Genomic DNA, 56,719 nt, shown 5'->3' with positions numbered 1-56,719 from the left:
TGGCCAAGATCTGGCAGGACCCGGTCGAGGGCCCCAAGTACATGGACGAGCTGGAGCCCACGTCCTTCGCCGAGGAGTTGACGGCAGGCTTCGACGTCCCTGCCGAGGCGGCGGCCGAGATGGTCAGCCATGTGGACGGACCGATGAAGGACAGCATCCTGAAGCTCTACCGCTCCGCGCTGACGATGGGAGCGGAGTGGGAACCGGCGCTGGCGAACGTATCAGCGCCGGCCCTGGTGTTCTGGGGTGTGCTCGACCCGGCCTGCCAGATCGAGTTCGGCGAGAAGCTCGGCCCCGCCATGCGGGCCTCCCAGGTCCTGAGGCTCGACTGCAACCACTGGCCGCTGTTGCAGAAGCCGGCCGAGGTCGCCACAGCCCTTGAGACGCACTGGAAGCAGCCCCGACTAGCGCGCCGTACGGCGCGCCGTCTTCGATGATGCCCGGCGGCACTGGCAGGGGTTGGTGCCGCCGCGTCGTCGAGAGCACAACTTCGCATGTCAGCAGCGGACTCGACATACGGAAACTGCCCGGTCATGGCTGCTGACCGAGCGACACCTCGCCGGCGTCCACCCGATGCGCCCCAATCCACGGCTGGGGGAGGACCCCCGTGGGCAGCCCGATCCGAACCGCGCAGACGGAGTTCAACCTGACCTACTGCGGCCTGCTCCTTCAGCTGGAGCAGGCGTGCAACGGCACTCCGAAGATGTTCGGCGCCGCGATGGGCAGGATGTACGCGCTGAAGGCACAGGCACAGAGCCTGGTGCAGATGCCCGACGGAGACGGCACCACGGCTCGGACGTGGTGAGACCGACGCGTTCCAGGAGCGCGGTGAGCATCATGGTGTTGCCGTACATACCGATGAGGGGCACTTCGGGGAAGATGTCGGTGCTCAACAGGTGCCGCGTGTCGGGATCCATGTGGGTACCGCCCCAGATGATCGCCTTGACCTTGCCGTTGATCGTCTCCAGGAGGTCGTCCTCCCGTGCGAACCGCTCCAGCATCGGGGTGGTGGCGGCGAGCACGCCGATGTCCTGGCTGAGCAGAATGCGACGGCACTGATCGACGAGATGGTCGGTGTAGGCCTCGACCTCATCCGTTTTCCCGGCGGCGATCAGTTTCTTCACCCACCGGGGATCCATGTCGATGCTCAGGCCCGGGCCGCCGAGAGAGGCCGCCGCCCGTTGCAGCACGTCACCCACGAGATGCGGACCGGTGGGAGCGACGGTCAGCCACTGGGCGCCATTGGGCACTTTGTGGGCCCGCAGACTCTGCTCCACATGTTCGGTGCTGTGCCGCATCCAGTCGTCGAGCTGAACGACACGCTTGGGTGCGCCGGTCGTGCCACCGCAGTCGAAGACGTTCAGCAGCATGGCCTGGGATCCGTAGCCCTGGGAGATGAGATCGGCCACCCGCACCTCCCTCAACTCGTCCGTCATGTCGGGGAAGAGCGCAAGGTCTGCCACCCCCTCGACGTCCTGCCGGGGATCGAAACCGAGCCGCGCGGCCCGGCTGAGCCAGAACCGGGAACCGGTCGCGGGGCGAAGTGCCACTGCATGGCCGCTCTGACGAACTCGTCCGGGTCCACGCCGTTGGACGGGCCGGCATCCAGAACGGTCAAAGACTCGTACGGCAAGGCATGTCCCTTCTCGAAGCTGCGGGGGCGGGCGCCGGTCCGAGAGGCATCGACGGACACGGCGCATCACCTACGACCGGATCAGCACCTGGTCTGTGACAGAGGCGGGCAGGAGCCTTGTCGAAATTCGGTCATCGGTTGAACAGTTCGAAGACGACGGCCGGCTCTCCACCGAACCGCGCGCTGTGCGCCTGGGCGGTGGTGGTCAGGAAACGACGTACGTACGCCTCGGGGTCCTCGTTGGTCAGCGCCTCGATGTAGGCACGATGTGCCAGCAGAGACTGCACCGCCCGTTCGAACCCGTGGTCCGCGCGTACGGCGTGGGTGGGGACCGGTGCGTTGGCGACGGCCACCCATCGGACGCCGTTCCACGGTTGCAGCCCCTGCTCGGCCAGCTCCGGGAAGATCCAGCGGTTGCCGGCGTCCGCCGTGGCATCGAGGACGGCCCGCCCGACGGCCACGTGGTCCGGGGTGTTCTGCGCTCCCGCGCCCCAGGTCGCATGGTGGTTCAGGGTGATCACCAGCTCGGGCCGGTGCCGGCGGATGGCCGCGGCTATGTCACGGCGCAGGGGGACGCCGTACTCGATCACACCGTCCTGGTGGTCGAGGAACTCCACCTCCGAGACGCCCACGGCGGCGGCACTGGCACGCTGTTCTTTCTCGCGCAGCGGCCCGGCCTCCTGCGGCGCCAGCGTATCGATGCCGGCCTCGCCCCGGGTGGCCAGAACGTAGCTGACTTCTCGCCCGTCCTCGACCCAGGACGCGACAGCGGCCGAGCACCCGTACTCGAGATCGTCGGGATGGGCCACCACGGCAAGGGCTCGCTGCCAGTCCTCCGGCATGGGCAGCAGCGGTGGAAGAGACGTACTGGTCATCATGTCTGCTTTCGTTTCGATTCAGTTGCTTGGGTGGTGGTGCGGGAACCGCGGGGCCAGCGGCGGTTCCATCAGCCACCCGTGGGCGTGCCAGTGCACCCGGTGATGGACGGCGGTCGTCTGCCGCAGCGTCGCGAAGGCCAGCAGTGCCCCGCCTGCCAGAAGCGCCGCGCAGAGCGGCATCGCCCGGCTGAACGACGCGTCGAAAGCGGCCCCCGATCGGTACGCGTCCGGGCCCATGCCGATCAGGAGGGGCAGGGCCGCCACGGCGACCAGTCCGGAGGCCCGGGCCGCCGCGTTGTTGATGCCGCTGGCGAGCCCGGCGTTCCCGCCGTCCACCGACGACAGGAGCGTCACGGTCAACGGAGCGACCATCGTGACCATCCCGGCCCCGATGACCAGCAGCGCGGGCACGACATCCAGTAGGTATGAGGCACCGGGACCGACCCGCAGCATCAGCAGCATGCCCGCCGCACACACGAGCGGGCCGACGGTGAGCGGGATGCGCGGGCCGATGCGCCGGACGAGTTCACCTGCGTGGGACGAGAAGAGCAGCATGAGCACGGTGTTCGGCAGCATGGCCGCACCGGCTTCGAGCGCCGAATACCCGACGACTGTCTGCAGTTGGAGAGCGGTCAGGAAGAAGAAGCCGCCCAGACCCCCGTACACGCACAGGGTGATCAGGTTGACCGAGGTGAACTGCCGTGAGGCGAAGAGGGACAGCGGCATCATCGGGTCGGGACTTCGCCGTTCGACGACGATGAAGGCGACGCCCGCCATCAGACCGCCGACCGCTGCGACGGCCACCAGGACGCCACCCTCGCGCGCCTCGGTCAGCGCATACGTCGCCAGAGCCAGCGTGAGAGCTCCGAGGACGGCCCCGGAAACGTCGAAGCCCTGCCGTCGGCGTGCTCCGCCCCCCACCGGCACCGCGCTCTGCGGGGCGGAGCCGACGGACTCCGGGACGTGGCGCAGCGCGACGGGGACGCAGATAAGAGCCAGCGGTACGTTCAGCAGGAAGGTCCAGCGCCAGCCGGGCCCGTCCACCAGCCAGCCTCCCAGAAACGGGCCGAGCGCCGCGCCCACGCCGCCGAAGCCCGACCACAGGCCGACCGCGCGCGGCCGGTCGTCCGGGTGGAACGACGCCTCGATGAGCGCCAGTGAGCCGGGAGTGAGCAGGGCACCGCCGACACCCTGGAGAGCGCGAGCCGCGATCAGCGTGCCGGTGTCGGGGGCCAGACCGCACAGCAGGGACGCTGCCGCGAACCACACCACGCCCACCAGGAAGACCCGGCGCCGGCCGAAGCGGTCGCCCAAGGCGCCTCCGAGCAGGATCAGACCGGCCAGAGTCAGCATGTAGGCGTTCACGGTCCATTGGAGGACGCCCAGGTCGGCGTCGAAGTCCTCACCTATGCGGGGCAGCGCGACGTTGGTGACCGTCGAACCCAGGAGCACCGCGCTGGACCCCAGCACGGTCGTCAGCAGGATCCACTTGCCGCGGGCACTCGCGATCCGCGCGGCGGGCTGTGTCTGTGAAGAAATGTCCATGTCGATTTCCTGCGTCGCCCATCGGATTCGGTCGTGGAAGAGGCGCACTCCTGCTGCGGAAGCCCTGCGAAGTGGACAGAGACGACCGTGCGGAGCTCCATGTGTCGGGTCACTGCCTGAAAAACCAGGTGACAACCGTCGTGTCCACGATGTGCTTGTGGGAGCGCTCGGCCTGCCGACGGTCCTGGCACGTGACAGAAACGTTGTGCGAGGTATGACCGGGCAGGTGCCCATGATGTGACACACACGTTCGTTCTCGTATCCGGGCACGAACTCCGACGTCAGGGCAAACGTTCCGTACCCCCTCGACGCGCTCTTTGCCGATCGGCCCAGGTGCTTTTAGTACTCCAGTTGCAGTTCGCTATCGCCGCTGGTCAGGAGCCTGTTTCCGAGTGTAGCGAGCTGATGGGCCGTCATGTGGCGGGAGTTCGTGACGGGCGTCCTCGATCGCTGTTGTTCTGATCGTGCAAGATGATGTGTGCCCCGATGTGTGGGCGGAAGAGCTGGACGAGGTGCTGTTGCGGGTCGGCCATCGGTTCGGCCGGGCTGATCTTCGGCGGCGGATGCGGGACTACGTGCGGGCACTGCTTGGGCCCGTCGGTCGGAAGAACAGCTGGCAGCTCGCCGAGTACGCAGGTCACGGCGCGCCTCATGGGTTCCAGAACCTTCTCAACCGTGCACGGTGGGACGCGGACGCGGTCCGTGACGACGTGCAGGCGTATGTGGCCGAGCGGCTTGGCGAGCCCGACGGTGTCCTGGTCATCGACGAGACAGGGTTCCTCCTGCGTGACCGGGAGATCGCGAGTGTGGCCCGGTATCAGCGCCTGTTCCGCGAGTTCATCGCGGACTGGATGGGAGATCCGATGGAGGCGGCGTCGCTGAGAGCCGAACTCATGGCGGCGTCCGTCGTCGCGGCCCACAACCACGTGCTGCGGCGGTGGCTGCGAGGGGAGTCCGCCGACCCCGTCACGGAGGTCGACGAGGCGATGCGGGAAGTACCCTCGCTCTTTCCGGCGCCAGGCTCTCCGGTGGGGAGAGGACCGGGGACCACCGTCGTCGCGTTCCGCACGGGACAGGACATCGAAGCACTGCTCCCTGAGCTACGGCGCCTGGTCGAAGGGTGACACTCTGCCTGGGGCTGTCGCTTTGTGCGGTCCAGGCCGCCGACAGGTCGCTTGGACCACCGCGAGTTGAACGCCGGGGTATCGAGTGATGCCGCACGCAATCGACGCGGGGCCGTGCCGCCTGCGTACTGGCTTCCGGCCCTCGGCGAGGGTGTCGGCGTCCACGGTCAGGTGCCGGGCGGGGTACAGCCCGAACGCGGCCCGCCACAACCGGTGCCGCGCCTCATCGTCCGGTGCCTCGGCGAACCAGCGGGCCAGCAGTCGTGGCCAAGAGTGTACGGAGGGCGATGGCGGTGGGTTGTTCGGGAGTCCGAGCCCGGATGTGTCCCTGTCGGTCATAATGCCCGCAGGAGGTGAGCCGCCATGAGCGTCATGAGTGACCTGATCGAGCGGGGCGCTGTCCCCGAGGGGTACAAGATCGAGGTTTTCGACGGAAGAGTGATCATGACGCCGCAGAGTCCGGAGCAGCACTGGACCGTCAGGGACGTCGAGGGCTCGGTCACGGCTGCGGGCATTTCCCGCGAGCGGGTCTTCGGCGACGTACTTATCACCTTCCCCGGAGAGAACGACGCGGCCCCCGACCTCACGGTCATCGGTTTCGACGCTGAACGCCGGAAGAACAGCTACTCCTGCGTCGACGTGCTCGCGGTCGTCGGAGTCCCCTCCGAGCCCGACGACGAGAAGGATTACGTGCGCAACGTCCGCAAGTACGGGCGCTACGGCATCGACGTCTACCTGATCGCCGACCCCTTCAAGAAGGCGGTCACCCTCATGTCCGAGCCGCACGCCTCCGGGTACGGGCGGACCGTGGAGATCCCCTACGGAAGTCCGGTCGCCTTCACTCTGGCCACCGGGGAGCGTGTGACGATCGACACCAGTACGTTTCCCACGCGCGACTCCCACGAGAGCTGACCTGCCCGCCCAGTCGTTGGGCTGTCCCGGTCACGGTGCTTGTGCCGTGGGCGGTTTCAGGTCGGGCGGATGTCTGCGACCGCCCTTGGCGGTTGTCGGTCGGTGGCATCGGGCCCCCTGCGGGGCATGGCGCCTCGCACAAGATCCACCGCAGCCAGTCCGAGCCCTGTTTGGAGATGTGCCCGTACCTGACGGTGAGATCCGAGCCGCGGACTGTGGGCGTCAGCCCGGCCGCGGCGGCGAGCTTGCGCGCGGACGGAAGCGGGTGATGTCGCCGATCTCGGCGACCATGACCAGTGCGGTGAGCGTGCCCACCCCCGGCAGGAGGTCGTCGACCACGCGGCGGGAGGCGTCCGGCAGGTCCAGGCCCTCCAGCCAGGCCCGGCCCCGGGGCGGTGAAGCAGCCACCGGGCCGGTCGCGGCCGTGATTCGCCAGGACGCAGTGGACGCGGTTGCGCCGCCGGGTGCGCAGACGCACCAGCTGGCAGCGGTGCCGCACCAACGCGCGCTGCTGCCGCACGTCCAGCGGTGCGATCCATGCCTCCGGCAGCAGATCGGCCCGCAGCAGCTGGGCCAGGGTGGCCGCGTCCACCCTGTCGTTCTTCAACCGCGCGGAGGCAATCGCCCTGCACCGCAGTGGATGCACCACACATCGATACCGACGTAGACAGACATAGGGTCGGGTCAGAAAGGTGCTCCAGGAATACCTGCAGTCCAGCACGGCGACCGCCGAGGCCGTACTGAAGGCGCTCGGCCGGCGCTGAACCGGGGCCGGTCGCGGGTCCTCAGCCCGCCTCCGCGCGCGCCGACAGCCCGTGGCGCAGGCACTCCGTCAGACCGGCCGCGATGCTCCCGTCGGGGTCCAGGCGGGGGTTGAAGATCGTGACGTCCAGGCCGACGGCTCGTTCGTCGGCCAGGGCCGTGCTCAGTACGTCCTCCAGCTCCAGCCACGTCAGTCCACCGGGCTGGCGGTAGTCGACGGCCGGCATGATCGCGTCGTCCAGGACGTCGACGTCGAGGTGCACCCAGTAGCCGCCGGGTACGCGGGTCAGCCGCTCGACCGCCTGGCGTGCGGCCGTGCCGGCGCCGACGGCACGGACCCCGTCGAGATCCATGGCGTACAGCTCGGGCGGCAGCGGCTGCATACCGAACTGGGCGGACTCCGCGGCGTCGCGGTAGCCCAGTACGGCCACGTCCTCGTCGCGCACCAAGGGGCCGCGGCCCGCGAGGTCGGCGAGCAGCCGGGGGCCGCGGCCGGTGGCCAGGGCGAGTTCCATCGAGGCGGCCTCGCCCACCGGTTCCGCCTCCGGCTGGTAGAAGTCGGTGTGGCCGTCGAGGAACAGCAGGCCGTACCGGCCGCGCCGCTTCAGGGCGAGCAGATTGCCGAGCAGGATGCTGCAGTCGCCGCCGAGCACGACGGGAAAGCGGCCGGAGTCGAGCACCTCGCCGACCGCGTCGGCGAGCCGGACGGAGTATTCCGCGATGCCGGTGCTGTTGAGGACCCCGGTGTCGGGGTCCCGCTTCGGGTCGTAGGCGGGCGGTTCGACCCGGCCGGCCCGTACCGCGCCGGGGATGTCCAGCAGACCGGCGGCGAACAGAGCCGCCGGGAGGTCCTCGACGCCGGACGGCCGCAGCCCCAGGACGGACGGCGCCTCGATGATCGCCAGTTCCCGCACGTCACAGTCCCTTCACCGGTGGGCGCCCACCTGGCCATGGTCGCGCAGAAACGCGGACGCCGCCCGGTCGGCAGGGCCCAGGTCGGTCAGTGGGCCGGGTCCCCGTCACGTCGGCAGTACAGGAACAGATGCGGCTCGGGGATCGCCTCCGGATGTGCGGGAGTGAAGACCGTACGGTCCTGCCCGAGCACCGTGAGTCCCGCCCCGCCCGCCATCGCGGCGAACTCCTCGGCGCCGTAACTCGTCACCCGTACGGGCTGCCCCATGAAGACGGCCTCGACGTCCTGCACGTCCAGCGGCACGGTGGCGAGCACCAGATGGCCGCCGGACCGCACCGCCCGCGCCAGCCGCCGTACGAGCCCGGACTGCTCCTCGCGGGACATCTGGAGCAGGGAGAAGTACACGCAGACCGCGTCGAACGACCCGTCGGCGAGCGGCAGTTCGCGGATGTCGGCGCACTGGAAGGCAGCGTGGGGCACCTGCCGGCTCGCGAGGTCCACCATCACGGGCGAGACATCGACGCCCAGGACGTCATGGCCCGCCTCGGCGAGCGCCTGTGCCGTGGGACGTCCGGTCCCGCTGCCGACGTCCAGCACCCGACTGCCGGGTTCCAGTCGCCCGAGCAACCACTCCAGCGACGCCCGGTGCGCCTCGGACCCCGCGAACGCCTTCTCGTACGCCGCCCCGATCGCGTCGAACGCGGTTGCGGCGGGCGGCCGGTGATCCCCGTCGGTCACGATGCGTCCCTTCGTCATGCGGATGTGCCGGGCATCGTTCCATTCACGGCCCGGGGTCACAACGTGTTACGGCGGGCAGGGTGCGGGTGCCCTTGCGGGCGGGGGTGACGTGCGCGCGGGGCGGTTGCCGTCGGGGGCGGGAGTGGCGTGCGGGCGGTGGTCGCCGTCGGGCGGTTGCGGTCAGCTGGGCCGCCACGGCAGGGTGCGGACGTGACCACCTTGTTGATCGTGCATCACACGCCCTCGCCCAACTGCCAGGCCATGCTGGAAGCGGTGATCTCCGGTGCGACGACGCCGGAGATCGAGAACGTCCGGGTCGAGCGACGGGCGGCGCTGTCCGCCACGGCGTCCGACGTGCTGGCCGCCGACGGCTACCTTCTGGGCACCCCGGCGAACCTCGGCTACATGTCCGGCGCCCTCAAACACTTCTTCGACCAGGTCTACTACCCGTGCCTGGACGAGACGCGCGGCCGGCCCTTCGGCTACTACGTGCACGGCGGCAACGACGTCACCGGCGCGGTGCGCGGCATCGAGTCGATCACGACCGGCCTGGGCTGGCGACGCACGGCCGAGGCGGTCACCGTGACCGGCGAGCCGGACCGGGCCGACATCGAGAGGTGCTGGGAGCTGGGGGCGACGATCGCGGCCGGGCTGATGGAGCCGTAGGGGCTGGTGCAGCGTAGGGGTGATGGAGCCGTAGGGGCTGATGGGGCCGTGGGGCGGAGCCGTCCGCACCGCCCCGGTGGTCGTCCGCCCCACCCCGGCGGTGCCGATCACTCCGCCGCCCGGCTCGCCTCGGCCGTCGGACGCGCTGCCGGATAGCGCTCCGCCACCTGGACCATCAGCAGTAGGAGCAGGGCCGCCAGCGAGGCCAGTGAGGCGGACACCGCCGTGAGGCCGGCGCTCCAGGGTGGGGCCACCGTGAGGTGCATGGCCTGCGAGAGCCCCGCCGAATGGACCCGGCTCTCCAGAAGCCCCGCACCCGCCAGGCCCGCCGGCAGCAGCATGCCCGTCATCAGCGCCGCGACACTGGCCCGCAGCGCCAGCACCACGGCGAGCGTCAGGCACAGCCCGGACATGCCGAGCGTCACCGCGAAGACGCTGAGCGGCGCGCCGTCCCGGCGCAGCGGGAAGTACGCCGCACCGCACACGACGAGCGCCGCGGCAGCGAGCCAACTCGGCCAGAAGACCGGCCTCTTGGGCTGCGCAGGGGGACGCGCACGCCATATACGCAGGTGCCGCCTGGCGCGCGGACGCGCCACATCCGAGTCCGGCGCGGGCTCGCCCTGCGCGAAAGCTGTCTCCGGGGTGGCCCCGGAGGGCGGGCACACGGCCGCCGCCGCTTCCGCCTCGCACTGCCGCTCCTGGGCCAGCCGGCCGATCAGCTCCACGAGTTCTTCTATGGGCCGCCCGGTGGCCGCCGCGCGGACCGCCTCCTGTCCGCAGTGCGGCTGCAGCGAGGCCTGGTGCAGCAGCGCCATCAGCCGGGACACGTCCTCGAGGGACCGTCGCTCGACGGCCACGCGGATCGTTTCGTCCGCGCTGTCCGCCTCGCGCGGCGGCCGGGTCAGCTCGACGACCAGTCGGGCCACGTCCTCGACGGGACGGTCCACCGCGACCGACCGCAGCACGGCGACGACGGTCTGCGCGTACTCGGGCGACTGCTCCATCAGCGTGATCAGCCGGACGATCTCCTCCAGCGGCCGATCGCTGACGGCGGCATGGACGAGGTCACCGACCGGGCCCAGGAACGCCGCATTCGGCACCCTGTCGCCCGCCCCGCGGTCGGGCGCGGCGGGGCGCTGGGGAGCGGGGGCGTCCAGGGGCTCCGCGGGTCCGAGGAGGGCCGACGGGTCGCTGCCGAGCGCTGCGCCCATGGCGAACGCCGTGTCGGCGGCCGGGGTGGTACCGGTCGGAGGTTCGCCGACGAGGGCGGTCGCGCGTGCCGGCTCGCCGACGGGGGCGGTCGCGGGTGGCGGTTCGCCGACGGGGGCGGTCGCGGGTGGCGGTTCGCCGACGGGGGCGGTCGCGGGTGGCGGTTCGCCGACAGGTGCGGCGCCGACGAGGGCCGTACCGGACGGCGGCGGCTCGTCGGCAGGGGCGGTCCCGGGCGCAGGCTCGCCGACGGGGGCAGTAGCGGGCGGGCACTCGCCGACGAGGGTGGTACGGGCCGGTGGCTCGCCGACGAGGGCGGTGCCGGACGGCGGCTCGCCGACGGGGGCGGGCTCGCCGAAGATTATGTCGGACGGGCTCGACTGCTCTGGTGAAGAACGCGTGGTCATCCTGAGCTCCAAGGGAGTCGTGCGGCCGCTCCTGCGCTGCCGAAGCGCGACACGCGAGGTCCCTGACCATTACTAGGGCCCGTCCCGACGCCTCGCCACCCGGGTGCAGCGACCGTGTGACACCCAACGGGGTCCCGGACGTGTGGCCGAAACCACGCCGCTGATGAGCTCCGGGCCATGTCGTCATCCCAGGGTCCCGGGCTACCGTTTTTTGCCAGACCCATCCCCTCGCACACGGCGCGGACCCATCTCCGCGCCCAGGACTCGGACGGCTCGGCAGTGCTCGCAGATCTCTCCCCCCTCATCGCGGCGACCGCCCAGTGGCTCACGCGCGCCTACCCGGCGTCCGGCGGCGCCCTGGCCTCCGCCCTGTGCGAGGTGCAGGCGCGGCAGGCCGTGACCGTCGCGGCCTGGCTGCGGTATCCGACGCAGATGGACGCCGCGCTGGTCGGGATGGCGGGGCCCGGAGGCTCCGACCGGCTCGACTGGATCACCGGCGCGGACGCGGACGCGGGCGGGGAAGAGGACCCGGACGCCTACGCCTGGCGGACCTGGGTGGACGAGGTCGTGGCGAGCTGGGCCGCCTGCCTGCTCACCGACCCCGAGCTGGCCCGCCTGGCAGTGGCCGCGCTGGCCGACGGCGGTCATACGGCCGGGATACCGACGGAGTTCCGCCGGCTGCTCGCGCCCGACGCGAGCGACCGGCGGGCGGCGGCGCTGCTGCGCCACCCCGACCTCCTGGCACCGGTCGCCGAGCTGCACCAGGACGGGCTGCTGGACCGGCTGGGGCCGGGGCAGGCACTGATCGCCTGAGGCCGTGGCCGACGGACGGAGGGTGCCCGGCCGAACCGGACACCCTCGGCGCTTCACTCGGTTCGCGTCGGATCAGGCCTGCTTCCCGCGACCCGTCAGTGCGTCCCGCACCCGGTCCACGAGCCCCGCGCCCGGCGCCAGCAGTTTGTTCAGCGGCGGCTTGTCCGGGGCCGACGGGTGCGGACGGGTCGGTGCCATCATCTTCGCCTGGCGGATCTTGTCGCCCAGCTCGTCCAGCGCCTGCGGCGAACACGCGGCGCGCAGCTTGGGGAAGAGGTTCTCCTCCTCGTCGGCCACGTGTGCGCGGATCTCGCTCATCAGCATGCCGATGAGGCGGTCGAACTCGGGGTCGTCCGCGTCGCAGCTCTCCAGGTCCTTCATGATCTGCTCGGCCTTGGAGTGGTCGTCGATCTCCTTGTCGGCCAGGGCGTCGCCGTTCGGCACGTGCTCACGTACCGCCGGGTAGAGGTAGGCCTCCTCGGCCACCGAGTGCCGGACCAGCTCCATCGTGACTTGGTCGGCGTGGAGCTTGCGGTCCTTCTCACCGGGCGGCAGCGCCTCGATACGACCGAAGAGCTCCTCGACCTCACGGTGATCGGTCACCAGCTCGTCGATGACGTTTCCACCATGTCCCATGATCCTTGCCTCCTGCGTGCGCACGGCGGCTCCGGATGAGACCCGCCTCCGCACGAGTGCCCTGCGCACGGCGGACTAACACGGGCGGGGCGACGCTCACATCCGCCAGCTGTACCGCCGCTCGGGCCGTCCGGCCACGCCGTACCGCAGGGACACGTCGGCGTTGCCGGTGGTGTGGAAGTACTCCAGATAGCGGCGGGCGCTGACGCGGGAGACGCCGGTCAGGGTGGCGCACTCGGTGGCGGAGAGAGTGCCGTCGGCGGTGCGCAGGGCGCGCTCGACCAGTTCGGCGGTCTCCACGCTCATGCCCTTGGGCAGCCCGCCCGCGGCAGGCGCGGGCGCGGCTCCGGCCAGGACCCGGTCCACGTCCGCCTGGCCGCGTACGACGGTGGTCAGCAGACGGCCGCGCTGGGCGGCGTACCGCTCCAGGCGGGTCCGCAGGTCCTCGAACTCGAACGGTTTGAGGAGGTAGTCGACCACGCCGTGGCGTACGGCGCCGCGTACCGTGTCGGCCTCACGGGCGGCGCTGATCACCATGACGTCGCAGTCGTGGCCCGCGGTGCGCAGCCGGGGGATGACGTCCAGGCCGAACATGTCCGGCAGGTACAGGTCGAGCAGGACGAGGTCGGGGCGCAGTTCGTCGACGGCGTCGATGGCCTGCCGGCCGCTGCTGGCGACGCCGACCACGCGGAACGGGCCGACCCGTTCGACGAAGGCGCGGTGCACCCTGGCCACCATGAAGTCGTCGTCGACCACGAGGACGTCGATCGCGTCCGGCGTACCGGGCGTTTCCTCTCTGCCGGTCATCGGCCCGCTCCTTCCGCCACCGCGACGGTGAGGTGGCTGACGGTCATGCGTGCGGTGAACAGGGCGCCGTCGGGTGTGTTGCGCACCGAGATCTCCCCGCCGTGACGTTCGCAGACCAGCCGGGTCAGCGCCAGGCCGATACCGCGCTCGCCGTTCTGGGCGGCCTTGGTGGTGAAGCCGTGCGAGAACACCTCCCGCGCCAGCTCGGGCGCCACACCCGGCCCGGAGTCCCGCACAGCGATCTCGACACTGGCCGCATCCTGCCGCAACTCAACCTCGACCCACGCCTCACCCCGGCCACGGGGCGGGTCGCTGCGCGGGGTTTGGTGGCGGTCGTCGGGCGGGTCGCTGCGCGAAGCTTGGTGGCGCCCGCTGAGCAGGTCGCTGCGCGAGGCTTGGTCGCCGTCGTCCGGTTGGTCGTCACGCCGGTCCTCGTGACCCCCGGCGGGTTGGCTGCCGCGCCGGTCCTCGTGGCCCCCGCCGGGTTGGCTGCCGCGCCGGTCTTCATGGCCCCCGGCGGGTTGGTCGTCGCGCCGGTCTTCATGGCCCCCGGCGGGTTGGTCGTCGCGCCGGTCCTCGTGGCCCCCGGCGGGTTGGTCGTCACGCCGGTCCTCATCGCCCCCGCCGGGTTGGTCGTCACGCCCGTCCTCATCGTCCCCGCCGGGTTGGCTGCCGCGCCAGGACTCGCCCAGGCTGTCCGATCGCCCGGCACCCCCCGCCGCCGCATCCACCGCGTTGTCCACCAGGTTGCCCACCACCGTCGCCACGTCCGCCGCGTCCTCCGGCGTCAGGCGGTCGAGGGCCGTGTGGTCCGAGATGCGCAGGTGGACCTTGCGTTCGGCGGCCTGGGAGGACTTTGCCATGAGGAGGGCGGCCACCGTGGTGTCGCGGACGCGGCGGCTGAGGGTGATGTCCAGGGACTGGCGGTGCTGGTTCAGGGCGCGGATGTAGCGCACCACCTCCTCCTGCTCGCCGATCTGGATCAGCCCGGAGATGGTGTGCAGCTGGTTGGCGAACTCGTGCGCCTGGGCGCGCAGCAGCTCGGAGGAGCTGCGGAAGGAGCCGATCTCCCGCTCCAGCCGCGCCAGTTCGGTACGGTCCCGCAGGGTGGTGACCGAGCCGAGCAGCCGCCCGTCCTTGCGCACCGTCATCCGGTTCATGACCAGGACCCGGCCGTGCCGGATGACGACCTCGTCCCGCTTGTCGGCCGCACCGTCCCGGTCCCCGGCCAGCACGTCCCGCAGCCGCCCCTCGACACCCAGGTCGGCCAGGCTCCGCCCCACGCAGTCCTCGGGCAGGGCGAGCAGCCGCCGCGCCACCTCGTTCACCAGCGTCAGCCGGTGCTGCGGATCGAGCGCGACCACGCCCTCGGCGATCCCGTACAGCATCGCCTCCCGGTGCTCGGCCAGCCCCGCGATCTCCCGTGGCTCCAGGCCGAGCGTCTGCCGCTTGACCCGCCGGGCCAGCAGCAGGGAACCGGCCAGCCCCAGCCCGCTCGCGATGCCCAGATAGGCGAGGAGATACGAGGAGGCGCCGCTCAGCCGCTGCCACACGGTGGGGGAGGCCTCGCCGATCATCACCGTGCCCAGGTGCTGTCCGAGGTTCTCCCGCCTCGCCCCCAGCACCGGCACCTGGGCCACCCGCTCGCGCCCACCGTCCAGCGTCAGCTCGCCCGACCAGCCGCGTCCCTTCGTGACGCCGTCCCCGAGCGGCAGCGCCTTGCCGATCGCCGTCGGGTCCGTGGAACTGACGATCCGCCCCTCCGCGTCCGCCACCGTCACCGAGGTCACCCCGGACTGCGACTGCGTGGCGTTCACCAGCGGCGCCAGCGCCTCCCGCGGCAGCGGCAGCACCAGCTGGCCGCGCACCAGCGGGTTCGCCGCCAGCTGCTCGGCCAGCGCGCTGACCCGGCGGCCCTCCACCCGGTCGAAGGTCGCCTCCGACTGGGCCAGCGAGACCGCGGCGACCGCCACCAGCACGACCACCACGATGGCGAGCTGGAGCACCAGCATCTCGCCGGCGAGGGTCTGACGACGGAAGGTGGCAATCACGACGTACTCGATCTTTCGGCAGGGGGCTCCCGGGGCGGAGTCGCCCCATCATGGCCTCCACCTGCGCAGGAGGAAAGAGACCGGTCATCGGCAAGGCGGCAGCCGCGGGCGGCGTTGACGCAGAGACCAAGTTGACGCAGAGAACCAAGTTGACGCAAAGACCAAGTTGACACAAAGACCAAAACCTTCGTTGGTTCCGCAAGCGGGACAGCTCGTTGACGCGGGGGCAACATGTGGCCCACCTCACCCTCCCCCACAGGGCTTTCCCCAACCGCATCGACCAACCGACAGGTGGTGGCACTCGTGCGCCTGCGCACCCCCCTCGCCCTGTTCGGGGCCGCCGTGCTCGTCCTCCTCGGACCACCGCTGCTGACCACCGGCAGCGGCACCGAGACCGGCACCCAGATCCCCGGCCTGCGCTTCATGGTCCCCAACACACCCGGCGGCGGCTACGACATCACCGCCCGTACGGCCGCCAAGAACGCCGAGGACGCCGGACTCACCTCCAACATCGAGGTGTTCAACCTGCCCGGCGCCGGCGGCACCGTCGGCCTCACCCGCCTGGTCAGTGAGCACGGCAACGGCAAACTGGCGATGTCGATGGGGCTCGGCGTCGTCGGCGCCGTCCGCTCCAACGACGCGCCGAAGACCCTCGCCGACACCACCCCGATCGCCCGCCTCACCGAGGAACAGGACGTCGTGGTGGTCGCCAAGGACTCGCCGTACCGGACGATCGACGACCTCATCGACGCCTGGAAGGCCGACCCCGGCAAACTCCCGGTCGGCGGCGGCTCCTCGCCCGGCGGCCCCGACCACCTCGCGCCGATGCTGATGGCGCAGGCCGCCGGGATCTCCCCGAAGCAGGTCAACTACATCCCGTTCGACGGCGGCGGCGAACTTCTCGCCTCCATCCTCGGCAACAAGGTCGCCTTCGGCGTCTCCGGCGTCGGCGAGTACCTCGACCAGATCAAGGCGGGCGAGCTGCGCCTGCTCGCGGTCACCGGCCCCGAACGGGTCGACGGCCTGGACGCGCCCACCCTCCAGGAGGCGGGCTTCGACGTGAACTTCACCAACTGGCGCGGCATCGTCGCCCCGCCCGGCCTGACCGACGCCGAGCGCGACAAACTCGTCCGCCTCATCGAGGAGCTCCACGACTCGCCCGAGTGGCAGGCGTCCCTGAAACAGAACGGCTGGGACGACGCCTTCCTGTCCGGCGAGGAGTTCGGGGACTTCCTGAACGCCCAGGACCAGCGTGTGGTCTCGGTACTGAAGGAGCTGGGACTGTGACGACTCAGACCACCGACATACCCCCGGCGCCCGCCTCCGCCCGCCGCTCCTGGCTGCGCGACCACTCCGAACTCGGCGTCTGCGTCCTGCTGCTGGCCCTCGGCGTGCTGGTCCTCACCGACGCGCTCACCATGGACGTCGACATCGCCCAGCGCGGCCCCGTCGGCCCCAAAACCGTGCCCCTCGTCGTCGGCGCCGGACTGCTGCTCATCGCCGCCCTGCTCGCCGCCGACGTGCTGCGCGGCGGCCGCGGCCAGGCCGAGACCGGCGAGGACATCGACCTGTCCGAACCCGCCGACTGGCGTACGGTCCTGCTGCTCGCCGGCGTGTTCCTGGGCGCCGCCGTCCTCATCGAACCGCTCGGCTTCCCCATCGCGGGCGCCCTCCTCTTCTGGGGCGCCGCGTTCTCCCTCGGCAGCCGCCGCCCCGACCGCGACCCGCTCATCGCGGCCGTGCTGTCCCTCGTCACCTACGCCGTGTTCAACAACCTGCTCGGAGTGCCGCTGCCCGGCGGCCCACTGATGGGAGCGCTGTGAGATGAACGCCCTCAACTCCCTGCTGGACGGCTTCGGCACGGCACTGACCCCGATCAATCTGCTCTGGGCCGCACTGGGCGTGCTGCTCGGCACCGCGATCGGCGTCCTGCCCGGCATCGGCCCGGCCATGGCGGTCGCGCTGCTGCTGCCGGTGACGTACGGACTCGACCCCATCGGCGCGTTCATCATGTTCGCGGGCATCTACTACGGCGCCATGTTCGGCGGCTCCACCACCTCGATCCTGCTCAACACCCCCGGCGAGAGTGCCGCCGTGGTCGCCGCGATGGAAGGCAACCCGATGGCCAAGTCGGGCCGCGGCGCACAGGCGCTGGCGGCCGCCGCCATCGGCCACTTCGCGGGCGGCATGGTCGGCACGATCCTGCTGGTCGCACTCGCCCCGACGGTCGCCCGACTCGCCGTCGACATCGGCGCACCCGACTACTTCGCCATCATGGTGCTCGCTTTCATCGCGGTGACATCCGTCCTCGGCTCCTCCCGCATCCGCGGGCTCGCGTCCCTGCTCATCGGGCTGACGCTGGGTCTGGTGGGCCTGGACCAGATGACCGGACAGCAGAGACTCACCTTCGGCTCGCTCCAACTCGCCGACGGCATCGACGTCGTGATCGTCGCGGTCGGCCTGTTCGCGATCGGCGAGGCCCTGTGGGTCGCCGCCCATCTGCGGCGCCGGCCGGCCGAGCCGATCCCGGTGGGCCGACCGTGGCTGGGGCGCGGCGATGTGCGGCGCACCTGGAAGTCCTGGCTGCGCGGCCCGTTCATCGGCTTCCCCTTCGGCGCCATCCCCGCGGGCGGCGCCGAGATCCCCACCTTCCTCTCCTACGTCACCGAGAAACGCCTGTCGAAGCACAAGGACGAGTGGGGCAAGGGCGCCATCGAGGGCGTCGCCGGACCCGAGTCCGCCGCGTCGGCCTCGGCGGCGGGCACGCTCGTGTCGATGCTGACGCTGGGCCTGCCGACCACGGCGGTCGCCGCGGTGATGCTGGCCGCCTTCCAGCAGTACGGCATCCAGCCCGGCCCGCTGCTCTTCGAACGCGAGCCCGAGCTGGTGTGGGGCCTGATCGCCTCGCTGTTCGTCGGCATGGTGCTGCTGCTCGCCCTCAACCTGCCGCTCGCGCCGCTGTGGGCGAAGCTGCTGCGCATTCCGCGGCCGTACCTCTACGCGGGGATCCTCTTCTTCGCGGCCGTCGGCGCGTACGCGGTCGGCGGCGAGGTGATCGACCTGGTGATCCTGCTGATCATCGGGCTGATCGGCTTCGGCATGCGCCGCTACGGGCTGCCCGTGCTGCCCGCCGTCATCGGCGTCATCCTCGGCCCCAACGCCGAGCAGCAGCTCCGCCGAGCCCTGCAGATCAGCGACGGCAGCGTCACCGGCCTGGTCAACACGCCGTTCTCCGTGACCGTGTACGCGGTGATCGTCGTGCTGCTGGCCTGGCCGCTGCTGAAGCGGCTCGTACGCCGCGACCGCACCGCGGCGTCGTCGTAGCCACCGCACCGGGGCCGGGCCGTACGGCGGACACCGTTGGTCAACGGTCCGGCCCCGGTGCGCACTGAGCAGAACGTCAGACGTCCTTGATCGTCACGGTCACGGGAGTGCCCGTCTCGACCGTGCGGCTGACCGTGCAGAGACGGTCATGGGAGGTCCTGACCGCGCGGGGCAGAATGGCGCGTGCGCGGTCCGCGCCCTCGCCGTCCGGGAAGGCAACGGTGAAGGTGACCGCGAGGTCGACCATGCGGTTGCCGAGATCGTCGCTGATCTTGTCGCCGGTCACCGCGACGGAGAATTCGGTGGGCTCCGTATGGCGACTGGTCGCGATATCGACGTCCACGGCCGTGCAGCCCCCGATCGCGGCAAGGAACAGCTCGACCGGGGTGAACTCGGTGTCCCCGCCGGCACCGGAGGCCGTACCGAAACTGATCGATCCGCCGCGGGCGTTGGTCGCGACGAAGTGGCCACTGCTCGTGCGCTCGACGACAACGGAACGCTCGGATCGCTCGGATTTCTCGCTCATGCCGTCGACAGTAGTGCCACGGAGCGCTGGAGCCGCGGCGGTCGACCGGAGGGGGCGCGATCACACGTCGCGGCTCAGCCCAGGTAGAAGTCCCTGCGAGCGGCCACGAACTCTTCGACCGATCGAGCAGGTACGCCCGTGACCTGGTGTACGTCGTTCGTCGCACGGTCGTAGCGGTTCTCGCGATGCAGCCGGGCCATGGTGGCGATGTGCTCTTCGGTGTGCGACGGCAGGCCCACCTTGGCGAGGACTCCGGCCCGCCACTCGTCCGGCGGGACGTCCACATAGGTCACCGGAGTCCCCAACGCCCGGGAGAACTCCTCGGCCATCTCCGTCATGTCCACCGAGCGCGGGCCGGTGAGCTCGTAGACACGTCCGATGTGCGGGCCCGGGTCTCGCAGCACGGTGGCGACGACTCGCGCGACGTCCTCCACGGCGACCGGCGAGGTGCGCCCAGTGCCGAACGGCAGCGCGATCGTGCCGCTCTCCCGGATGGTGCGGGCCGGCAGCACGGTGAACAGCGGGTTGTCCAGGAACGACGTCGGCCTGATGTGTACCACCGGCAGGCCCGACCAGTTCAGTACCTGCTCCGCCAGCCAGTGCAGGCGCTGCTGGCGCGACTCGGCGGTGCTGGTGGCGGTCATCTGCGACACCGTCATCTGGGACATGCCCACCAGTGCGTCCAGGTCTCCGTGCTCGCGCGCCACGCTGGCCACCACGGTCGCGGCCAGCAGATGGTCCGGTGATACGGGCATGGCGAAGTACATCCTGCCGACGCCCTCCAGCGCCGCCGCGACGCTCTCGGGCCGGGTCAGATCGCCGAGGACGACCTCCCCGCCGAGGCCACGCAGCTCAGCCGCCCGTTCGTCGTCGCGACGCACCATGACGCGCACGGGCACGTCCTGTGCGCGCAGTTGCTCGAGGACCGCGCGGCCCACGTCACCGGCGTTGCCGAGGAGAACCAGGTTGCTGGCGACCATCGATCAAGCTCCTGCCGAGATGCTTTGCTGTGCGGTGTCCGGGAGAATGGGAAAGGCCCAATTCGAAGAACAAGGGGCACGACATGCCCATCATTTCACGCGGATTTCACGGCCGGGCGCGCGATGCGCGGCACAAACTTCCTCCTGGGCAGTACGAGACCGCCGACTTCCCCGTTCTGTCCGCCGGACCCACACCCACGGTGGACCTCGACGAATGGGAGTTCACCATACGCACGGAGACGGGCGCACGGCACATCTGGAACTGGGCCGATTTCACGGCGTTGCCCGCCGAGACACCGACCGTCGACCTGCATTGTGTCACCAAGTGGTCGAAGTTCGACACGGAGTGGCAAGGAGTGTCCTTGGACGTCCTTTTGGAGTCCGTCGAGACCGGTGCTGAGTATGCGCTTGTTCACTCCTACGGTGACTACACCACCAACGTGCCCCTGGAGGACCTCCTCGACGGGCAGGCATGGGTCGCCTACCGATACGACGGTGAGGAACTCGCGCCGGAACACGGCGGCCCCGCCCGACTGCTGATTCCGCACCTGTACTTCTGGAAGTCCGCCAAGTGGGTGCGCGGAATTCAGTTGCTCGACGACGATGAGCGGGGTTTCTGGGAAAACATCGGCTACCACGATTATGGGGACCCATGGCGCGAGCAGCGGTACCAGGGCGACTAGGCGGCCGACTGCGCTGGAAGCCCGCCCGTCTGGCTGATCGGCGCAGCGAGTCCCAGGTTGCGCGCACCCTCGTGTTCGAGGTGCCGGACTGGCCGGGTCATCTGGCTGGGCAGCATGTCGATCTGCGGCTCACGGCGGAGGACGGCTACTCCACCCAGCGCAGTTACTCACTGGCGTCGGCGCCCGACGGCGAGAGCGTCGAGTTGACCGTTCAGCGTGTCGACGACGGCGAGGTCTCCCCGTACCTGACGGACGAACTCGCAGTGGGCGACGTGGTGGAACTGCGTGGGCCGGTCGGAGGCTGGTTCGTGTGGCGGCCCGAGCAGAAGGAACCGATTCTGCTCGTCGCCGGCGGCTCCGGCGTGGTACCCCTCATGGCGATGATCCGCATGCGCCGCGCGGTCGGCAGCCGCACGCCCTTCAGGCTGGTGTACTCCGTACGCAGCCCTGAGTACCAGCTCTTCGTCCCCGAGTTGAGACGGGACGACCCGGGCCTCGACAAGACGTACCTCTACAGCCGCTCGACCCCACCGGAGTGGCCGCGTCCTCCCGGGCGTTTCACCGCTTCCGACCTGTCAGGCGCCGGGTGGCCACCGGACTTCGAGCCCACTTGCTACGTCTGCGGTTCCACCGGATTTGTCGAGACGGCCGCCGGACTGCTGGTGGCCCTCGGCCACCACCCGGGCCGTATCCGAACCGAGCGTTTCGGACCCAGCGGATAAGGAGCGAATCTCCATGAGCCTGACGCCTGACTTCCTCGACGGCAACGCCGCCGCCGGGGAGCTCGAGTCTCTGTTCGGAACCGATATGACCATGGCGTCCGGACAGTGCCGCGGCTGCAGCGAACAGATGGTGCTTGCCCAAACGCACGCTTACCTCGGCGGTCCGGGGATGGTGCTGCGCTGCCCCGGCTGCGACAGCGTCCTGCTTCGCCTGGTCCGCTCTCCCACCCAGATGTGGCTCGACGCCGGCGGACTGGCTTACGTCCGGATGCCGGTACCGGTACAGACATGAACGACCGTGTGCAAGAACTCGCCTCGCGCGTACGTACCCCCGACGTCGTCGATGCCATGGGACGGATGCACCGCCATCGGTGTCACATCAACGACCTGGTGAGCCCGACCCCGGGGCGCGTCCTCCTGGGCCCGGCGATAACGATCTCTTATCTCCCCTCGTGCAAGGAAGCGCTCCCACCTGAGCAGTACACCTTCTCCCGACTGTTCCGTGAGGCCATCCGGCAGGGCGCACAGGGCCGCGTGCTGGTCCTGGCGAGCAACGGGCATACCGACGTATCCCTCGGGGGCGGATCAAAGCTGTCGCTGGTGGCGGCGCACGGTCTCGCGGGCGTCCTGGCCGACGGTCGTCTTCGGGATTTCGTCGACATCGCGACGTACGACTTGGCCGTCTACTGCTTGGGGCAGACGACCAAGTGGGGCGGCGATGTCGTCACGCCCTTCGAGGCCAACCGGCCGGTCGTCGTGTCCGGCGTGACCGTCCGCCCGGGTGACTACGTGTTCGCGGACGCGTCCGGCGCTGTCGTCGTCCCCGCCGCACAGGTCGTCAGCGTGTTCGAAGAAGCCAACCGCGTCGCCCAGGTCGAGGCGGCCTACGTCGAGGGAGTCCGCCAAGAAGGCTCCGCTGACAGGTCCCGGTAGGGCGCCGCGGACCAAGTGTCAGCGGCCGGGGGCCCGCTGCTTGACCTCCTGGAGCACCCAGCCGTTGCCGTCCGGGTCGTTGAAGGTGGCGTAGGAGCCGTAGGAGGCACGGTCGGGGTGCGGGCCGGCCAACCGCCCCTGGTCCTGGCCTTGGTGGACGACCCCGCCGGCCTCATGGCCGTGGTAGAAGATGCCTCCGTCATCGTGGAACACCTCGCTCACCTCGATGCCTCGGCCGACGAGCTCCGCGCGGGCCTCCTCGATGTCCAAGACGACGAGGTACAGGCCCTGCACCGAGCCCGGCGCGGCGCGGGTGAGCCCCTTGCCGAAGATGATCGAGCACTCCGAACCGGGCGGCGTGAGGTGTACCGCGCGCCAGCCCTCACTGGGCGCGGCATCGAGGTCCAGACGGAATCCCGCGGCCTCGTAGAAGGCCTTGGCCCGATCGACGTCGGAGACGGGCAGCACGATGAGTTCGAGCTTCAGATCCATGGGGGGCCATCTTCTTCCTTTGGCTTACTTCTCGTTCTCGGCGACCGCGTCTTCCGGCCTCTGCGTGAGCTCACGCAACTCGAATGACCGTCTTGCCGGCTGTTCCCTTCTTCGCGCGGAACGCCTCCGGCGCTTGGTCGAGGGGATGGACTGCGCCCACCAACGGGCGCAGCCGGCCCTCCCGGTGCTTGCGGAGGATCTCCAGGAGGTGACCACGGTCGGGTTCGACGATGAAGTACATGGCCCGGCCGTCCTCGGGCCGTACGGTCGGGGGCTCGGCGATGGTCACCAGGGTGCCGCCGGGCCTGAGCAGGGCGGCCGAGCGGTCGAGTACGTCCCCGCCGATGGCGTCGAAGACGAGGTCGACGCGCCCCACGGCGTCCTCCCACCCCGGCTGTTCGAGGTCGAGGAACACCTCTGCGCCGAACTCCATCACCACGTCCCGGTTCCTGCCGCGCCCCGTCCCGATCACACGCGCCCCGGCATCGCCGGCAAGCTGAGTCGCGGCCATTCCCACGCCCCCTGCCGCTCCGTGCACCAGCACGCTCTGCCCGGCCTCCAGCCTTCCGTGCACGAAGAGGCCCTGCCAGGCGGTCAGGCCCGGCATCGGCAGAGCCGCCCCCTGCATGTGGTCGATTCCCGCGGGCAGCGGTGCCAGATTGCGCGCCTCCACCGCGACGTACTCCGCGAGAGTGCCGTCCCGGTTCCAGTCGGTGAGCCCCATGACACGTTGGCCGGCCGACAGCCCGGTCGTGCCGACCGCTACCTCGGCGACCTCACCGGACACCTCGTGTCCTGGAATGACGGGCGCTCGGTCCCTGCCGCCCCGGTCGACCCAAGTGGCCGGCCAGTCCAGCTCGGTCGGGGTGAAGCAGGCCGCGCGCACCCTGACGATGACATCGCCCTCGCCCACGTACGGGTACGGTGCCTCCTCCACGACCAGGCCGTCCACAGCCGCGTCACGATCGTGGGTTCGTACGGCCTTCATCGCCCCTCCCTCCGGCAGCGAGGCGAGTCCCTACCTCTCCAGGATGACGGCGTGGGGCCTGTGGGGCGATCCGGGGCGGCACACGTGCGTCGAAGCGGTCAGGAGGTTCCGCCGTCCACTCTCCGCCGGTCCTGCTCGTCCCACGCGCGGGTGTCCCGCGGCTCGGTGTACGGCTCGGCCTCGGGGGGATGGCCGCCGGCGATGGCTCGCTGACGTGCGGTTTCGGCGTCGAACTCCAGACCGAGGAGGATGGCCAGGTTGGTCACCCACAGCCAGATGAGGAAGATGATGACGCCCGCCATCGTGCCGTACGTCTTGTTGTACGAGCCGAAGTTGGCGACGTAGAAGGCGAAGCCCGCGGAGGCGATCATCCAGATCAGCAGCGCCAGGAAGCTGCCCGGCGTGATCCAGCGCCACCCCCTGACCTTGGCGTTCGGGCTGGCCCAGTACAGGGTCGCGATCATGAGCGTGACCAGCAGGACCAGGACCGGCCACTTGGCGATCGACCACGCCGTCAGTGCGGCGTCGCCCAGGCCCAGGGCGTCCCCGGCCCGGCGGGCCAGACCGCCCGTGAAGACCACGATCACCGCACTGATCACGGCCAGCACCATCAGGACGACGGTCAGCCCGAGGCGCACCGGCAGGATCTTCCACATCGGCCGCCCCTCGGGGATGTCGTACACGGCGTTCGAGGTGCGCATGAACGCCGCCACATAGCCCGACGCCGACCACACGGCCAGCACCAGGCCGACGACGGCCATGATCGAGCCGATGCCGGCGTTGTTCTGCAGTTGCTGCACGGCCTGCGTGATGATGTCCCGGCCGGCGCCGGGGGCGAACTGCTGGAGCTCGTCCAGCAGCCGGTCCGTGACGGACCGGCTGGTGACGCCCAGCAGCGACACGAGCACCAGCAGTGCCGGGAACAGCGACAGCACCGTGAAGTACGTCAGGGCCGCCGCGCGGTCGGCCAGCTCGTCGTCCTTGAACTCGCGCAGGCTTCCCTTCAGCACCGCGCCCCACGACCGCATCGGCAGCTTCGTCGGCGAGTCGGGCGCGGCCCGTTCCACCTCCGGCGGGGGCCCGGCCCCGTCAGCCGGATTCGCTCCGTCGCGGTGATCTTTACGCCCTGGGAGATGCAGCTTCACCATGGCCGCCGAGTAACCCGAGCCCGCCGTCCTAAGAGTGCCCGGTCACGGCGGCGTGGACGGACACGGCGGTGCCGTGGCTCTGGTCCGAACCACGACACCTGACGAAGCTGATTCCGCGGCACCGGCTTCGTCTGCCCTCCAGGTACCCCTCCTCGCGCGCGGCTGAATCGCCCTTGTCGGCATTCCGAACATCGCCGCGTGGGCCTTGGCGGATGCGGCGGGCTCAGCGTTCCGGGACGGCCCTGGCGCGGATTGACTGGGCGACGTCGCGCAGCTTGACGTTGTGGGTCTGGGAGATGCGCCGCAGTGCGTCGAAGGCCTCGTCCTCGCTCAGGTGGTGCCGCTCGCGCAGGATGCCCATGGCCTCGCCGATGGCGTGCCGGGTGTCGAGGGCGTGTTCGAGCTGGTCGACCGTGCGGGCGCTGGCCAGGGCCACGGCGGCGTGTGAGGCGAGCAGCCAGCCGGCCGTCTCCATCTCGGGTGTGAAGGCGCCGGGCCGGCCGGAGTAGAGGTTGAGCGCGCCGAACTCGTCGTCCCGGGTGTAGAGCAGGAAGCCCATCATGCTGCCCACACCCAGTTCGCGGGCGGCGGGCGCGAAGCGCGGCCACTCCGGCTGCGGCTTGGTCATGTCGGTGATCCGGAACAGCCGCTCACCGTTGGTACGACGGGCGGCGTCGAAGCACGGCCCCTCACCCAGTTCACCCTGCAACCGGTCGGACTCCACGGCCATGTCCCCGCACGCCGACAGCGTCACCGCCCGGCCCTTGCGTACGGCCAGGACCCCGGCCGCGTCGCACCCGTCGAGCAACTCCACGCCCCGCTCGGCGATCGCGTCGAGCGTCTCCTGCGTGGAGCCCTGCGCCAGCAGATGCCGGGCGAGCTCGGCCATCTCTTCGGCAAACGCACGCCAGTCCATCCGTGTCCACCGTCCCGCTCGTCGTACCTTCGCGTCGGAAGGAACCCGAAGGCCGACCGCCGGGACCGACCCGCCGGACCCGGCCATTCACGCACCGGTCGGAGCACGACCGAGCATCGCCTCGGCTGTCCTGCCCGCAGCCTACCCCTCGATCGCGGAGCGCACTTCGACACGGACGCTCACGATCTCGCCGACCTGCTGTCCACTCCGCTGTCGCCGGTTCCGGCAAAAGATCCCTTTTCGGTCCGGAAAGATCTCCCCGCACGGCTCTGGGAACCTTTGCCACGCCTGGCTACCCTCCGCCCATGATTTCCACGGTTGTGTGGGGTACGGGCAATGTCGGCCGCGCGGCCATCCGTGCCGTCGACGCGCATCCGTCGCTGGGCCTCGCGGCCGTGCTGGTCGCCGACCCCGCCAAGGTCGGCCGGGACGCGGGCGACCTGAGCGGACTGGGCCGCCGGCTCGGCGTACCGGCGACCGACGACGTCCCCGCGGTGCTCGCGACCGGCCCCCGCGCGGTCGTGTACGCGGCCTCCGGGGACGTACGACCCGACGAGGCCCTGCGGGACATCGGACGGGCGGTCCGGGCCGGGGCGGTCGTCGTCACCCCGTCCGTGTACGGGATGTACGACCACCGGGGCGCCCCGCCCGAGATCAGGGAGCCGCTGCTGGAGGCCGTCGCGGCGGGCGGAGGGTCCCTGTTCGTCTCCGGCGTGGACCCCGGCTGGGCGAACGACATCGTGCCCCTGCTGATCACCGGCCTCGGCTCGCGGATCGACACGGTGCGCTGTCAGGAGATCTTCGACTACGCCACGTACGACCAGGAGGACTCGGTACGGCACCTGGTCGGCATGGGGCATCCGATGGACTACCGGCCGCCGATGCTCGCCGAGGGCGTGCCGACCATGGTGTGGGGCGGGCAGCTGCGGATGATGGCCAAAGGGCTGGGCGTCGAACTGGACGAGATACGGGAGACCTTGGAGCGGCGCCCCCTGCAGGCCACCGTCACCACGCCCACCATGGGCGAGTTCGCGGCCGGTACCCAGGGCGCCGTGCGCTTCGAGGTGCAGGGCCTTGTCGGCGGACGGCCCCGCATCGTCGTGGAGCACGTCACCCGCATCCACGCATCCTGCGCCCCGGACTGGCCGCAGCCCCCCGACGGCGGCGCCGGAGCGCACCGGGTCGTCATCGAGGGCCGCCCCCGTATCGAGGTCACCGTCGAGGCGAGCGACGAGGGCGGGAACCGGTCGGCGGGCGGCAACGCCACCGCCGCCGGCCGCCTGGTCAACGCCATCGACTGGCTCACCGAGGCCAAACCCGGCCTCTACGACGCGCTCGACGTCCCGCTGCGCCCCGCGGCGGGCCGACTGGGAAGGACCTGACCGGTGACCCTGCGCATCGACATCCCCGACGGAGCTGACCCCATCCCGTACGTGTGGGGCGAGATGGTCCCCGAGATCGGCGCGGCGGCGTCGAACTTCTCGCTGGCCGTGTACGCCCACACCACTCTGGGCCTGCGCGAGTTCGAGGCGGCGCGGCTGCGCATCGCCCAGATCAACGGCTGCGCCTTCTGCCTGGACTGGCGCACCGAGCGCGACGGCCGGAAGGTGGCGGACGACTTCTTGGAGGCGGTCACCGCCTGGCGCACCACGGACGCCTTCGACGAACGCACCCGCCTGGCCGCCGAGTACGCCGAGCGCTACGCCCTGGACCACCACGGCCTCAACGAGGACTTCTGGTGCCGGATGACGGCCCACTACAGCCAGGCGGAGATCGTGGAGCTCACCATGAGCATCGGGTCCTGGCTGGCGTTCGGCCGGCTCAACCATGTGCTGGGGCTGGACAGCGTCTGTGTCCTGCCCCAGCGTTGAGGCGGTTCAGAAGTCGGCGGCGATGATCTCCTCGATGTTCCGTTCGGCGAGCGCCGTGATGGTGACGAAGGGGTTCACGCTCGTGTTGCCCGGAATGAGCGCCCCGTCGATGACATAGAGGCCGGAATGGCCGTGCAGGCGGCCGTAGTTGTCGGTCGCCTTGTTCAGCACCGCGCCGCCCAGGGGATGGTAGGTGAGGTGGTCGCCCCAGATCTTGTACGCGCCGAAGAGATCGGTGCGGTAGATCGTGCCCTCTTTCGCGTTGATCCGGTCGAATATCGACTTGGCCATGGTGATGGACGGTTGCTTCCAGGTCGTCTGCCAGTTGAGTTCCACCTTTCCGCTCGCCGGGTTCCACGAGAACTCCGCGCGGTGCGGATTCCTGGTGATCGACAGATAGAAGGAGGCGTACGTCTCGATTCCGGTGGGCAGCGGCGCGACTTCGGCGAAGGCGCCGCCCGCGGCCCAGTTGTCGATACCCGCGGTGGGAATCGCGGATTGCAGGGCGCCGGTGGGATCCCACATGTGATTGGCCCGACCGCACATGACATTGCCGTTGTCGCCCCAGCCCCTGCCGATCTCGCCGTTCAGGCCGGGCAGCGCGCCGGTCGCCTTCAGCCGGACCAGAAGCTTGCTGGTGCCGACGCTCCCGGCGGCGAAGAACACGCGGCCCGCGGTGACCGTTTTCGTGGCCGTGACGGCGCCGCCGGTGTCGAGTTGCTCCATGCCGACCGTGTAGCCGCCGGCGGCCGCGGGAGCCACGGAGACGACCCTGTGCAGCGGCGAGACGGTGACCTTTCCGGTCGCCCGGGCCCGGGCGAGATAGGTCTGCTGGAGGGTCTTCTTGCCGTGGTTGTTGCCGTAGAGGATCTCGCCGGCCAGCGCCGATTTCGGGACCGTACCGGCGGCCTCCTGCTTCATGTAGTCCCAGTCGTAGACGTCCGGGACGAAGACGAAGGGAAACCCGGAGCGCTGGGCGTGTTTGCGGCCCACCCGGGCGTACTGGTAGCACGCCGTCGTCTCGAACCAGGCCGGGTCGATGGTGCTGACGCCGAGTTCGGTGTTGGCGCGCGGGTAGTACACGTCGTACATCTCGTCGGCGTCGACGGACGGCAGCACGGCGCCGAAGTTCTCCCGCTTCGGCGTCACGGCCATGCCGCCGTTGACGAGTGATCCGCCGCCGACTCCGCGTCCCTGATAGACCGTGATCCCGCCCATTTCCTCGGCATCGAGAATGCCGGTGTAGCGGGGCACGTCCTTGTCGAGCGGATAGCCCAGGAAGTTGCTGATGGGTTGTTTGGTTCTGGTGCGCAGCCAGAACGATCGATAGTCGGGGCTGGTGGTGTTGGCGAAGATCCTTCCGTCCGGACCCGAGGTGTCCCACGCCATTCCCAGTTCGGCCATGTGGACTGCGACACCGGCCTGCGCGAGCCGGAGAGCGGCGACCGAGCCGCCGTATCCGGTGCCGATCACCAGGACCGGAATCCGCGCACCCGGTTCGATGACGGCGGTGTTCTGTTGCTGGGCCGCCAGGGACGGAGAGTTGTGGCCGCCGATCACCGCAGCGCCCGTAATGAAACTCGTTCCAGCGATGAATCGGCGGCGGGAGATTCCGTTTAGTGGGGGTCTGTTCTGGAGGTCAGCGCTCATACGGCACTCCTCGTTTTCGAGTGAATCGAAACGGGTTCTACTGCCGTCGGCATACGAAGTCACGACATACCTATAGGTAACTTTTCGCGCCCCACCCCCGACGTCTCGCCTTTCCTTGCGTCTTGACGGAAGGCTGGTCCGTACCTATGGTCACGGCCAGCGCGCGCGTTCAGTCATTCACCCGACGTTCACATACAAGAACGGACCCTCATGGCAGACGCACCCGTTCGACCCCGCCGCAGGCTTCGCCGCTCGCTCCTCGTCGCAACCACCGCCACCGCGGCCGCCCTTGTGGCCACGGTGCTCGCCGGTCCCGGCGCGCCCCGCGCCGACGCCGCCCCCGCCACCTTCGTCCACCCCGGAGTGACCGTCTCCAAGAGCCAGTTGGACTTCGCCCGGAGCAAGGTCAACGCCGGCGCCCAGCCCTGGAAGGGCGCCTTCGACCGGATGACGGCCGGCAGGTACGCCGACCTGAACCGCACCCCCAAGCCCCGCGCGGTCGTCGAGTGCGGCTCGTACTCCAACCCCAACTACGGCTGCACCGACGAGCGCGAGGACGCGATCGCCGCTTACACGCACGCCCTCGCCTGGTACATCACGCGCGACGAGCGGCACGCCCGCAAGGCCATCGAGCTGATGGACGCCTGGTCGGCCGTGATCCGCGACCACACCAACAGCAACGCCCCGCTCCAGACCGGCTGGGCGGGCTCCTCCTGGCCCAAGGCCGCCGAGATCATCAAGTACACGTACACCGGCGGCTGGGCGAACTCCGGCCGCTTCGCCACCATGCTCCGCACCGTCTACCTCCCCGAGATCATCAACGGCTCGAACTCCAACGGAAACTGGGAGCTGTCGATGATGGAGGCCGCGATCGGCATCTCCGTCTTCCTGGAGGACAGGGCCTCGTACGACAAGGCCATGGCGAAGTTCCGCACCCGCACCGCCGCCTACGTCTACCTCGCCTCCGACGGCGACCTGCCGAAGACGGTCCCGAGCCAGAACCTCAACACCCGGGAGAAGATCGTCAAGTACTGGCAGGGCCAGTCCACCTTCGTCACCGGCCTCACCCAGGAGACCTGCCGCGACCTCACCCACACCGGCTACGGCATCTCCGCCATCTCCCACGTCGCCGAGACCAGCCGCATCCAGGGCCAGGACCTCTACGGCACGGACGTCGGCGAACGGCTGCGGCACGCGCTCGGCTTCCAGGCCAAGTACGAGATGGGCGCGGCCGTCCCGAGCTGGCTGTGCGGCGGTTCCCTGCACCTGGGGCTCGGGCCGGTCACCGAGGTCGGCTACAACGCCCTGCACAACCGGCTCGGCCACGCCATGACCAACACCCAGGCACTGACCCAGCGCAACCGCCCGTCCGGCAGCAACAACCTCTTCGTGGCCTGGGAGACCCTCACGCACGGGGACAACCCCGACTGACCCGCCCCGACCCACCGTGGGGCGGGCGGACCACACCGGGCCGCCCGCCCCCTTGCGTGCACGTCAGGAGATGCGGTGCACCCGCTGGGTCGTCAGCTCGTACCGGGCGCCCACGATGGCGAGTTCACCGGACGTCACCTTGGCCGCGAGGTCGGGTTCGTCGGCGAGGCGGGACCGGACGAGCCGTATGTTGGCGTCGATGCTCGCGTCGACGCGGGCGGCGCCCTCCTTCGTGTGGTCGATGGCCGGGCTGATCTGGTCGGCCAGATACTGGATGTGGGCCGGCAGCCGCTCCCCGGACTCCTCCGCCGCGACGGCGGCCCCCACGGCGCCGCACGACTGGTGGCCGAGGACCAGGACCAGCGGTATGGCCAGTTCGAGGACCCCGTAGGCGACGCTGCCGAGCACCGCCTCGTCCAGGACCTCACCGGCGCTGCGCACCGTGAGCAGGTCACCGAGCCCCTGGTCGAAGACCAGCTCCGGAGGGACGCGGGAGTCGACGCAGCTGAGGATCACCGCGAACGGATGCTGACCCGACGTCAGCGCCTGCCGGACGGCCGGTGTCTCGTCCGGGTGCCGCTCGCGGAAGGTGCGCCAGCGCCGATTGCCCGCCTCCAGCGCGCGTAGGGCCTGCGCGGGGCTGCTGGGGCGGTGGTGCGGCGCTGCGGTGACGGCGGACGCGGGGGAGGCGTCGAGGGCGAGGCCGGCACCGAGCGCCGCGGCGCCGGTCAGAGCGGCGCGCAGAAGGCCACGGCGGGCGGGCGCCGCCGTGGCGGACGAGGCCGGCTCGGGGCCGGTGCCTCTGAGGGGGGTGTCATCGAGGTTCACGGCCATGAACGTATGCCCGGGACGGGCTCGCGGGGTTCACGCTACTGAATCATGGACTGGCGTGGTGAATTCCTGGCCAGGGGTTGAGCTGCGCTTGGTGTGACCGAGGGGCATCCTTGGCCTTGCAGGCCTCCTCGACGCCGAGGCGCCGGCGCCGCGACGCCCGCGCGATCACTAGGAGACACGGATGGACTACTACGACCTCGGCACCCACACCCGCCCGGTGACGACCTCGTCCGCCGAAGCCCAGCTGTGGTTCGACCGCGGCCTGATCTGGACGTACGCCTTCCACCACGAGGAGGCCGTCTCCTGCTTCGAGGCCGCCGCGGCCGCCGACCCAGACTGCGCCATGGCCTACTGGGGCATCGCCTACGCCCTCGGCCCCAACTACAACAAGCCCTGGGAGGCCTTCGACGCGCAGGAACTGGTCAGCGCCGTCGACCGCGCCCACGCCGCCGTGCAACGCGCGCACGAGAAGTCGGCCGGCGCCACACCCGTCGAACGCGCCCTGATCGAGGCCCTGCGCGCCCGCTACCCGCAGTCCGAGGCCGTCGAGGACTGCTCGGTGTGGAACGAGCCCTACGCCGACCGCATGCGCGCGGTGTACGAGCTCGCCCCCGACGACCTCGACATCGTCACCCTGTACGCCGACGCCCTGATGAACCTCATGCCCTGGCAGCTGTGGGACATCCGCACCGGAGAGCCCGCCGAGGGCGCCCGCACCCTGGAGGCCAAGGACGTCCTCGAACGCGCGATCGCCACCGAGGACGGGGAACGGCACCCCGGCGTGCTGCACATGTACATCCACCTGATGGAGATGTCCGCCACCCCCGAGGCGGCGCTGACCGTCGCCGACCGGCTGCGCGTCCTGGTGCCGGACGCGGGGCACCTGCTGCACATGCCCTCGCACCTGGACGTGCTGTGCGGCGACTACCGGCGCGTGGTCTCGGGCAACAGCGAGGCGATCGCCGCCGACGAGAAGTTCCTCGCCCGGTCCGGCGCGATGAACTTCTACACCCTGTACCGGTCGCACAACTACCACTTCAAGATCTACGGCGCGATGTTCCTCGGCCAGTCCAGGACCGCCCTGGAGACCGCCGCCAAGCTGGAGGAGACCATCACGGAGGAGCTGCTGCGGGTGGAGAGCCCGCCCATGGCCGACTGGCTGGAGGGCTTCCTGGCCATGCGGGTCCATGTGCTGATCCGCTTCGGCCGCTGGGCGGACATCCTGGAGCTGCCCTTCCCCGAGGACGCGCGGCTCTACTGCGTGACCACCGCGATGCTCCACTACGCCCGCGGCGTCGCCCTCTCCGCGACCGGCCGGATCGACGAGGCCGAGGCCGAACGGCTGCTGTTCCGCGATGCCGTCGCCCGGGTCCCGCAGTCCCGCACGCTGTTCAACAACACCTGCGCCGACATCCTCGCCGTGGCCTCGGAGATGCTCGACGGCGAACTGGAGTACCGCAGGGGCAACCACGCCGAGGCCTTCGCCGCGCTGGAACGGTCGATCGACCTCGACGACAGCCTCCCTTACGACGAGCCCTGGGGCTGGATGCAGCCCACCCGCCACGCCTACGGCGCCCTGCTCCTCGAACAGGGCCGGGTCGCCGAGGCCGAGGCGGTCTACCGGGCCGACCTCGGACTCGACGGAACACTGCCCCGCCCGTTGCAGCACCCCGGCAACGTCTGGTCCCTGCACGGCTTCCACGAGTGCCTGATGCGGCTCGGCAAGCCGGCGGAGGCCGGGATCGTGGCGCAGCAGCTGAAGATCGCCGCTGCCCTGGCGGACGTACCGATCGAGTCGTCCTGCTACTGCCGCATGGGGCAGCCCGCCCATCCCGCGCGGTGACTCAGGCGATGGTGAGCCGGTACCGCAGCGGGGACCTCCCGGTGATCAGCACACGGATGCCGTCCGGCGTGAGGGAGCCGTTCATCGAATGCCTCCGAGGAGACGCCCACCTTTAGGTGGGGGAGGAATCGGACTCCTGCGGAGCAGGGCAAGGGGCGGGGTTTCGCCCCCCGGGGCGAAAGACCGCGCTCTGACCCGCAGATTGATCTTAAGCTGTATCCCCATTAGTTTGTGAGCGTGCCCACGGCGTATGTGAAGCGGGCGTTCAAGTACCGCTTCTATCCCACGGACGAGCAGGCAGCGGAGCTGTCGCGCACGTTCGGTTGCGTCCGCAAGGTCTACAACCTGGCCCTGGCCGCCCGCACGGAAGCGTGGGCGCGGCAGGAACGGGTGAACTACAACGAGACCTCGGCCATGCTGACGGAGTGGAAGAAGACAGAGGGGCTGGCCTACCTGTCCAAGGTGTCGTCGGTACCGCTCCAGCAGTGCCTTCGGCACTTGCAGACGGCGTTCACCAACTTCTTCGCCAAGCGTGCCAAGTACCCGCGCTTCAAGTCGAAGAAGAAGTCCCGCAAGAGCGCCGAGTACACCACCAGCGGCTTCCGCTTCCGCGACGGCAGGCTGACCCTGGCGAAGATGGCAGAGCCGCTGGACATCGTATGGTCGCGCCCGCTCCCCGAGGGAGCGAAGCCGTCCACGGTGACGGTGTCGCAGGACGCGGCCGGACGCTGGTATGTGTCCCTGCTCTGCGAGGACCCCGCCGTGAAGGCGCTGCCCGCGACGGACAAGGCGGTCGGGGTGGATGTCGGCCTGGACCACCTGCTGACCCTCTCCACCGGCGAGAAGATCGCCAACCCCCGCCCGCATCGCGGACCGCCGCCGTGACGGCCTGCACAAGCTGACCACTCGTCTCGTTCGTGAGAACCAAACGATCGTGATCGAGGATCTGACCGTGCGCAACATGGTCAAGAACCACACGCTCGCCCGAGCCATCTCGGACGCGAGCTGGAGCGAGTTCCGCTCCCTGCTGGAGTACAAGGCCGCCTGGTACGGGCGGGAAGTGATCGCGGTCGACCGCTTCTTCCCCTCGTCCAAGCTGTGCTCCGCCTGCGGCACCCTCCAAGAGAGCATGCCGCTCAGCGTCCGCACCTGGACGTGCGAGAGCTGCGGCACGACCCACGACCGGGACGTGAACGCGGCCAAAAACCTTTTGGCCGCCGGGCTGGCGGTGACAGTCTGTGGAGCCGGTGTAAGACCTCAACGGAGCACTCCGGGCGGGCAGTCGGCGACGAAGCAGAAAGCCCTACGGCGCGAGCCGTAGGAATCCCCCTCGTTCACGAGGGGGAGGAAGTCAACCACGAGTAGCGTTCCCCCGCGTCGACCACCGGCGGCTGCTTGCCGCCCGCGCCGTTGCCCGGCCCGAACACGATGCGGTCGTCGCCGACGGTGTACGCGGCCTCGCCGCTGACCAGCTGGTAGGTGTCGGCCTGCCCCGCCACGGGCGTGAGCCCGTCGCCGGTCAGCGAGCCGCCGCGCCGGAAGCACAGCTCCAGCGCGAGCGGCACCGCCGACTGCGACACGTCGAAGTCCAACTCCCAGGCACCACCGGACACTTGGCGCACCAGTACCTCGGTACGCAGGGTCCGCCACTCCTTGGTCCGGTGCGGGAAGTCCATCGCCGACCAGAACCGTCCGTCGTTGGAGAGCGGATAGTCGCCGTCGGCCCGTCGGTGCTGCGGCGGCAGCGGCTGGTGGAACGCCGCCCGCACCTCGGCGTGCAGCCGCCATCCGCCGTCCACCCGCTGCAGCCCCTCGGCGCGGAAGTGCCCCAGGGAGAAGAACTGCGGCGACAGCCGCAGCGAGTCCAGGAACCTTGCGCATCTTGAAGAACGTCGGGTTGGTCGACAGCCCCGAGGAAATCGCCTGCTTTTCAGGGAAGTCGGTGCCGCCGAAGATCGTCGCGGTGTCCGTGCCACGCCGCACCCGAACCAGCCGGCAGTCGGTGTCGTGATGCACGAACTCCTCGGGAAGCCGGGCCGTCTCGGGCAGCGGCCGGGCCAGCTCCGGCCGGTCCAGCACCTCCGCCAGCCGGTCGCCGAGCGGCGTCTCACCGAACGTCTGCTCCGTACCGCGCTCGTGCAGCAGCGCGGCCACCGCGGCGAACCGCCCGTCGCCGTCCCGGATCGCCATCTCCCGGTACTGGAGCCAGAACTCCGGCAGGTAACGCAACGCCGTCTGGTCCTGGCGTCGCGAATGCACGCTCTCCACCTCGCCGTTGGGCTCGATGACGAAGAGGGTCGCCTTGAGGTTGGCCCGCACATGGTCGTACAGCTCCGTACGGCCGTAGTGGCGGGCCAGCGTCAGCAGCGCCGGGTTGGTGACCACGGCCGAGTAGGTGGGGCTGCGCTCGCTGTACTCGCCGCCCGGCAGCCGGTCGATGCCCTCCGCCAGCCAGGCGTCGATGCGCCGCGCGTACGCCGGGTCGGGCCACCGGCCGTGGATCCGGGCGAGCGCCGAGCACACCAGCCAGCGATGGTTGGCCGTGTGCACACCCCCGTGCGCGAGCCCCGGCCCGCCTTCCGCAGCACCCCCGCGACAGTCCGGCGCACGCCCTCGGTCGCCCGGTGCCCGTCCCGCTCCAGCAGGGCGTACGCCAGGTTCAGATCGACCACCGAGAAGGCGGTGTCCGGCGGCGAGTGCACGGCACCCTGGTCGTACAGACCGTCGTCGTACTGCTCCGCCGCGAGCACGTCGGCCAGCTCACCCAGCGGCCCGAGCAGATCGCGGGAGTGGTGGTACGCCGAGTCCTCGTGGACGTAGACCGAGGTGAACGTCCGCAGCGCCCGGGCGGCGGCCCGCGCCCGGCCCCGGTCGCGCAGGTCGGTGACCGTTTCGCCGTACGTCGTGAGCAGCTCGGCGGCCCGCCGGTCGGCGGTCTCGGTCAGCAGGGACATGAAGGCGGCGTCCGTAGGGGATCCGGCCGCGACGGGCGCGTCACTGATCCCGGTGGCCGCGGCGGCCGTCGCGGTCGTGGCGAGGAAGGATCTACGGGCGATCACGCGCTCTCCTGTCGTACGTCGACTGCGGTCAGAGCCAGGGCCAGCGGCCCCGGCACGAGAAAGGCCAGCGGCAGCAGCATCCATCCGCACAGCACGGCCGCCGCGAGAGCGAGCAGGACCAGGCCGCTCCCGCCCGGATCCCGTACGGCGTCCCGGGCCGCCTCGCGCACGGCCGCGGGCCAGTCGGTGAGCGAGGCCGGCCGGGCGCACGCGCGCAGCCCCACGACCGCCGCGCCCGCCGCGATCGCCCCCGCGAGCACGGCGAACAACCGCGCCCCCGGCAGCCCGGCCGCCGCCAGCGCCAGATCCGCGACCAGCAGCAGCACCCCGGCCAGGACCACCGCACCGGCGGCCAGATCCCCGCCCCGCAGTCGCTGTCGCAGCAGGCCGAAGTACCGCCCGGCCGTGGCGGGCCGGTCCTCGCGTACGCCGCGCAGCACCGCGCACGCCGTGGACAGCGCCGCCGGTGCGGTCACCAGCGGCAGACACGCCACGGTCGTGGCGAGGCCCACGCTGAGCACATCCGCGAACAGCGTCGCGCGGGGCCCGAACAGCTCGCCCGGCTCCCGGGTGCTCCGCACGCTCAACCCTTGACCCCCGAACTGGCCATGCCCTCCACCAGGAACCGCTGGAAGGCCAGGAAGAACAGCACGATCGGCAGCAGCGCGATCACCGACATCGCGAACATCGGACCGAACGACGACTGGCTGGAGGCGTCCACGAACGCCCGCAGCGCCAGCGTCAGCGTGAACTTCTCCGGCGAGAAGAGATAGATCAGCTGGGTGAAGAAGTCGTTCCAGGTCCAGATGAAGGTGAAGATCGCCGTGGTGATCAGCGCGGGCCGGGTGAGCGGCAGGATGACCAGGAAGAAGCTGCGGAACGGGCCGCAGCCGTCGATGCGCGCCGCCTCCTCCAGCTCCCGCGGCAGCCCACGCATGAACTGCACGATCAGGAAGACGAAGAACGCCTCCGTCGCCAGGAACTTGGGCAGGATCAGCGGCCAGTAGGTGTTCACCATGCCGAGCTGGTTGAAGATGATGTACTGCGGGATCAGCACCGCGTGGTGCGGCAGCATGATCGTGGCGATCATGAACGCGAACAGCGGGCCCCGGAAGGGGAACCGCAGCCGTGCGAAGGCGTACGCGGCCAGCGAGCAGGACAGCACGTTGCCGACGACCGCGCCGCCCGCGATCAAAAGGGAGTTGCCGAGCAGCCGGCCCACGGAGACGTCGTTGACGCCGTCCAGGGCGGTGGAGTAGTTCGACCACTCCAGGCGGCTCGGCAGCAGGTTGAGGCTGGCGATCACCTCGTCGGCGGGCTTGAGGGAGGTCGCCAGCAGCCAGGCCAGCGGGTACAGCATCACCAGCAGCGCGGCCAGACAGCCCACGTGCAGCGCCACGCGCCGCCACGGAAAGGACGTGCGGACGGCGGGAGTTGCCGTAGTCATCGATCCCCCTCGGAGGCGTAGAAGACCCAGGAGCGCGAGGTGCGGAACAGCACGGCCGTGACCGCGCCGATGACGATCAGCAGCACCCAGGCCATGGCGGAGGCGTAGCCCATGTGGGAGGCGACGAAGCCGCGGTCGTAGAGATAGAGCGTGTAGAAGAGGGTCGAGTCGGCCGGGCCGCCCTTGCCCGCGCTGACCGCGAAGGCGGGGGTGAAGACCTGGAAGGCCTGGATGGTCTGCAGGACGAGGTTGAAGAACAGCACCGGCGACAGCATGGGGATCGTGATGTGCGCGAACTGGCGCCGGCGGCTCGCCCCGTCGACTGCGGCGGCCTCGTACAACTCGCCCGGAATCTGCAGCAGTCCGGCGAGGAAGATGACCATCGGCGCGCCGAACTGCCACACCGTCAGCAGCGCGACCGCGAACAGCGCCCAGCCCGGCTTGTTGACCCAGCCGCCGGTGCCGAACAGGTTGTCCACGGTGCCGCCGTCGTTGAAGATCGCCCGCCAGACCAGGGCGATCGACATCGAGGCGCCGAGCAGTGAGGGCGCGTAGAAGGCCGAGCGGTAGAAGGCCCGGCCGCGGCGCATCGACTTCAGCGCGAGCGCCACGGCCAGGGCTAGCGCGAGTTGCAGCGGTACGGCGATGACGACATACGTCAGCGTCGCGACCACCGAACGCCAGTAGCGGGGGTCCTCGGTGAACATCTGCGTGTAGTTGCGCAGGCCCACCCAGCTCGGCGGGTTGAACAGGTCGTAGTCGGTGAACGACAGATACAGCGAGACGGCCATCGGCAGCAGCGTCAGCACGCACGCGCCGAGCACCCAGGGTGACAGGAACACCCAGGCGGCACCCTCGCGGCGGCGGCGCGCGGGCCTGCCCGGCAGGGCAACGCGCTTCGCGGGTGCGGCCGTCGGCACTTCCGTGGTGGTCATGACCGCAGCTCCGCCTTCGCCTCGGTGATGTAGTTCTCGGCCGCCTCGCGGGGCGACATCCGCTCGTACGACACCTGGTCGTAGTCCCGCTGGAAGGTCGTCTGCAGGGCGCTGTCCCCGGAGGGCGGCGCCTGCGGCGGATCGTTGAGCTTGCCCTCGACGGTGGCGTGGTAGTCGTTGATGACCTTGTCGAAGTCCTTGAGATCGGGGGCGATCTCCTCGCGCAGGGTCTCGTTGACCGGCATGCTGCGTGTCGCGCCGAGGACGCGTGCGGCGCCCGGGTCGTTGAGCATGAAGTCGATCAGCCGGGCGGCCTCCTCGGGATGCCCGGTGTTGGCGGCGATGCCCATGAACATCGACGGCTTGAAGTACTGGCCGGGCGTGCCGTCCTCACCGGACGGCATCGGCGCGAGCGTCACGCCCTGGCCGACCAGGGAGACGAAACCGCTTGCGGGCGCGTCCCAGTTGATGTCCACGATGGCCTTGCCACGGCCCAGCGGGGTGTTCTCCACGGTGCCGTCGAGCTGGGTGGTCTGCTCGGCGGGGGAGACCACACCGTCCCGGCGGAGCCGGTCGGTGAAGGTCCACCAGCGCGTCAGGTCGTCGGCGGTGAAACCGAGTCCGCCGTCCTTGGTGTAGAGGTCCTTGCCCTGACCGCGCAGCCACACCTCGAAGGCGTCCTCGCTCTGACCGGGGTCGGTGGCCGCCGGCGCGCCGGTCTTCTCGGCGAGGGCGCGCATGGCGTCGGCCCACTCGCTCCACGTCCACGCTCCGCTCGGCAGCGGAACGCCGGTGGCCTTCCACTGCTCGGCGTCGTACACCACCGTCTCGGTGCCACGCCCCTGCGGCACGGCGTACTGCCTGCCGTCCAGCGCGCCGGTGGCCAGCAGGCCCGCGTCGATCTCAGCGGTCCGCAGCACGGACTTCTGCCGACCGAGGTCGTAGAGCACACCGCCGGACGCGTACTGGTCGATCATGCGGTAGTCGAGCTGCATCACATCGGGGGCGTCGCCGCCGGCGGCCTGGGTGGCCAGCTTCTGCTTGTAGGTGTCGTAGCCGGAGAACGACGACTGCACCTCGATGCCGGGGTACTTCTTCTCGAAGAGCCCGATCGCCTCCTTGGTCCTGGCCGCCCGGTCCGGATTGCCCCACCAGGTGTAGCGCAGCACGACCTTGCCGCCGCTGCCGCCCGACTCGGTCCCACCCGAGCAGCCGGACAGCACCGTGCACAGTGCGAGCACGACCGCCGTGACACAGGACCTCCTCGTCCTGCTTCCGGGCATGCGGGTCACCCCTCTCCCGACTCTAGAAAGCGCTTGCGCCCTTCTGGGACCCTAGGGACGTCCGGATGTCACGACAAGACCTGTACACGCCATCATCGGAACGAAAGGCTCCGCATGACCTTGGACCCAGCGATGACCGTGGACCCCGCGCCCCGACGCCGCTGTGCCGTGGTGGGCCTCGGCGCCCGCGCTCGCCTCTACACCCAGGCCCTCACCGGCACGCACGCCGACCGGGCCGAACTCGTGGCGTTCTGCGACGTCAACGCGCACCGCATGGCCGTGCACAACGAATGGATCGCGCCCGCCGGGCCGGTCCCGGCGTACCGGGCCGAGGACTTCGACGAGATGCTGCGCCGCGAGCGGGTCGACCTCGTGGTGGTGTGCACGGTGGACCGCACGCACGACGAGTACATCGTGCGCGCCCTGGAGGCGGGCTGCGACGTCGTGACCGAGAAGCCGATGACGACGGACGCCGACCGCGCCCGCCGCATCCTGGACGCCCGGCGGCGCACCGGCCGCTCGGTGCGGGTGGCCTTCAACTACCGCTACAACCCCGTGCATTCGGCCGTACGGGAACTCCTCGCGCGCGGCGAGATAGGCGAGGTCGGCTCCGTGCACTTCGAGTGGCTCCTCGATCTGCGGCACGGCGCCGACTACTTCCGCCGCTGGCATCGCGACAAGGCCAACTCCGGCGGCCTCCTCGTCCACAAGTCCACTCACCACTTCGACCTCGTCAACTGGTGGCTCGACGCAAGCCCCGACACGGTCTTCGCCCAGGGCGGGCTCTTCTTCTACGGCGACGAAGTCGGCCGGCGCCGCGGCCTCGCCCGCGACTACACCCGCGCCCACGGCTCCCCGGCGGCCGAGGGCGACCCCTTCGCCCTGCGCCTCGCCGACGAGCCGCTGCTCAAGTCCCTCTATCTGGACGCCGAGTCGGAGGACGGCTACCACCGCGACCAGAACGTCTTCGCGCCGGGCGTGACCATCGAGGACGACATGGCGGTCCTCGTCCGCTACGACTCCGGCGCCACCCTGACGTACCACCTCACCGCCTACGCGCCCTGGGAGGGCTACCGGATCGCCTTCAACGGCAGCGAGGGCCGCCTCGAACTCCTCGTCGAGGAGACGACCTGGTCCCGCCCCGGCACCCAGACCGCCCTGCACGGCGCCGAGACCGACGAGGACGCCGGGCGAACGGAGCTGCTGCTGCGGCGGTTCTGGGAACGGCCCCGGGAGATCAAGGTGCCCACGGTGGAGGGCGGGCACGGGGGAGGGGATGTCCGGATGCTGCGCGACCTGTTCGGGCCGGACGCTGCCGACCCGCTGGGCCGGGCGGCCGACGCGACGGCGGGGGCGCGGTCGTTGGTGACGGGGCTGGCGGCCAACGAGTCGTTGGGGTCGGGGCGGGTGGTGGTGGTGGGGGAGGTGTTGGAGGTCTGACGCGGGAGTGGCGGGGCGGTCGGGTGCGGGGCGGGGTGGGGCGGTGCGGTGCAGTGGGGGCGGTGCGGTGGGGTGGGGGGCGGGGTGTGCGGCGTCGGCCTGAGCCTCTACCAGGTCGCCCGCGAACTGCAGTTACTCCTCGCGGTCTGGACCGGCGCCTGCCCCTGCCCCACCTGTCACCGCAACACGCAAGACCTCATACCAACCTGACCGAGCCCTACTAGGGCGTGTTTCGAAAGTCCCGTCTGGCCCGCGACGCCTGGCACGGCGCCTCGCTGCGTTGTCGGGGTCGCCCGCGTACGCCCAGTACGCGGGCGACCCTCCGCCTTGCGATGCACCGCACCAGACGCCGCGGGCCTCGCCCTCCGGGCGGACGACGCTACTTTCGAAACACGCCCTAGGTGTTCTGCCCACGGAGGTTGGTGACAGCGATCACTGCCGTGTGATCTTGAAATGGGTGAGGGCCTTCTGGCCTGGTGTGGATTGCGACATCTGCACCAGCAACAGAAAGGCCCTCGTGCCCCACCGTAATGCACCCCTGACCGAGACCGGCCGCCTGCGCCTGGCCCGCTGCGTCGTAGACGACAACTGGAGCCTGCGACGGGCCGCAGAACGCTTCCAGGTCTCGCCGACCACGGCCCAGCGGTGGGTCGACCGTTACCGTCGGCTCGGCGAGGCCGGCATGGCCGACCGCTCCAGCCGTCCGCGCACCAGCCCGCGCCGCACCCCGACCCGCACCGAGCGCCGGATCATCAAGGTCCGCATCCTGCGCCGGTGGGGACCGGCCCGCATCGCGCACCTGCTGCACCTGGTGCCCTCGACGGTGCACCGCGTCCTGGCCCGCTACGGCCTGGCCCGCCTTGCCCACCTGGACCGGGCCACCGGCCGTGTCATACGCCGCTACGAACGCGACCGGCCCGGCGAACTGGTCCATGTCGACATCAAGAAGCTCGGCAACATCCCCGACGGCGGCGGCCACAGAGTCCTCGGCCGGGCCGCAGGCCGCAAGAACCGCACGAACGCCGGCTACAGCTACCTGCACACCGCCGTCGACGACCACTCCCGCCTGGCCTACAGCGAGATCCACGCCGACGAGAAGAAGGAGACCGCCACCGCCTTCTGGACCCGCGCCCACGCCTTCTTCATCCAGGCCGGCATCACCGTGGAACGGGTACTGACCGACAACGGCTCCTGCTACCGCTCCCGCAACTGGCGCGACCTGCTGGCAGCGGCCGGGATCACCCACAAACGAACCCGGCCCTACCGGCCACAGACGAACGGCAAGGTCGAACGCTTCAACCGCACCCTGCTGGACGAGTGGGCCTACGCCCGCCCCTACAGGTCCGAGGCCGAACGACGCCAGGCGTTCGACGAGTGGCTGCACACCTACAATCACCACCGCGGACACACCGCGCTGAAAGGCCAGCCACCCTCCAGCCGCGTCCCCAACCTCTCAGGGCAATACACCTAGGCAGGGGCATCGGATCATCCGGTCCCCGGGCGCCCGCGCTGTGCCGGTGATCCGACGCCGAGGACGCCGAGCATGGCCCGGGTCGCCGGGCTGGGGTTGAAACGGCTCCACGCCAGATACTCGACCCGGCGCGGGCCGTCGACCACCGGGACCAGCGCCAGTTCCGGATCGTCGGCGGCCAGCGGGCGGATGTACGCCGACGGCATCAGCGCGATGCCCAGCCCCCGCGCGATCAGCCGGGTCATCAGCTCCACGACGGCGGCCTCGTACGCGACGTCGCGGACCAGACCTGCGGCGGTGAACGCCTGGTCGGACTGGGCCCGCGCGGGTGTCCCGGCCGCGAAATCCACGAAGGTCTCCCCGGCTATCTCCTCCAGCGTCACCCGGGGCGCGCCCGCGAGCCGGTGACCGGCCGGCACCACCAGCACATGCCGGTCGTGATCGAGGACGACGCTCTCCACCCCGGACGGCAGTTCGCCCTCCGGCAGGCCGAGGAACGCGATGTCAAGGTCACCCTCGCGGATCGCCGTCACCAGATCGTCGCTGCGTCCGGAACGCAGGGCGACGCTCACCTGCGGGTGCTGGGCCCGGTACCGCTGGAGCAGCTCGGGCACGTCGACGGCGGCCGCGGTCACGATCACACCGACGGCGAGCCGTCCGCGTACCACGCCGGTCGCCGCGGCGGCGTCGGCGGCCGCGCGGTCGGCGGCGGCCAGGCACTCGCGGGCCCCGGCGACGAACGCCGATCCGGCACTGGTCAGTTCGACGCGACGGCTGGACCGGGCGAAGAGCCGCACCCCCAGTTCGCGTTCCAGACCGGCGATCCGGTGGCTCAGCGAGGACTGCACGACCGAGCAGCGCTCGGCGGCGCGGGTGAAGTTGCGGGTTTCGGCCAGGGCGACGACGTAGCGCATCTGCTGCAGATCCACCCATCCATCGTCATCGTTCATGGCTGCCATGACAAACATGCTTTGGACTCATGGCGCGGGAAGCCGAGACTTCCTCGCATGGAGACTCTGACCGAGCGGCCACCGGCCCCGCCGCGGACCGCGTCCGCGCAGCAGGTGGCGACCGTCGCACTGACCGCCCTCGCCCCGGCGGCCTGGGGCTCCACGTACGCCGTGACCACGGAACTGCTCCCGCCCGGGCATCCGCTGTTCGCCGGGCTGATGCGCGCCCTGCCCGCCGGACTGGTCGGGCTGGCGCTCACCCGGGTGCTCCCGCGCGGGGACTGGTGGTGGAAGGCCGCGGTCCTCGGCGTGCTCAACATCGGCGCGCTGTTCCCCCTGCTGTTCCTGGCGGCCGAACGGCTCCCCGGCGGGGTCGCCGCCACCCTCAGCGCCACCCAGCCGCTGCTGGTCGCCGGGCTGGCCATCGCGGTGCTCCACGACCGGCCGACGGCCTGGCGGTGGACCTGGGCTGTGCTCGGTGTGCTCGGCGTCGGACTCGTCGTGCTCGGACCGCAGGCGCGGCTGGACGCCGTCGGGGTCCTCGCGGGCCTGGGCGGTACGGCCGCGATGGCAGGCGGGGTCGTCCTCACCAAGCGCTGGGGGCGCCCCGCGGGGGTGGGTGCCCTGACCCTGGCGGGCTGGCAACTGACGGCGGGTGGCGTGCTGTTGCTCCCGCTCGCCCTCGCGATCGAAGGGGTGCCGCAGCGGATCGACGCCGCGGCGGCCGGCGGCTACCTGTGGCTCGGCAGCATGGGCGGGCTGATCGCGTACACGCTGTGGTTCCGCGGGATCGGCCGGCTGCCGGTCGGCGCGTCCGCACCGTTGGTCCTGCTGTCCCCGTTGGTCGCGACGGTCGTCGGCATCGGGCTCGGCGAGTCGCTGAGCCTGCCGCAGTCCTTCGGGTTCGTCCTGGCGCTGGCCGCGTTGCTCGCCGCGCAGTTCAACTCCCCGATCCGGCGCGGCCGTATCGCGCGCCGTGGGCCCGTGGGAGACCACATCCGACAGGAGCGGATGCGATGACGAGAGGTTCGATGACGAGAGGTTCGATGACGAGAGGTTCGGTGACGACAGGTTCGATGAGGACGGGTTTGATTTCGATGAGGACGGGTTTGATGAGGACAAGTTTCATGGACACCGATTCGACGACGACCCGCAGGACAATCGCCGTGCTCGGCGCCACCGGCATGGTGGGCAGCCGGGTGATCGACGAGGCCGGGGCGCGCGGACACCGGGTGCTCGCCCTGTCCAGGAAGCCCGCGAGCGACGACCCGAACGTAACGCCCGTCGCGGTCGACGCGAACGACCCGCACGCCCTGCGCGAGGCGCTGGCAGGCTCCGCGGCCCACGGTGCGGTCCCGGACGCCGTCGTGGTGACCGTCCGGACCTTTCCCGCCGACCAGGAGTTCCTGGTCGGCGCGACCCGTACCGTGCTCGACATCGCCGCCCGGCACGGGATACGCGTCCTCGTCGTCGGCGGCGCCGGTGCCCTGCGCAGCCCCGGCGACCGGGATCTGCTCGTCGCCGACAACCCCACGTACGTGCCCGCCTAGTAGCGGCCCGTCGCCTTGGCCGGGGTCGCCCAGCTGCGGGCCTGCCGGGCCCACACAGGCGCGGACTGGGTGTACCTGAGCCCACCGGCCCTGCTCGAACCCGGTGCACGCACCGGCCGCTACCGGCGCGGCACCGACAGCCTGCTCACCGCCCCCGACGGCCGGTCGTGGATCAGCGCCGAGGACCTGGCTGTCGCCGTGGTCGACGAACTGGAGAGCCCCGGCCGCGAGCGGCACTTCACGGTCGTCCACTCGTCCGGTCGGGAGGGGTGGTGAACAGGTAGCGATCGACGGGACTTGAGCGCGTTCTGGCACGTATGAGTGAGCGTCCGGGCTGCGACCGGCACACTCCCGCGGTGGGGAACGAGAGTTCTTGCATCGAATGCGTGACCTTGGCCGGTGGTGGTCGTTGGGTGTGGTGGCGGGCTTCTCGATGCGGGACCGGGGGTGAATGGGATGGGTGGACTGCGCGAGGTGGCGGCGCCGTTCGTGGTGCCCGGCCCCTCGGGGGTGGCGATCCGTACCCGCATCAAGCACCTGACCGCGGGGGACGAGAAAGTTCTTCGCCTGGTCGGCGACCTGCTCGGCACACTCGCTTCCCGTGACCTGAAGGCGCGGTGCGCGGCCGGGCTGGGGCACGACAGTGAGCAGTGGGCGCAGCGTAAGCGTGTCCTGACCGAGGAGTCCTCCTCGCGCTGGGCCGGCAGCATCACGAAGACCACTCACGACCAGTGGGCGCTCGCGCGGCGGGGCCAGCTTGCGCACATCCAGAGCCTTCAAGCCGGGATCGCGACGATCACGCACCGGCTGTCCCGGCCCGTTGGCGAGAAAGGCACCAGGCAGGCGCCGGGCGGCTGCCACACCCGGCAGGAGTGGTTCGCCAAGTCCCGCCGCCTGCACCTGCTCGAAGACCGGCTCCAGACAGCCCGGGCAGAGCGTGAGGCAGGTGTCGTGCACGTGGTGCGCGGCGGAAAGCGGCTGCTGAGCAGCCGCCACCATCTGAAGGCCGCCCAGCTCACCGAGGCCGAGTGGCGTGCCCGGTGGGAGGCCGGGCGGCGGTTTCTGCAGGCCGATGGCGAATCCGGGAAGCGGTACGGCAACGAGACCATCCGCGTCACCGACGACGGCGAAATCTCCCTCAAGCTCCCGGCGCCGCTGGCGCACCTGGCGAACGCGCCGCACGGCCGGTACATCCTCACCGCCCGCGTGAGCTTTGCGCACCGGGGCGAGCAGTGGCGCGACCGGATCACCGCCAACCGGGCCGTCGCCTACCGTATCCACGAAGACGTAGGCCGGGCCCGCTGGTACCTGACCGCGTCGTGGACGATCCCGCCGGTCCAGGCCGTGCCGTTGGCCACGGCCCGTGCGAGGGGCCTGATCGGGGTGGACACCAACGCCGACCACATGGCAGTCTGGCGTATCGACGAACACGGCAACCCCGTCGGCGAGCCGCTCCGGTTCGGATACGACCTCACCGGCACCGCCAAACACCGCGACGCGCAAGTCCGCCACGCCCTGATCCGCCTGCTGCACTGGGCCAAACGCCACGGCCTCGCGGTCGCGGTCGAGAACCTCGACTTCCAAACGGAGAAGACCCGGGAGAAGCACGGCCGCCGCAAACGCTTCCGCAACCTCATCTCCGGCATGCCCACCTCCAGGCTACGGGCCCCGGCTCGTGTCCATGGCAGCCGAACTCGGCATCACCATCGTCGCCGTCGACCCGGCCTACACCTCCAAGTGGGGCGCCCAGCACTGGCAGAAGCCCCTCACCAGCAAGACCAGGAAGACCACTCGCCACGACGCAGCCGCCGTGGCGATCGGCAGACGCGCCCTGGGGCACCCGATCCGGCGACGGACGGCACCGCCCCCACACGACCGGAGCGATCGTGTGGGGCATCGGACCGTCCAGGCCCGACCGGGCATCCCAGGGCGGGAGGGAAACCGCCCCCGCATCCCCGGACCATGGACACGATCCGTGCGCGCCGGACGCGGCGGAGAACGCGGTGGACCAGAACGCCCAACACCGTTCGGGGCATTCGGCTGAGCACGGGTCCTGGCAACAGGACTCACTCCCGCTCAGTCTCTAGGAACGGTCCCCACCGGACGATGCCAGCGTGTCCCCATGAAGCGTTGGCAGTCAGCGATCGGACTCGTGTTGTGCTTGTCGGCCATGCAGCAGGCCGGCACGCTGTCCTACCCGGCGTTCTGGAACGCCGTCGGCCTGCTCGGGTCCATCTTCTTCCTCGTGATGCTGTGCGTCGGACCGAGAGGGCTGAGGAGGAAGCGAGCAGACACTCAGGCACAGGATGGCCAACGGCACCGTCAGTAGAGCTTGTTGACGGCCTTCACGGTCGTGGCCTTGAAGTCGGCGACTTGGGCGTGCTCGAAGGTGCCCATCTGCGCCCACTTGACGACCGTCACGGTCCTGCCGTCCCGGCCGACCGAGAACTGGGCGATGTCGGAGGCACCCCATTCCTGCACCGTGTGGATGCCGTAGACGTGGGCGCCCTCCTCGACGTTCAGCCGGCCGTAGTACTTCTCGGCCGCCGTCACGTCGGGGTACTGCTCCATCAGGTTCTCGGCGCAGTCGGCGAGATCCTTGCGCAGCAGCGCGGCGAACTCCTTGGCTCGCCGCTCGTTCCGCTCCACCACCGTGACCTGCAGGGCGTTGGTGTCGAACTCCGTCCAGTACGCGCGGTGCGTGGCGATCGACGGCAGCGCCTCGCCCACGCAGATCGGCAGCGGATCCGGCTGCCCGGCCGTGACGGGCCCGGCGTACCAGGGCGACGTCGGGTGCGGCGGCAGCTGGCCCGGCGCCAGGAACCGGGGTGTGCCGGAGGCGGCCGGGCCGGCGGCCGCCGGGACGGCGGTCAGGGCGACAGCGGCGCCGGCCGTCAGGGCGGCGATGCCAAGTCGGGCACGGACGTTCATGTTTCCCCCAAGTGTCGTGCGTTTTCGCGACGTTACGTTTTATACGACCCGCTTCGATGGGCTTTCGTTGCTCTGCGCTGTTGTCACAACTCGGTCCCATATGTCATCAAGGCGTAACAGAGGCCATGATCACCGATTTCTATGGTGTGTCCGGTCAGCGACCCGTGCGATGCCCCCGGCCACCAAAGCCCCGCCCACGAGCCCCGCACTGACCCACAGCGGCGAGCGATAGCCCCAGCCTGCCTCGATGGCGGCCCCGCCCGCGACCGGACCGAGCGCCGCACCGGCGTTCAGCGCCGCAGTCGCGAACGACCCGCCGAGCGTCGGAGCCTCCGGTGCCGCGTACACCGACTGCGTGATCAGTGTCGATCCGACGGCGAACGACAACGCGCCCTGCACCACGACCAGCGTCAGCGCGGTCATGGTGTTGCCCGCCGTGACGGCGAACAGCGCCCAGCCGGCAACCAGCGCGACCCCACCCGGCAGCAGCAGCCGCATCGGCCTGTCGTCCGCCATCCGCCCGCCCAGGCTCACGCCTGCGAACGCGCCGAGCCCGAACAGCGCGAGCACCACCGGCACCCAGCCCGCGGCGAAGCCGCCGACGCGCGTCACCACCGGAGCGAGATAGGTGAACGTGCAGAACGTGGCCGCGTTCACCAGGGCCGCCAGCAGCAGGAACACCTGCAACCGGGCGCGGCGCAGCGCCCGCAGCTCACGCCTGGCGCTGGGCGCCTCACCAACGGCCTCCTCCTCGACCGGCGCCCGACCGGGCACCGACCGCATGACGGCGAGGACGACGGGCACGCAGATCAGCGCCACCGCCCAGAAGGCCGACCGCCACGACCACATCTGGCCCAGCACAGCGCCGCCCGGCACACCGGCGACGCAGGCCAGCGTGACCCCGGACAGCAGCACGGAGATGGCCCGGCCCTTGGCGTCGGGACGCACCATGCTCGTCGCGGTCGCCATACCGACCGCGAGGAACCCGGCGTTCGCCAGCGCACCGACGACGCGCGACGCCAGCAGCACCGTGAAGCTGGTGGTGACCGCGCCGACGACGTGGACGGCGATGAAGGCGACCAGGAAGACGAGCAGGGCCCGCCGCCTGGGCCGGCGAAGACTCAGCGCGGCCATCAGCGGCGCACCGACGATCATGCCGACGGCGAAAGTCGAGGTCAGCACCCCGGCGGTGGGGATGGACACCTGAAGATCACGCGCGATGCCCGGCAGCAGACCGGACAGCATGAACTCGGACGTGCCCTGGGCGAAGACGGCAAGACCGAGCATGTAGACAGTGAGAGGCACAGCAGCACTCCGGCGCACAGGAACGAACCGGAGGACGGCACGCGGAACCACGCCCGTGCGGATGCACGCGGCAGGACATGCGTCGTCCGTCGTCCGGAAGAGGACAGCCCGAACGCGGTGCTCCGGCGGCAGGTACGACGGACGGCGGCGCGGCCTGAAGGAACGGCGGCGCGTCACGCGGTACGGCAGAGTGCCACCGGAGAACCGGTGGCTAGCGTCTGGATGCCTCAGGGCTGGACATGGCCCCCGACCCTAATCACGAACCTCCCGCCCCGCCACCGAATTGATCCCGGATCCCGGGCCGCCCCGCCTCACCTCGCCTCACCCCGCCCCACCGTGCTCTCCCGCTCCACCAACCGGAACCCAGGAGTCAGATCCCGCCTGCCGGAACCCTTCGACTCGCCGGAGCCCCCCGACTCCCCACCCCCCGCCAACGCCCCCAGCACCGACGCCACCGCCAACCGCGCGACAGCCTCCTTGTCCGGCGACACAGTGGTCAGCGACACCGCCCCGAACCGACCCTCGGCGATGTCGTCGAACCCCACCACGGCGACATCCTCCGGCACCCGCAATCCCCGCTCGTGCAGCGCCCGCAGCACCCCGATGGCGATCAGGTCGTTGAACGCGAACACGGCGTCGGGCCGCACCCCCGAGTCCAGCAGCCGGGCCATCGCCCGCGCCCCGCCCTCCCGCCCCCACCCCTTGCCGCGCACCACCAGGCTCTCCGGCGCAGGGACCCCGGCGGTCGTCAACTCCTCGCGCCAGCCCGCGAGTCGCAGCTCGGCCGGACGGTTCGCCGAGTCCGTCCCGGCGCCGACATACGCGATGCGGGTGCGGCCGAGGTCGAGCAGATGCCGTACCGCCGCGCGCGCCGCGGCCACGTTGTCGATCGCGATGTGGTCGTAGGGGGCGTCGTACTCCCGCTCGCCGAGCAGCACCAGCGGCACCTCGGCGGAGCGCCCCGCCAGGTCGGCGTCCTGAAGTTCGAGCGGGCTGAGGATGATTCCGTCGATCACCCGGGTCCGGAACCCCTGACTGGCCAGCACTTCCTGCTCGCGCCGGCCGCCGGTCCGGTCCAGCAGGACGGTGTACTCGTGCTCGTCCGCCGCGTCGATCACGGCCTCGGCGAGTTCGGCGAAGTAGGGGTTGGCCAGCTCGGGCACGGCCAGCGCGATGATGCCCGTACGTCCCCTGCGCAGATGGCGTGCGGTGGGGTTGGGCCGGTAGCCGAGTGCGTCGATGGCCTGCTGGACCCGGGCCCGGGTGGCGGGGGTGACGTGCGGATGGTCGTTCACGACGTTGGACACGGTCTTGATCGAGACGCCCGCGCGCTCCGCCACGTCCTTCAGGCTCACCGGCATCAGGTCTCCTCGCGGGGATGGCGACTGTCGTACTTCGACAAGTAGAGCGCGGTTGTCATGAACCTGGACAGCGGTCGGGAGGCGTGCTGTCATGCCAACTGCTGTGTTTGCAACGTTGTACAGACCGACGCAGTGAGCCGCCACCCTTCCTGAGCATCGGCATCAGCTTCAGCCAAGGAGGATTCGTGCGCATCGGACAGCTGAGAGTCAGAGACCGCCTCGCGTTACTGCTGGCGGCGGTGCTGGGCACCGCGGGACTGGCCGCCACCCCCGCCCCCGCGGCCGAGGACCCCGTCGAGGCCCACGGTCTCAAGGGCGAGTACTACACCCACTCGGCCCCCGGCACCTTCGACTTCCACGAGCTCAGAGCCACCGGTTTCGACCCACAACTCGACTTCGACTCCCTGGAGTCCCGCCTCAAGGCCGCCACCGGCCGGTCCGACGACGTCAGCGTCCGCTGGACCGGTCGTCTGGTGCCGGAGCAGACCGGACCCACCACCTTCTCGATCACCGGTGACAACGGATTCCGGCTGTGGATCGACGGCAAGCCGGTCATCGACCACTGGGTGGACGACTGGGACCGCGAACAGACCAGCGCCCCCGTCGAGTTGACGGCGGGCCGGTCGTACGACATCAAGGTCGAGTACTTCGAGCACTACGGAGGCTCCAACCTCCACCTGCGCTGGACCCCGCCGAACGGCACCAAGACGGCCGTCCCGCAGTCGGCCTTCCGCCTCCCCGAGGCCTACGACTACGACGGCGCCATCGCCACCACCGTCCTGAAGGACGGCCGTACCCTCCGACTCGACTTCGCCCAGGACCTCGCCGCACCGCCCGCAGGTCTCACCGACCACCTCGACGCCGTGATCGGCGGCGCCACCTGGCCCCTGGGTGCGGCCCGGGTGGACCCAACGGCCCCGACCTCCCTGCTCGTCACCCTGGACGAACCCGTCGTCGGCAACAAGACCGGCACCGCTCCCGGCCTCGCGGACGTCCGCTACGACGGCGAGGGCGGCCTGACCGCGCGGGACGGCAACGTTGTCAACGCCTTCTGGAGCAGCGGCCCGAACCGCTCCACCCACCAGCTGCGCACCCCCTGGGCCGACGACGTCACCCCGGCCAACGCCCACCGCGAGTACCCCCGCCCCCAGCTCACCCGGAACGCCTGGCGCAACCTCAACGGCACCTGGCAGTTCGCGGCCGCGAGCGCGGGGGAGGAGCCGCCGTTCGGCCGGAACCTCGACGAGCGGATCCTCGTCCCGTACCCCGTCGAGTCCCAGCTGTCGGGGATCGAACGGTACGCGGACCGCATGTGGTACCGCCGCACCTTCACCGTCCCGTCCGACTGGCGGATCGGCGGCGGAAAACGACTGCAACTGAACTTCGGTGCCGTCGACTGGCAGTCCGAGGTCTACGTCAACGGCACCAAGGTCGCCTCCCACAAGGGCGGATACGACAAGTTCTCCGCCGACATCACCGACGCCCTCCGACCCGGCCGCACCCAGGAACTCATCGTCGGCGTCCACGACCCGACGGACTCGGCCAACGGCGAGAACCCGCCCCTCGGCAAGCAGCGCCTGGACCCGAGCGGCATCTGGTACACACCCTCGTCCGGCATCTGGCAGACGGTGTGGCTGGAACCGGTTGCCGCCGACCGCGTCGACGGCCTCAAGCTCACCCCGAACGTGGACTCCGGCACTCTGACCGTCGAGCCGCAGGGCGTCCGCTCCGGCCTCCCGGTCACCGCCACGGCGTACGCCGGTGACCGCCGCGTCGCCACGGCCCGCGGCCGCGGCGGCCAACCCCTCACCCTCCGGATCCCGCGCCCACGCCTGTGGTCACCCGACGATCCGTTCCTGTACGACCTGAAGGTGAGCGTCGGCGGTGACCGCGTCGGCAGCTACTTCGGGATGCGCTCCGTCGAGGTGCGGAAGATCGACGGCGTCCCCCGCACCCTCCTCAACGGCGAGCCCGTCTTCCTGATGGCCACCCTCGACCAGGGCTTCTGGCCGGACGGCCTGCACACGGCCCCGACCGACGAAGCCCTTGCGTACGACCTGAAGATGCACAAGAAGATGGGCTTCAACTCGGTCCGCAAGCACATCAAGGTGGAACCCGACCGCTGGTTCTACTGGGCCGACCGCCTCGGTCTCCTCGTCTGGCAGGACATGCCGGCGATGACGGCCGGGGTGAACCCGAGCGCCGCGGCACGCGCGCAGTACGAGCGCGAGATGAAGGAGATGATCGACGAGCACATCAGCAGCCCGTCGATCGTCATGTGGGTTACCTTCAACGAAGGCTGGGGCCAGTACGACGTCGGCCGCATCGCCGCCCAGGCGAAGGCCTGGGATCCGACCCGGCTGGTCAACAACCAGTCCGGCCTCAACCTCGGCGCCGACGGCGGCACCGGCGACATCATGGACGAGCACGGCTATCCCAGCCCCGCCCTGCCGCCCCACCCCGATGGCGAACGGGCCCTGGTCAGCGGCGAGTACGGCGGCCTCGGCCTCGCGGTACCCGGCCACGCCTGGTCGGTGCAGCAGTCGTACGTCGACGTCGACCCGGCCACGTACACGGACGACTACCTCGACAAACTCGCCGAGGTGCGCGCCCTGGTGTGCCGGGGCGGCAACGGCGCCGTCTACACGCAGATCTCGGACGTCGAGGGTGAGCTCAACGGCCTGCTGACGTATGACCGCAAGGTCGTCAAGCCGGATGTGCGGCGGCTCGCGGCGGCACACCGGGTACTGATCGAGGACGCGTCCCGGGCGACACCGGCCGGTTGCGTGTGACGTCAGCAGACGCAGGTATCTGACGGCAACACAGGAGGGTTCCGCCGGTCGCCCGGCGGAACCCTCGCTTCTTTCCGGTGCGTCAGGCCGTGTGCAGCCTCAGCCCGTACCGGTTGAGGATCTCGTTGACCGGCTGGAACCAGGTCTCCCCGCCGCCGGAGCAGTTCCCCCAGCCGCCGGAGGTGACGCCCTGCGCCTGGTCACCGCTGATGAACGAGCCGCCGGAGTCGCCGGGTTCGGCGCAGACGCTGGTCTTTGTCATCTGGTGCACCGCGCCCTGGCTGTAGTTGACGGTCTCGTTCTTGGCCAGCACGGTGCCGCAGTGCCAGTGCGTGGTGGAGCCGGACCGGCAGGTGGAGGTGCCGACGGGCGCCTCGGCCGAGCCGCGCACGAGCCGGTCGGGGATCGTGCCCCAGCCGAGCACCACCGGGACGGTCCACCAGCCGCTGCCGACGTTGACCCAGGCGTAGTCGTTGCCGGGGAACGAGGACCCCTGGAACGAACCGATGTGCGTGCCGTCCCAGCCCCGGACGGTGCCGCCGACCCCGCCGCAGTGCCCGGCGGTGACGAACCCGCCGTGCACCGAGAAGCCGATGGAGCAGCGGACGTTGCCGGTGTAGTACGGGTCGCCGCCGACGGTGCCGGCCGCGAACGTGCGCGGCGCGGCCGGCACCGTCTCCACGGTCACCGGACCGGCCTCACGGGCGCGTGCGACAAAGCGCCGGACATCGTTGTCGGATCGTCGGCTCTCGACGACGTTCACCACGACGGAGTTGGCCGCCGGGTCGACATGCCAACTGCTCACGCCCTGGGGCGCGTTGAGCCGGTCGATGCGCGCCGACGTCGCGTCGAGCTCGCGTGCGCTGTGCTCCACGGTCCGGACGTTCGCGCCGGTGGAGCGGACGGCCCGTATGGTCGCGGCCGGGGCGTCCGAGGCGACGGCCACGGTCAGCCGTTCACTGGCGGCGTCGAACCACGACCCGCCGTACGCCGCTCCGGCGGCCCGGCGGGCGGCGGGCGCGATGTCCCGGGCGTCGGCCTCGGCCGCCAACCGCGTCTCGGCCTCGGCCTCGGTCAGACCGAAGTCCCGCTGCATCGCCCGGATCAGACCCGCGGATGCCTGCGGTGCGTCGGCCGTGGGGGCGGAGTCGCTCGCCGAGGCCGGGAGGGTTCCTGCGGCGGTCCAGCTGCCCAGCATGAGGAGAGCGGCCAGACCGGCATGCATGAGTCGCTTGCGTCTCAAGGGAGTTGCCCTTCGTCGTTCCAGCAAGGTGGGGTGGAACAACCGCAAACTGAGAGCGCTCTCACAGGGTTGGGGCAGAGCTTAGCCAGGCATGCCTATCAGGTCCATGCCAATGCAGGCCCTATTGGTACGGGCCTTGCGCGCATGGACCTTCGGCGTGCGGGAGTGCTACTGCCGGAGCCGTCCTCGGCTCATCGGCTCAGCTCCACAGGGGGTACGTGACCACCTTCGGGAACCCCTCCGGCCTGCCGTCCGTGTAGGTCAGGCTGATCTTGCCGTACTGGCGCAGGTCCGGGTTCTTCTTCCACGGCTTCGGATCGTCCAGCCGCACGGTCACGGCGTACGAGTGGAACCTGCCCGCCGCGCAGTACGGCTTGCAGTCGTTGACCCAGTTGACCCCCTTGGCCACCGCCGCGCGCCCGTCCCAGCGCGACCACTCCAGGCGGTCGAGACGGCTGTTGCCGTCACCGCAGGCCAGCATGAACTCGGTGGGACGCACCTCGGGGCGCCAGAAGCAGTCGACCAGTACCGGATCCGCATCCTTCGCCTGCTGCTGGACCGGGCGTGTGTTCGACGGGGCGCCGGAGGCGGTGCCCAGGGTCGCTGCGAGCGCTGTCGCGGCACAGAGCGTGATGGCCGCCCTCATGCTGTGCCTCTTCATATCCGCTCCCCGCCGTTTTCCGCGTCCGCGCTGCGTCCGTGCGCCGTCTTTTTGGGTCGACTTGTTCCGACGCTACGACCGTGGGGAGGAATGCACCACTCGAACGGAGCAGAGGTGCGCCGTCGCGGCCACACGCGCCCCCTGTCCCCTCTACGCCGCGCACTGCCCGCATGAGACCTTGGGAACCGCACGGACGGCGACGCCGGCCGGCGCCGAGCGGTCGCGTGTGGAGGGGACCTGTGGGATCGACATCGGTGGAGTGGCGGCACAGCCGGCAGATATGGGCCGCCAGGGGAGCCCTCGCGGCGGCGGCCGTGTCGGTGCTGCTGCCGCTGGCGCAGGGCGGCGTGGGCGGCCTGGTCCTGCTCGTCGTGGGGCTCGCGGGCCTCGGTCTCACTTGCGCCGCACTGTGGTGGACCCTGTCCCGCCGCGGGCCCGTGCGGATCGCCGCCGCCCTGCTGGCCGTAGCCGCCCCGGTCGGCGTGATCGCGATGTTCGAGCGGGCGAACCTCCTGTGGGTGGTCACCGTCTCCGGGCTGCTGTGGTGCGCGGCCGTGTGGAGCGGCCGGTACGCGCTGCGCAGCACCGGCCTGCGGCAGGGACGGCTCAAGGAGTACCGGACCCCGCCCCCGCAACGCCCCTTCCTCCTGCTCAATCCGCGTTCCGGCGGCGGCAAGGTGGAGAAGTTCGCGCTGCGGGAGAAGGCCGAGAGCCTCGGCGCCCGGGTCGTGCTGCTGGACCCCGAGCACCACCAGGACGTCGCCGCACTCGCGCGACAGGCCGTGGCCGACGGCGCCGACCTGCTGGGGGTCGCGGGCGGTGACGGCACCCAGGCGCTGGTCGCGGCCGTGGCCGC

Annotated in this window: 51 protein-coding genes and 5 pseudogenes (2 of these 56 cut by a window edge); 25 read left to right on the top strand and 31 right to left on the bottom strand. The window is 70.5% G+C overall.

Going from position 1 to position 56,719, the window contains the following annotated elements; genetic code table 11:
- A protein-coding gene (locus HJD23_RS01590; protein WP_240980595.1) for an alpha/beta hydrolase crosses the window boundary here: on the top strand, positions 1–437 show its 3' portion. It extends 322 nt beyond the left edge of the window; only the last 437 of its 759 coding nucleotides appear in the window; its start codon lies beyond the left edge, outside the window; its stop codon occupies positions 435–437.
- Positions 438–641: 204 nt separating this feature from the next.
- Here the strand turns inward: HJD23_RS01590 and HJD23_RS01585 are convergent, their stop codons facing one another.
- The 3 genes from HJD23_RS01585 to HJD23_RS01575 form a co-directional block, all read right to left on the bottom strand.
- The gene (locus tag HJD23_RS01585) at positions 642–1,463 is read right to left on the bottom strand and encodes a hypothetical protein (protein ID WP_240980594.1); all 822 of its coding nucleotides are present in this window, start codon (positions 1,461–1,463) and stop codon (positions 642–644) included.
- Between the two features lie 301 nt (positions 1,464–1,764).
- The gene (locus tag HJD23_RS01580; protein WP_171111373.1) at positions 1,765–2,508 is read right to left on the bottom strand and encodes a PIG-L deacetylase family protein; all 744 of its coding nucleotides are present in this window, start codon (positions 2,506–2,508) and stop codon (positions 1,765–1,767) included.
- A 21-nt stretch (positions 2,509–2,529) separates the two neighbouring features.
- Positions 2,530–4,056, bottom strand: a complete 1,527-nt coding sequence (locus tag HJD23_RS01575; RefSeq protein WP_171107927.1) for an MFS transporter — start codon at positions 4,054–4,056, stop codon at positions 2,530–2,532.
- A 503-nt stretch (positions 4,057–4,559) separates the two neighbouring features.
- Here HJD23_RS01575 and HJD23_RS43305 point away from each other — a divergent pair.
- Positions 4,560–4,850 (top strand): annotated as a pseudogene (locus HJD23_RS43305) (transposase); the annotation flags it as partial.
- Between the two features lie 477 nt (positions 4,851–5,327).
- On the opposite strand, the pseudogene HJD23_RS01565 reads toward HJD23_RS43305, so the two are convergent.
- Positions 5,328–5,444 (bottom strand): annotated as a pseudogene (locus tag HJD23_RS01565) (DUF2397 family protein); the annotation flags it as partial.
- Between the two features lie 99 nt (positions 5,445–5,543).
- On the opposite strand from HJD23_RS01565, the gene HJD23_RS01560 reads away from it, so the two are divergent.
- Positions 5,544–6,092, top strand: a complete 549-nt coding sequence (locus HJD23_RS01560; RefSeq protein ID WP_171107925.1) for a Uma2 family endonuclease — start codon at positions 5,544–5,546, stop codon at positions 6,090–6,092.
- Positions 6,093–6,314: 222 nt separating this feature from the next.
- Here HJD23_RS01560 and HJD23_RS01550 read toward each other — a convergent pair whose 3' ends face one another.
- The 3 genes from HJD23_RS01550 to HJD23_RS01535 form a co-directional block, all read right to left on the bottom strand.
- A complete protein-coding gene (locus HJD23_RS01550; protein ID WP_171107923.1) occupies positions 6,315–6,500 on the bottom strand; it encodes a transposase in 186 nt (61 codons plus the stop codon).
- A gap of 377 nt (positions 6,501–6,877) precedes the next feature.
- Positions 6,878–7,768, bottom strand: a complete 891-nt coding sequence (locus tag HJD23_RS01540; RefSeq protein WP_171107922.1) for an arginase family protein — start codon at positions 7,766–7,768, stop codon at positions 6,878–6,880.
- An 86-nt stretch (positions 7,769–7,854) separates the two neighbouring features.
- Positions 7,855–8,523, bottom strand: a complete 669-nt coding sequence (locus HJD23_RS01535) for a class I SAM-dependent methyltransferase (protein ID WP_171107919.1) — start codon at positions 8,521–8,523, stop codon at positions 7,855–7,857.
- A 192-nt stretch (positions 8,524–8,715) separates the two neighbouring features.
- On the opposite strand from HJD23_RS01535, the gene HJD23_RS01530 reads away from it, so the two are divergent.
- Positions 8,716–9,171 carry an NAD(P)H-dependent oxidoreductase gene (locus HJD23_RS01530; RefSeq protein WP_171107917.1) on the top strand — a complete coding sequence of 152 codons (456 nt, stop codon included), beginning with the start codon at positions 8,716–8,718 and terminating at the stop codon, positions 9,169–9,171.
- 107 nt (positions 9,172–9,278) lie between these two features.
- Here the strand turns inward: HJD23_RS01530 and HJD23_RS43300 are convergent, their stop codons facing one another.
- Complete coding sequence (locus tag HJD23_RS43300; protein ID WP_240980593.1) at positions 9,279–10,787, bottom strand: hypothetical protein; 1,509 nt, start codon at positions 10,785–10,787, stop codon at positions 9,279–9,281.
- A 279-nt stretch (positions 10,788–11,066) separates the two neighbouring features.
- Between HJD23_RS43300 and HJD23_RS01520 the strand changes: the two genes are divergently transcribed.
- Positions 11,067–11,600 carry a hypothetical protein gene (locus HJD23_RS01520; protein WP_171107915.1) on the top strand — a complete coding sequence of 178 codons (534 nt, stop codon included), beginning with the start codon at positions 11,067–11,069 and terminating at the stop codon, positions 11,598–11,600.
- A 72-nt stretch (positions 11,601–11,672) separates the two neighbouring features.
- On the opposite strand, the gene HJD23_RS01515 is transcribed toward HJD23_RS01520, so the two are convergent.
- The 3 genes from HJD23_RS01515 to HJD23_RS43295 form a co-directional block, all read right to left on the bottom strand.
- Positions 11,673–12,236, bottom strand: coding sequence for a hemerythrin domain-containing protein (locus HJD23_RS01515; RefSeq protein WP_171107913.1), 564 nt, complete (start codon positions 12,234–12,236; stop codon positions 11,673–11,675).
- Between the two features lie 96 nt (positions 12,237–12,332).
- Positions 12,333–13,043: a response regulator gene (locus HJD23_RS01510; protein WP_171107911.1), complete on the bottom strand. Its 711-nt coding sequence runs from the start codon at positions 13,041–13,043 to the stop codon at positions 12,333–12,335.
- Positions 13,040–15,094: an ATP-binding protein gene (locus HJD23_RS43295; RefSeq protein WP_240980592.1), complete on the bottom strand. Its 2,055-nt coding sequence runs from the start codon at positions 15,092–15,094 to the stop codon at positions 13,040–13,042. The genes HJD23_RS01510 and HJD23_RS43295 overlap by 4 nt, the downstream gene beginning before the upstream one ends.
- 303 nt (positions 15,095–15,397) lie before the next feature.
- Here HJD23_RS43295 and HJD23_RS01495 point away from each other — a divergent pair, with 303 nt between their 5' ends.
- From HJD23_RS01495 to HJD23_RS01485, 3 genes are read left to right on the top strand one after another with little or no spacing between them, the layout of a single operon-like run.
- Entirely contained in the window at positions 15,398–16,381 is a 984-nt protein-coding gene (locus HJD23_RS01495) for a tripartite tricarboxylate transporter substrate binding protein (RefSeq protein WP_240980963.1), read from the top strand.
- Positions 16,378–16,917, top strand: a complete 540-nt coding sequence (locus HJD23_RS01490) for a tripartite tricarboxylate transporter TctB family protein (protein ID WP_171107908.1) — start codon at positions 16,378–16,380, stop codon at positions 16,915–16,917. Before HJD23_RS01495 ends, HJD23_RS01490 begins: the two co-directional genes overlap by 4 nt.
- A 1-nt stretch (position 16,918) precedes the next feature.
- A complete protein-coding gene (locus HJD23_RS01485) occupies positions 16,919–18,418 on the top strand; it encodes a tripartite tricarboxylate transporter permease (RefSeq protein WP_171107905.1) in 1,500 nt (499 codons plus the stop codon).
- 76 nt (positions 18,419–18,494) lie between these two features.
- Here HJD23_RS01485 and HJD23_RS01480 read toward each other — a convergent pair whose 3' ends face one another.
- Both HJD23_RS01480 and HJD23_RS01475 read right to left on the bottom strand, forming a co-directional pair.
- Positions 18,495–18,944, bottom strand: coding sequence for an OsmC family protein (locus HJD23_RS01480; RefSeq protein ID WP_171107903.1), 450 nt, complete (start codon positions 18,942–18,944; stop codon positions 18,495–18,497).
- A gap of 74 nt (positions 18,945–19,018) precedes the next feature.
- Complete coding sequence (locus tag HJD23_RS01475; protein ID WP_171107902.1) at positions 19,019–19,924, bottom strand: NmrA family NAD(P)-binding protein; 906 nt, start codon at positions 19,922–19,924, stop codon at positions 19,019–19,021.
- A gap of 83 nt (positions 19,925–20,007) precedes the next feature.
- On the opposite strand from HJD23_RS01475, the gene HJD23_RS01470 reads away from it, so the two are divergent.
- Genes HJD23_RS01470 through HJD23_RS01455 form a run of 4 tightly spaced genes read left to right on the top strand, consistent with a single transcriptional unit; the run spans position 20,008 to position 22,262 of the window.
- The gene (locus HJD23_RS01470; protein ID WP_171107900.1) at positions 20,008–20,607 is read left to right on the top strand and encodes a sulfite oxidase-like oxidoreductase; all 600 of its coding nucleotides are present in this window, start codon (positions 20,008–20,010) and stop codon (positions 20,605–20,607) included.
- On the top strand, positions 20,577–21,329 hold the full coding sequence (locus HJD23_RS01465; RefSeq protein ID WP_171107898.1) for a ferredoxin reductase: 753 nt from the start codon (positions 20,577–20,579) through the stop codon (positions 21,327–21,329). The genes HJD23_RS01470 and HJD23_RS01465 overlap by 31 nt, the downstream gene beginning before the upstream one ends.
- Before the next feature lie 13 nt (positions 21,330–21,342).
- Complete coding sequence (locus tag HJD23_RS01460) at positions 21,343–21,621, top strand: DUF6510 family protein (RefSeq protein WP_171107896.1); 279 nt, start codon at positions 21,343–21,345, stop codon at positions 21,619–21,621.
- Positions 21,618–22,262: an RraA family protein gene (locus HJD23_RS01455; protein WP_171107894.1), complete on the top strand. Its 645-nt coding sequence runs from the start codon at positions 21,618–21,620 to the stop codon at positions 22,260–22,262. The genes HJD23_RS01460 and HJD23_RS01455 overlap by 4 nt, the downstream gene beginning before the upstream one ends.
- An 18-nt stretch (positions 22,263–22,280) precedes the next feature.
- Here the strand turns inward: HJD23_RS01455 and HJD23_RS01450 are convergent, their stop codons facing one another.
- The 4 genes from HJD23_RS01450 to HJD23_RS01435 all read right to left on the bottom strand — a co-directional run bounded on the left by HJD23_RS01450 (position 22,281) and on the right by HJD23_RS01435 (position 25,806).
- On the bottom strand, positions 22,281–22,754 hold the full coding sequence (locus HJD23_RS01450; RefSeq protein WP_171107892.1) for a VOC family protein: 474 nt from the start codon (positions 22,752–22,754) through the stop codon (positions 22,281–22,283).
- A 70-nt stretch (positions 22,755–22,824) separates the two neighbouring features.
- Positions 22,825–23,742 (bottom strand): NADP-dependent oxidoreductase, encoded by a 918-nt coding sequence (locus HJD23_RS01445; RefSeq protein ID WP_171107890.1) that lies wholly within the window; start codon positions 23,740–23,742, stop codon positions 22,825–22,827.
- A gap of 98 nt (positions 23,743–23,840) precedes the next feature.
- A complete protein-coding gene (locus tag HJD23_RS01440) occupies positions 23,841–24,890 on the bottom strand; it encodes a YihY/virulence factor BrkB family protein (protein ID WP_171107888.1) in 1,050 nt (349 codons plus the stop codon).
- A 223-nt stretch (positions 24,891–25,113) separates the two neighbouring features.
- Positions 25,114–25,806, bottom strand: coding sequence for a GAF and ANTAR domain-containing protein (locus HJD23_RS01435; protein ID WP_171107886.1), 693 nt, complete (start codon positions 25,804–25,806; stop codon positions 25,114–25,116).
- 305 nt (positions 25,807–26,111) lie between these two features.
- Here HJD23_RS01435 and HJD23_RS01430 point away from each other — a divergent pair, with 305 nt between their 5' ends.
- Both HJD23_RS01430 and HJD23_RS01425 read left to right on the top strand, forming a co-directional pair.
- Positions 26,112–27,188 (top strand): dihydrodipicolinate reductase, encoded by a 1,077-nt coding sequence (locus HJD23_RS01430; RefSeq protein ID WP_171107885.1) that lies wholly within the window; start codon positions 26,112–26,114, stop codon positions 27,186–27,188.
- 9 nt (positions 27,189–27,197) lie between these two features.
- Positions 27,198–27,677 (top strand): carboxymuconolactone decarboxylase family protein, encoded by a 480-nt coding sequence (locus HJD23_RS01425; RefSeq protein WP_171111365.1) that lies wholly within the window; start codon positions 27,198–27,200, stop codon positions 27,675–27,677.
- A 6-nt stretch (positions 27,678–27,683) separates the two neighbouring features.
- On the opposite strand, the gene HJD23_RS01420 is transcribed toward HJD23_RS01425, so the two are convergent.
- Positions 27,684–29,327: a GMC oxidoreductase gene (locus HJD23_RS01420; protein WP_171107883.1), complete on the bottom strand. Its 1,644-nt coding sequence runs from the start codon at positions 29,325–29,327 to the stop codon at positions 27,684–27,686.
- A gap of 210 nt (positions 29,328–29,537) precedes the next feature.
- Between HJD23_RS01420 and HJD23_RS01415 the strand changes: the two genes are divergently transcribed.
- Positions 29,538–30,758, top strand: a complete 1,221-nt coding sequence (locus tag HJD23_RS01415; protein ID WP_171107881.1) for an alginate lyase family protein — start codon at positions 29,538–29,540, stop codon at positions 30,756–30,758.
- A gap of 63 nt (positions 30,759–30,821) precedes the next feature.
- On the opposite strand, the gene HJD23_RS01410 is transcribed toward HJD23_RS01415, so the two are convergent.
- Entirely contained in the window at positions 30,822–31,592 is a 771-nt protein-coding gene (locus HJD23_RS01410) for a carbonic anhydrase (protein ID WP_171107880.1), read from the bottom strand.
- Positions 31,593–31,773: 181 nt separating this feature from the next.
- On the opposite strand from HJD23_RS01410, the gene HJD23_RS01405 reads away from it, so the two are divergent.
- Positions 31,774–33,435: a hypothetical protein gene (locus HJD23_RS01405; RefSeq protein WP_171107878.1), complete on the top strand. Its 1,662-nt coding sequence runs from the start codon at positions 31,774–31,776 to the stop codon at positions 33,433–33,435.
- Between the two features lie 237 nt (positions 33,436–33,672).
- Positions 33,673–34,756 (top strand): annotated as a pseudogene (locus tag HJD23_RS01400) (RNA-guided endonuclease TnpB family protein).
- A 13-nt stretch (positions 34,757–34,769) separates the two neighbouring features.
- On the opposite strand, the gene HJD23_RS42945 reads toward HJD23_RS01400, so the two are convergent.
- The gene (locus HJD23_RS42945) at positions 34,770–35,234 is read right to left on the bottom strand and encodes a hypothetical protein (protein WP_206325993.1); all 465 of its coding nucleotides are present in this window, start codon (positions 35,232–35,234) and stop codon (positions 34,770–34,772) included.
- 83 nt (positions 35,235–35,317) lie between these two features.
- On the opposite strand from HJD23_RS42945, the gene HJD23_RS44640 reads away from it, so the two are divergent.
- Entirely contained in the window at positions 35,318–35,446 is a 129-nt protein-coding gene (locus HJD23_RS44640; protein ID WP_277347766.1) for a hypothetical protein, read from the top strand.
- 349 nt (positions 35,447–35,795) lie between these two features.
- Here the strand turns inward: HJD23_RS44640 and HJD23_RS44635 are convergent, their stop codons facing one another.
- From HJD23_RS44635 to HJD23_RS01375, 5 genes are read right to left on the bottom strand one after another with little or no spacing between them, the layout of a single operon-like run.
- A complete protein-coding gene (locus tag HJD23_RS44635) occupies positions 35,796–36,494 on the bottom strand; it encodes a hypothetical protein (RefSeq protein WP_206325992.1) in 699 nt (232 codons plus the stop codon).
- Positions 36,491–37,081 carry a hypothetical protein gene (locus HJD23_RS01390; RefSeq protein ID WP_171107876.1) on the bottom strand — a complete coding sequence of 197 codons (591 nt, stop codon included), beginning with the start codon at positions 37,079–37,081 and terminating at the stop codon, positions 36,491–36,493. The genes HJD23_RS44635 and HJD23_RS01390 overlap by 4 nt, the downstream gene beginning before the upstream one ends.
- Positions 37,078–37,941: a carbohydrate ABC transporter permease gene (locus tag HJD23_RS01385; RefSeq protein ID WP_171107874.1), complete on the bottom strand. Its 864-nt coding sequence runs from the start codon at positions 37,939–37,941 to the stop codon at positions 37,078–37,080. Before HJD23_RS01385 ends, HJD23_RS01390 begins: the two co-directional genes overlap by 4 nt.
- On the bottom strand, positions 37,938–38,876 hold the full coding sequence (locus tag HJD23_RS01380; protein ID WP_171107872.1) for a sugar ABC transporter permease: 939 nt from the start codon (positions 38,874–38,876) through the stop codon (positions 37,938–37,940). The genes HJD23_RS01385 and HJD23_RS01380 overlap by 4 nt, the downstream gene beginning before the upstream one ends.
- On the bottom strand, positions 38,873–40,159 hold the full coding sequence (locus tag HJD23_RS01375) for an extracellular solute-binding protein (protein WP_171107870.1): 1,287 nt from the start codon (positions 40,157–40,159) through the stop codon (positions 38,873–38,875). The genes HJD23_RS01380 and HJD23_RS01375 overlap by 4 nt, the downstream gene beginning before the upstream one ends.
- A gap of 114 nt (positions 40,160–40,273) precedes the next feature.
- Here HJD23_RS01375 and HJD23_RS01370 point away from each other — a divergent pair, with 114 nt between their 5' ends.
- Positions 40,274–41,599: a Gfo/Idh/MocA family oxidoreductase gene (locus tag HJD23_RS01370; protein WP_232108131.1), complete on the top strand. Its 1,326-nt coding sequence runs from the start codon at positions 40,274–40,276 to the stop codon at positions 41,597–41,599.
- A gap of 517 nt (positions 41,600–42,116) precedes the next feature.
- A complete protein-coding gene (locus tag HJD23_RS01365) occupies positions 42,117–43,070 on the top strand; it encodes an IS481 family transposase (RefSeq protein ID WP_171133972.1) in 954 nt (317 codons plus the stop codon).
- Between the two features lie 14 nt (positions 43,071–43,084).
- On the opposite strand, the gene HJD23_RS01360 is transcribed toward HJD23_RS01365, so the two are convergent.
- On the bottom strand, positions 43,085–43,999 hold the full coding sequence (locus HJD23_RS01360) for a LysR family transcriptional regulator (protein ID WP_171111729.1): 915 nt from the start codon (positions 43,997–43,999) through the stop codon (positions 43,085–43,087).
- 78 nt (positions 44,000–44,077) lie between these two features.
- On the opposite strand from HJD23_RS01360, the gene HJD23_RS01355 reads away from it, so the two are divergent.
- The 3 genes and pseudogenes from HJD23_RS01355 (at position 44,078) to HJD23_RS43285 (ending at position 47,657) form a co-directional block, all read left to right on the top strand.
- Entirely contained in the window at positions 44,078–45,040 is a 963-nt protein-coding gene (locus HJD23_RS01355) for an EamA family transporter (protein WP_171110280.1), read from the top strand.
- A gap of 107 nt (positions 45,041–45,147) precedes the next feature.
- Positions 45,148–45,846 (top strand): annotated as a pseudogene (locus tag HJD23_RS01350) (NAD(P)H-binding protein).
- A gap of 180 nt (positions 45,847–46,026) precedes the next feature.
- Positions 46,027–47,657, top strand: a pseudogene (locus HJD23_RS43285) (IS200/IS605 family accessory protein TnpB-related protein).
- Between the two features lie 235 nt (positions 47,658–47,892).
- Here HJD23_RS43285 and HJD23_RS01345 read toward each other — a convergent pair.
- The 3 genes from HJD23_RS01345 to HJD23_RS01335 all read right to left on the bottom strand — a co-directional run bounded on the left by HJD23_RS01345 (position 47,893) and on the right by HJD23_RS01335 (position 51,167).
- Positions 47,893–48,501 carry a hypothetical protein gene (locus HJD23_RS01345; protein ID WP_171133971.1) on the bottom strand — a complete coding sequence of 203 codons (609 nt, stop codon included), beginning with the start codon at positions 48,499–48,501 and terminating at the stop codon, positions 47,893–47,895.
- A 129-nt stretch (positions 48,502–48,630) separates the two neighbouring features.
- Positions 48,631–49,806, bottom strand: coding sequence for a Cmx/CmrA family chloramphenicol efflux MFS transporter (locus HJD23_RS01340; protein ID WP_171110278.1), 1,176 nt, complete (start codon positions 49,804–49,806; stop codon positions 48,631–48,633).
- Positions 49,807–50,117: 311 nt separating this feature from the next.
- On the bottom strand, positions 50,118–51,167 hold the full coding sequence (locus HJD23_RS01335) for a LacI family DNA-binding transcriptional regulator (RefSeq protein ID WP_171110277.1): 1,050 nt from the start codon (positions 51,165–51,167) through the stop codon (positions 50,118–50,120).
- 191 nt (positions 51,168–51,358) lie between these two features.
- Here HJD23_RS01335 and HJD23_RS01330 point away from each other — a divergent pair, with 191 nt between their 5' ends.
- Positions 51,359–53,959 carry a PA14 domain-containing protein gene (locus HJD23_RS01330; protein ID WP_171111727.1) on the top strand — a complete coding sequence of 867 codons (2,601 nt, stop codon included), beginning with the start codon at positions 51,359–51,361 and terminating at the stop codon, positions 53,957–53,959.
- An 82-nt stretch (positions 53,960–54,041) separates the two neighbouring features.
- Here HJD23_RS01330 and HJD23_RS01325 read toward each other — a convergent pair whose 3' ends face one another.
- Positions 54,042–55,202 (bottom strand): S1 family peptidase, encoded by a 1,161-nt coding sequence (locus HJD23_RS01325; protein ID WP_171110276.1) that lies wholly within the window; start codon positions 55,200–55,202, stop codon positions 54,042–54,044.
- 199 nt (positions 55,203–55,401) lie between these two features.
- Complete coding sequence (locus HJD23_RS01320; protein WP_240980591.1) at positions 55,402–55,848, bottom strand: hypothetical protein; 447 nt, start codon at positions 55,846–55,848, stop codon at positions 55,402–55,404.
- 254 nt (positions 55,849–56,102) lie between these two features.
- Between HJD23_RS01320 and HJD23_RS01315 the strand changes: the two genes are divergently transcribed.
- Positions 56,103–56,719, top strand: the 5' end (the start) of a protein-coding gene (locus tag HJD23_RS01315; RefSeq protein ID WP_240980590.1) for a diacylglycerol kinase family protein. The gene runs 778 nt beyond the window's last position; the window shows 617 of its 1,395 coding nt (coding positions 1–617); it begins with the start codon at positions 56,103–56,105; the stop codon falls past the right edge of the window.

The organism is Streptomyces sp. Z423-1 (assembly GCF_013009255.1).
GTDB lineage: Bacteria > Actinomycetota > Actinomycetes > Streptomycetales > Streptomycetaceae > Streptomyces > Streptomyces gossypiisoli.
This window is presented reverse-complemented; position numbering and strand designations above follow the sequence as displayed.

Excerpts from the sequence above, each read along its gene's own strand:
- HJD23_RS01345 (WP_171133971.1), bottom strand. The coding sequence starts at position 48,501 with ATGAACGTCCGTGCCCGACTTGGCATCGCCGCCCTGACGGCCGGCGCC.
- HJD23_RS01535 (WP_171107919.1), bottom strand. The coding sequence starts at position 8,523 with ATGACGAAGGGACGCATCGTGACCGACGGGGATCACCGGCCGCCCGCC.
- HJD23_RS01475 (WP_171107902.1), bottom strand. The coding sequence starts at position 19,924 with ATGGTCGCCAGCAACCTGGTTCTCCTCGGCAACGCCGGTGACGTGGGC.
- HJD23_RS01405 (WP_171107878.1), top strand. The coding sequence starts at position 31,774 with ATGGACTACTACGACCTCGGCACCCACACCCGCCCGGTGACGACCTCG.
- HJD23_RS01435 (WP_171107886.1), bottom strand. The coding sequence starts at position 25,806 with ATGGACTGGCGTGCGTTTGCCGAAGAGATGGCCGAGCTCGCCCGGCAT.
- HJD23_RS01560 (WP_171107925.1), top strand. The coding sequence starts at position 5,544 with ATGAGCGTCATGAGTGACCTGATCGAGCGGGGCGCTGTCCCCGAGGGG.
- HJD23_RS01385 (WP_171107874.1), bottom strand. The coding sequence starts at position 37,941 with ATGACTACGGCAACTCCCGCCGTCCGCACGTCCTTTCCGTGGCGGCGC.
- HJD23_RS01510 (WP_171107911.1), bottom strand. The coding sequence starts at position 13,043 with ATGACCGGCAGAGAGGAAACGCCCGGTACGCCGGACGCGATCGACGTC.
- HJD23_RS01430 (WP_171107885.1), top strand. The coding sequence starts at position 26,112 with ATGATTTCCACGGTTGTGTGGGGTACGGGCAATGTCGGCCGCGCGGCC.
- HJD23_RS01460 (WP_171107896.1), top strand. The coding sequence starts at position 21,343 with ATGAGCCTGACGCCTGACTTCCTCGACGGCAACGCCGCCGCCGGGGAG.
- HJD23_RS01580 (WP_171111373.1), bottom strand. The coding sequence starts at position 2,508 with ATGACCAGTACGTCTCTTCCACCGCTGCTGCCCATGCCGGAGGACTGG.
- HJD23_RS01455 (WP_171107894.1), top strand. The coding sequence starts at position 21,618 with ATGAACGACCGTGTGCAAGAACTCGCCTCGCGCGTACGTACCCCCGAC.
- HJD23_RS01370 (WP_232108131.1), top strand. The coding sequence starts at position 40,274 with ATGACCTTGGACCCAGCGATGACCGTGGACCCCGCGCCCCGACGCCGC.
- HJD23_RS01320 (WP_240980591.1), bottom strand. The coding sequence starts at position 55,848 with ATGAGGGCGGCCATCACGCTCTGTGCCGCGACAGCGCTCGCAGCGACC.
- HJD23_RS01575 (WP_171107927.1), bottom strand. The coding sequence starts at position 4,056 with ATGGACATTTCTTCACAGACACAGCCCGCCGCGCGGATCGCGAGTGCC.
- HJD23_RS01380 (WP_171107872.1), bottom strand. The coding sequence starts at position 38,876 with ATGACCACCACGGAAGTGCCGACGGCCGCACCCGCGAAGCGCGTTGCC.
- HJD23_RS01440 (WP_171107888.1), bottom strand. The coding sequence starts at position 24,890 with ATGGTGAAGCTGCATCTCCCAGGGCGTAAAGATCACCGCGACGGAGCG.
- HJD23_RS01355 (WP_171110280.1), top strand. The coding sequence starts at position 44,078 with ATGGAGACTCTGACCGAGCGGCCACCGGCCCCGCCGCGGACCGCGTCC.
- HJD23_RS01465 (WP_171107898.1), top strand. The coding sequence starts at position 20,577 with ATGGCGCGAGCAGCGGTACCAGGGCGACTAGGCGGCCGACTGCGCTGG.
- HJD23_RS01480 (WP_171107903.1), bottom strand. The coding sequence starts at position 18,944 with ATGAGCGAGAAATCCGAGCGATCCGAGCGTTCCGTTGTCGTCGAGCGC.
- HJD23_RS43300 (WP_240980593.1), bottom strand. The coding sequence starts at position 10,787 with ATGACCACGCGTTCTTCACCAGAGCAGTCGAGCCCGTCCGACATAATC.
- HJD23_RS01335 (WP_171110277.1), bottom strand. The coding sequence starts at position 51,167 with ATGCCGGTGAGCCTGAAGGACGTGGCGGAGCGCGCGGGCGTCTCGATC.
- HJD23_RS01450 (WP_171107892.1), bottom strand. The coding sequence starts at position 22,754 with ATGGATCTGAAGCTCGAACTCATCGTGCTGCCCGTCTCCGACGTCGAT.
- HJD23_RS01470 (WP_171107900.1), top strand. The coding sequence starts at position 20,008 with ATGCCCATCATTTCACGCGGATTTCACGGCCGGGCGCGCGATGCGCGG.
- HJD23_RS01515 (WP_171107913.1), bottom strand. The coding sequence starts at position 12,236 with ATGGGACATGGTGGAAACGTCATCGACGAGCTGGTGACCGATCACCGT.
- HJD23_RS01375 (WP_171107870.1), bottom strand. The coding sequence starts at position 40,159 with ATGCCCGGAAGCAGGACGAGGAGGTCCTGTGTCACGGCGGTCGTGCTC.
- HJD23_RS01420 (WP_171107883.1), bottom strand. The coding sequence starts at position 29,327 with ATGAGCGCTGACCTCCAGAACAGACCCCCACTAAACGGAATCTCCCGC.
- HJD23_RS01410 (WP_171107880.1), bottom strand. The coding sequence starts at position 31,592 with ATGGCCGTGAACCTCGATGACACCCCCCTCAGAGGCACCGGCCCCGAG.
- HJD23_RS01445 (WP_171107890.1), bottom strand. The coding sequence starts at position 23,742 with ATGAAGGCCGTACGAACCCACGATCGTGACGCGGCTGTGGACGGCCTG.
- HJD23_RS01415 (WP_171107881.1), top strand. The coding sequence starts at position 29,538 with ATGGCAGACGCACCCGTTCGACCCCGCCGCAGGCTTCGCCGCTCGCTC.
- HJD23_RS01485 (WP_171107905.1), top strand. The coding sequence starts at position 16,919 with ATGAACGCCCTCAACTCCCTGCTGGACGGCTTCGGCACGGCACTGACC.